Origin of the sequence: Limosilactobacillus sp. (assembly GCF_051873035.1) — a bacterium.
Lineage (GTDB): Bacteria > Bacillota > Bacilli > Lactobacillales > Lactobacillaceae > Limosilactobacillus.
In genome coordinates this window covers 1-57,671 of sequence record NZ_JBJEEL010000013.1, presented here as the reverse complement: position 1 = coordinate 57,671, position 57,671 = coordinate 1, and the positions used below count along the sequence as shown (strand labels likewise).

Below are 57,671 nucleotides of genomic sequence, written 5' to 3'. Positions count from 1 at the left end.
GCAATATCCATCAACTTAATTCCCGGCTGCTTCGTAATACTTCGTAAAATAAGGTATTGTTCAAAGGACAAGGCAAATTCGGCCGAGGGCTCTGAAATAAACGCTTCTAGTCCCTTTAAGCCGCTTAAGTAAACATCAATTGCCTGATCTAATAAATACTCATCTTCAGTCAATCAAAGCACTCCTATCGGTGGTTCAAAATTGCCTTGGCAATCATCCGGGTATAGTGAATATTTCCTTGATCGTCCATGTGCACATTATCATCGGCAAACCAGTCCGCATGATTATTACTTTCACCATACCAGTCAATTACATGGACATTCTTATGTTTTTTGGCCGTTTCTTTAATCTGCCGGTTAACCGTTTGTTGCCATGGCTTGGTTGGTACGTGGGCTGTTAACCAGTAAATTTGCCGGTCATTACCAATTCCGGCAAGAATCTGGTCGATGGTTTCCTTCGTCATTGAGCCGTTGGTTCCTAAGTTAAGAACCACAATCTTATTTAGGTGTCCCTGAGACTTAAGCTGGTCAATTACCGCGGGAGCCTCGCTTCCCTGCCGGCCGACCTTTGCATCAACATAGGCCTGTGGCATTAACTCCTGAATACTATTAGCCGCGTCAGCCATGACCGAGTCACCGATCGCGGTTATTTTGGTCTTCTTTAGTTCCTTAATCTGTTGATTCGTTAGGTTATATTCCTTTTCAAGCTTGGTTGGCTTGCCAGTGCTTGCCTGTTTCCCCTCTGCCAGCTGCTTATTATGCTCTGCCGCCGCCTGGTGGTTACGTTCAATACGGGCCTGAACAGCTGTCTTCGCAGGCTGGTGGTCAGGTTGACCGAACCCAAACAGGGCAATTCCTAATGCCAATACTCCAAACGCCATCTTAATTCCTCCTTGCCAAGATAGGTACCGTAAGTCGTAAATATCCTGCCGTAAGTTTGTCCAATCATAGTGGGCCAATGGGTTTTCTAACAAACGATAGGAAAGTTCACTAATCAGCGCAATAATCACAAACTCAACCAGTGCATTGATCACCGGGTGCTCACCAATATGGACTAACCGCTCGTAAAAGACCATCACTGGGTACTGGTAAACATAGATCCCATAGGAACGTTTACCAACCCACGAGAAGAAGCCATTCGTTAGCCAACGATTCATACTGGAACCGGGATGAAGGATCATCGCAATGAGGATCATCCCGACAAAGCTGTAGAAGAACATTCCCCCACGATAGGTGACGGGGCTTTGTCCGTTTAAGGTAAAGAAACCGTAGATGGTAATAATAATTGCTACGATTCCAATCCCGTTTAACATTCGCACATCTGACCGGATTAAATTCCTACGTAACCGGTCTACCGGCCAGGTTAATCCTAGCCAGGCTCCTAATAACAGGGAAAAGGCCCGGGTATCAGTACCGTAGTACACCCGGTTGATATTGGCCGGGTCATATAGGACGGCCATTTCAACTGCCGACAGGATTGCTAATAATAGGACAATCCGACTAACCCACTTTTTCTTTTTAAATACCCGAAAAAGTAGTAATAAGATTAGCGGCCATAATACATAGAACTGTGCCTCGACGCCCAACGTCCACAGGTGGGTAAAAGGTGACGCCCCGCCAAACTGGTCAAAGTAAGACTGGCCATTTTTTACTTCCCACCAGTTGTAGACCCACAATAAGTTCGTGATAATGGTTGCCTTAATGTGGTGAAGCAGCGGGTGGGCGAATAGTGTTATGTAAGCCGTCGTTAGCACCAGCATTGCAACTAATACTGGGTAAAGACGTTTAAACCGTCGCTTGTAAAAGCGCCGCACGTCAAAGTAACCGTCGTTAGCTACGTGCTTAGAAATCTGATATGTAACAAAGTAACCCGAAATTAACAGGAAAAGGGGTACACCGAGGTAACCCCCTTGCAGTACGTTTGGTAACAGGTGATAAATAATTACCCCTAATACCGCTAATGTACGTAGGCCATCAATCCCCGTAATGTAATGACGCTGCTGCCTACGTCCAACTGATCTCATCTCTCCAAAACCTCCACTTTCTATAACTCCTCATCAAATTATACTGGCTCAAACCGCGGCTGTATAGGACTTTTTCAACAAAAAAAGGCCACGACCGGTACCGCAGTTGATAATTTCTTTTGAATAATGATTCCTGGTCAAATTAACCAATATGATTTTCGTTAAGAATGGCCTTAACAACTTCGTCCATTTCCGGTGTTCGTTTCCACTCTTCCCAGTGATCCATTGATTCATCCTGCATTTGGTAGTGACTATTAATAAAGTTTTCGTATTTAATTACATTTTTAGAATGGGGAATGTTTAACTGGAGAATCCGGACCTCCTTAATATATCCCCGTTCAGCGGCTAATTCGGCCCGACCATTATGGACCATATTGCCAATTTCGTAATAGCTACTCCCATCGTTGCGGGTAATCTCTTCAATCAAAGTTAGTACTTCGTGTTGCTTTTCCAAAACGAACTCTCCTTTCCCCTAGCTATTATAACGACTTTAAAACAAAAAATCACCGTCGCGAGGACGGTGATTGGCATAAGAGAGAAAGAGAATTGATTAGAAGGTAAATACTTAATACCTTGCAACTATTATGATAACGGTTACATTGGATGATGTCAACACAATTTTAAAATAAATGTCAATTTATGTCTATTATTTTAGGCACTAAAGCGGTCACATTACTATGAGGTAAAAAAAGAGCGTGATAGCGGCCATCAATCGCCTCTATCACGCTCCCCTTCTTCACTACAATTGTGGGAAACTTCCCCTATTTTTATTGAACCGTAACTGACTTAGCCAGGTTCCGTGGCTTGTCAACATCAAGGCCCTTGCCAAGACTAGTGTAGTATGCCAGCAGCTGGGCAGGAATTACACTCAGCAACGGACTTAACATTTCATCAACATCTGGTAGAACAATTGTGTCGTCCTCTTGGGCCAGGTGACGCGAAACAATCGTAATCGTGCTTGCTCCCCGGGCCTTCGTCTCATCCAGATTACTCCGGGTCAAACCGGCCGTCCGGTCCTGCGTAATAATTCCGATTACCGGTGTATGGTCTTCAATCAGTGCGATTGTCCCGTGCTTTAATTCACCAGATGCAAAGCCTTCCGCTTGCACGTATGAAATTTCCTTCAGCTTCAAGGCCGCTTCTAGTGAAACCGTCCAGTCGATTCCCCGACCAATGTAAAAGGCATTGCGTGGCTTCGACAGGTAACGTGCGGCAACTTCTTCGAGCTTCTTCTTGCTGTCCGTAATTGCTTGCATTCCGTTGGCTACTAAGCCCAGTTGGTGCTTAACATCGAAGTCCTTAGCAGCTTGCTTACCTAGGTATTCACCCAGCGCTTTAGCTAAGATTGCTTCAACGGCAATTTGGGCCGTGTACGCCTTAGTAGAAGCAACGGCAATTTCCGGACCCGCGTAAAGCAGTTCGGTAAAGGTCGCTTCCCGTGACAACGTTGACTTATCAACGTTGGTAATCGTCAGACTTGGCCAGTTATTCTTGTTAACGTTAACCAGTACCTGTCGACTATCAGCAGTTTCACCACTCTGACTTAAGAAGATGAAGAACGGCTTCTTGGACAGCAGTGGTTGCTCATAGGCAAATTCAGAAGAAATATGAACACTCGTTGGAATTCCACAGAGCCGTTCAAAAATACGGGCACCTACTAAACCGGCATGGTAACTGGTCCCAGCACCAACGATGTAAAGGTGGTCAGCAGCCGCCATCGCCTTTAACAACTTTTCATCGATTTGTGGTTGATCATCCGCCCCAAAGTACTTTTGAACCAACTTCCGCATTACTGCTGGTTGTTCATCAATTTCCTTAAGCATGTAGTAAGGGTAAGCACCCTTATCCGCGGCATTAGCATCCATGTCTACAGTGAAGGATTGCCGCTTCTTTTCGTTGCCATCAAAGTCCTTGATCGTAACGTGGTCCGGCTTCACAATTACTAATTCGTGGTCCTCAATTTCCATAAACGTGTTGGTTTGCTTAAGCATCGACATTGCGTCAGAACCAACCATGTTGTAACCATCACCAAGTCCGACCAGAAGTGGACTCTTGTTCTTAGCTACGTAAAGCGTGTCTGGTTGTTTACGATCCATCAGTACAAAGGCGTATGAAGAATCTGGGCTAATCAAACGTAAGACCTTAAGCAAAGCCGCCTCAGTCGTCATCTGATTATCAACAACAAACTTGTCTACCAACTGAACAATGACTTCCGTATCGGTTTGGCTCGTAAAGTGAACACCAGCCAGGTATTCCTTCTTCAGTTGGGCATAATTTTCAATCACACCATTGTGAACGAGGTAGAAACGGTCATCTTGTGAGTACTGTGGGTGTGCATTGGCTTCACTAGGTTCACCATGCGTTGCCCAACGGGTGTGGCCAATTCCGGACAAACCATGAACATCATCAGTCAATGCTGCCTCCAGGTTGCTGATCCGGCCAGGACGCTTAACTAAATAGTCGTGTCCCTTTTGATCATTTACGTATACACCGGCAGAGTCATAGCCACGGTATTCCAACCGCTTTAATCCTTCAATTAGGATTGAGAGACTCTTATCAGTACCAGTAACTCCAACAATTCCACACATAATTTTTCCATCCTTTTTATATTTAATTAACGCTAAAAATTGGTATAGATAACTTTTAATTAGTGCATTTCACACGCAACTGTATTGTATAGTACAAGTTTTCCCGGTGATTGTCAATCGGTTGCACTTGATTGGTATAGGTCTAATTGAACTAATTGAACATGAACTAGCAGCTAAATAAAAGGGGACGTGACATAAGTCCCTCTATATAGATCAAAAGAGAACAACGCGGTACACAAATGAGGTCCAGAGCTCGGTAAAGCCGAACTCTGGACCTCTATTTGTGCTCGCGGGGGTTCGAAAACGAAGTCGTGACCGACTTCTGTCTTACTCCCTTTGATCCCATATATTAAGTTGTCAGGCCGGCCTTACTTAACTTCTAATTCCGCCCGGGCAACGTCACCAATCTTTTCAACATACTGGTGAACTAGTTCTGGCGTTGGTGCTTCGGCCATAATCCGGAGCAGTGGTTCCGTCCCACTTGGCCGTACTAAGACCCGACCATTACCGGCCATCTCGTCTTCCACTTCGGCGACAACCGCCTTTAACTTCTCGTTTTCCATTGCGGCATTCTTGTCGGCCACCTTGATATTTAACAGTTCTTGTGGGTAGGTAGTCACATCACTGGCCAATTCAGCTAAGGACTTGCCCGTCTCCTTAACCACTGACAATAGTTGAAGGGCCGTTAGCATTCCATCACCAGTCGTGTTGTGGTCCAAGAAAATAATGTGGCCAGATTGTTCACCACCCAGGTTATAACCATTCTTGAGCATCTCTTCAACGACGTAGCGGTCACCGACCTTGGTCTTAACGCTCTTCATTCCGTGAGCTTCTAAGGCTTTATACATCCCCAAGTTACTCATAACGGTTGTGACTACCGTATCCTTTTTAAGCAGGCCCTTACCGTCCATGTACTTACCACAGATGTACATAATCTTATCACCATCAACGATGTTACCCTCGGCATCAACGGCAATGCAGCGATCACCATCCCCATCAAAGGCAATTCCTAGGTCCGCTTCGTTATCGACGACCGCCTTCTGCAGGCTTTCCGGATGAGTTGATCCACAGTCAAGGTTAGTATTTAACCCATTCGGTTGGGCATGGATTGGAACAAAGTCCACGTTCATGTCCGCAAAAAGGTTGGAAACAAAACCACTGGTTGCCCCGTTGGCTGCATCAACGACCACCTTTAAGCCACTTAGGTCAGTCGAAACCGTTTGCTCCAGGAAGGAAGTGTACTTTAAGGCACCCTCATGGTAGTCAACAACCGTTCCCAGGCCCTCGTCTGATGGGCGAGGCAGCGTATCTTCCGGTGCGTCTAGTAGCTGTTCAATTTCGTATTCCAAATCGTCAGAAAGCTTGAAGCCGTCCCCACCGAAGTACTTAATCCCGTTGTACTTAATCGGGTTGTGGCTAGCCGTAATCATTACCCCGGCATCCGCTTCCTGGGCCCGCACCAGGTAGGCTACCCCGGGGGTCGTTACAACGCCGAGGCGCAGAACCTCAATTCCCACGGAGAGCAAACCAGCGACCAGGGCATTTTCCAGCATTTGTCCAGAAATCCGTGTATCACGTGAAACCAGTACCTGTGGACGCTTCCGGTCTGAGTGCCGGGTTAGGACATAACCACCGGCCCGGCCGACCCGGAAGGCCAATTCCGGACTAAGGTCTTGGTTTGCTACTCCACGAACACCATCTGTACCAAAATATTTAAGTTTCATTATTTATTCTCCCCTTTGATTACTTGATGAATTTACACTGCTATTACTCGTATAGCTATCAGCAGTTTGATCATTATTATCCTTATTATTGCTACTTGACGATGAAGATGATGAATCATCCGACTCACTGCTGGATGAATCATTATCACCCCGGCTAATTGGGATCGTAACGTTAGTTGTCTTCGGCATGATCACAACATTTAAAGTCTGACCATTCTTATCAACTGCCTGGAGGGTAACTAACCGTTGTAGGTTCCCCTTCGCATTATTAGGCACCGCTACGAAGGCCACGATCCGACTTACCTTATTGACTTCATCACGGGCCCCGGTAACCTGAACAAACTCCGTATCCAGCCGTGGCCGGCCAACTGAATAACCATTGTCAAGGTCATGGTTACTCAACCGAACACTAACCCGCATGGTAATCGTCTTCCGCGGCTGAATATTAACGTTAATATAGCGTGGCGCTATTACGGCATGCAAATCTGAATTTAATCCGGTCGTTTTGATTGGTACCCGGTGCTTACCCGGACCAAGACTATTTAAATTAGCGTAGACCCGAAAATTCTGCGTATTGCTAGTGGTCGTTACCAGTGCTGACGGTCCACTAACCTTAACGTTAACGTACTGTGGATAACCAGTCACCACGTAGCGGTCATTATCAACCGTGATGTTAAGTGGCATCCGGATTTTAGCCGTTTTATTAGACATTAGCGCTGTCGCCTGGTTACTATCACGGGTGTTTTGGCGTAAAAAGCCATTTTTACTACCGTTAACATAAACAAACAAGAAGATGGCCAAGATAAGTGATAGTAAACGGAGGACCCATTTACGACTAAAAATGCCATCACCATTATTTTTGTGCATGACGACCACCTCCACGCCGGCTAAACTTAGCAGCCAGCTTAGTTATTAAGTTATCCCGTTGCTGCGGCTCATGCTTATAAAGCTGCGAACGGAGGAACTTTAGATAGTCGCTTTGGGACATGTTGCGAATCAGTTCATTATCCTTGGTAATCGATACTTCACCGGTTTCTTCAGAAATAACGATTGTCAATGCATCCGTCACCTCACTAATTCCAACTGCGGCCCGGTGCCGGGTCCCCAGCTCCTTAGGAATTAGTTTACTGTCTGACAACGGTAGGTAGGCCGCTGCCACCGCAATTCGATTATCCTTAATAATAACTGCCCCGTCATGAAGCGGTGTATTCGGAATAAAGGTATTGATCAGTAACGCTCCTGAAATATCAGCGTCTAGTGGAATCCCGGTCTCAATATATTCTTCCAAACCGGTATTCATCTGAATGCTAATTAAAGCCCCAATTCGGCGCTTCGACATGTATTGAATCGCCTGATCCAATTGCTTAATCATTTCTTCTTCCGTCTCATTCGCCGTCTGATGAGCGGTAAAGAACGAGCCCCGTCCCAAGTGCTCAAGTCCCCGTCGAATTTCTGGTTGGAAGATGATCACAATTGCAATCACTCCCCAGTTAATCACCTGGTCCATTACCCAGGAAACGGTACTTAAGCCGACATACCAGCTTACTACCTTTACCAGGATAATGATCAAAATACCACGAAACAGTTGGACTGCCCGTGTACCCCGAATCAAGATCAGTAATTCATAAATCAGAAACCAAATTACGAGGATATCGATTAAGCGAACCAGGTTTTGCAACGTCAGAAGCGAAGCAATAAACTGCATAACATTCACCATCCTCTAAATTCACGTTCATATTATATCATTTTAAGGGCCAAAAATCTGTTATCCTTAAAGTATCGATCTTTTTAAAGGAAGCATAGTACATGAAACAATCGTTACTTCACTGGCTTATCCGGCTCTATTTCTGGATACTAATTATCCTCCTTGCCATTTTTGTTAAGGCCCCCTACGACTTTATGGCCCTTAACACCTTCCTCGGTTACCTCCCCATCGAAATTGGTTTCCAGCTCCGCCGCTTTAACGACCGGCGCGCCCTGGCTTTTTGGCTTGGCCTATTCTTTTGGTTAATCTTTTACCCCAACGCGCCCTACGTTACCACCGACCTCTTTCACCTTTCCTGGCTACATCCCCACACCAACGTTAACGGGATTCTCAAAACGAACCCCGTTATCTGGTTGATCTTTGCCATGATGGTTACCTGTGCATTATCCTGCTTAATTTTAGGAACACTCAGTCTAGAAAAAACGGCCCGCCAATTAACCATGTTAACAACGCCTCATCACCCGGGGGTCAAGAATTGGTGGATTATCCTTTTTAGCCTGTTTTCTGGGGTCGGGATTTACATCGGTCGTTTCCTGCGCCTCCACTCCATTTACCTCCTCTTTACCCCTTCCTGGTTTTTCAGGCAGTTACTTGGTATTTGGTCTTGGCGAATGATTGAGTTTGTATTGATCATGACCGTTATGCAACTCATAACTTACTGGTTGTTAAGGCTATTTCGGTGGGGTAATCAGGTAAGTTAAAATAAAAAGGTGTTTACCGTCACCCTCGTGAGCACAAATAGGCGACAAGCGTTCGGCCTTTCCCGAAATACTTGTCGCCTATTTAGATCAATCCAAGTGATTATTCAGCCAATGCTGCCCGTACCTTGTCAGCTGTCGGGATCGATGGCATGGCCCCCATTTGCTGAACCGTCAAGCTTGATGCCCGTTGTGCATAAACCAGGGCCTCCGCCACGTTGCTTAAATCGTCTTTAAGCTGTGAGCTTAAGGCACCGATAAAGGTATCACCAGCTGCGGTAGTATCAACCGCCTTGACCTTAAAGGCTGGTACCAGGCCGTGGTCAGTTGGCGTCGCGTAAAAGACCCCTTTCGATCCTAAAGTGATCAGGAGGTGCTTAACGCCCCGCGTCTGGAAGTATTCTGCACTGGCCAACATTGACTTCTCGTCCGCAATTTCAATCCCCGTTAGTAGGGCACATTCACTTTCGTTAGGAGTAATAACGTCGGTGTATTGCAGTAATTCCGGAATAATATCGTGTGCCGGTGCGGGGTTTAGAATCGTGGTAACCCCGTGTTGTTTAGCCATCTTAAATGCTTCGAGGGTCACCGCTTGTGGCGTTTCAAATTGACTGATTAAAAAGTCAGCATCACTAAGTACATCATCGACGCCGGCCAAAACGTCCGTAGTCATTGCCTGGTTAGCACCACCATAGATCATGATATCGTTTTGGCCGCTAGCATCTAGGGTCACTGCCGCGGTCCCGGTACCGTGATACTTATCAACCATAATGTGGTGCGTATCGATATTGTTCTCCTTGAGCGCCTCTAACATGTACTGCCCTTCATTATCTGACCCCACTGCGCCAATAAAGGCAGTCTTGGCACCAGAGCGAACCGCCGCAACCGCCTGGTTAGCACCCTTGCCACCAGGAGCGGAACTCTTACTCTTAGCAGAAATGGTTTCACCCGGTTGGGGAAAACGTTCAACGTGGTAGGTGGTATCGACATTAATACTACCTAAAACAACTACTTTATTGCTCATAATGATTTCTCCTTAGTAAATCGTTTTATCTCTATATATTATTTTATCATAGTATAAAACCGATTACAAAAGTTATCATGGCACTAAGTAAAACGTTTTGACAGTATTTTTTTAAAGGGACTGTGACATAAGTCCTTTTACATAGATCAAAAGCGAACAACGCGGTACACAAATGGGGTCCAAAGTCCGGCAAAGCCGAACTCTGGGCCCCTATTTGTGCTCGCGGGGGCTCGAAGACGAAGTCGTAACCGACTTCTGTCTCGCTCCCCCTTTTTTAGTTGCGCCCAATAATCCGTACTTCGGTCTCCAGGCTTACACCAAATTTTTTCTTAACCGTCTCCTGAACGTGGTGAATGACATTCACATAGTCATTGGCGGTCCCGTGGTCAATATTGACGATAAAGCCGGCATGCTTCGTCGAGACCTGGGCCCCACCCGAAGTGTATCCTTGTAAGCCGGCATCGTGAATCAGCTTACCAGCAAAATAACCCGTAGGCCGCTTGAAGACACTTCCACACGATGGTAGGTCAAGTGGTTGCTTAGCCGCCCGGCGCTCATTTAACTCCTTCATTTTAGCCGCAATCTTATCACGGTCTCCAGGAGTCAATTTAAAGGTCGCATCTAATACGATCCCGTGATTTTCTTGAATACTACTGTGGCGGTAACCAAAGTCGAGTTCTTCATTGGTCATTTCCTTAATGGTGCCATCTGGGAGTAGGATCGTGGCCTTGCTGGCCGCAAATTTAGTTTCCCCACCATAGGCGCCGGCATTCATGAAGATTGCCCCACCTACACTACCGGGAATCCCGGCCGCAAATTCTAGCCCGGTCAAACTATGGTCACGAGCAGCAATTGTCGTGTCAATGTAAGATGCCCCGGCCTGGGCAACCACTTCATCACCATTAACGGTAATCTGGTCCATCTTGGTTAAGATCAGGGTTAGCCCTTCAATTCCCCCGTCACGAACAATTAGGTTACTAGCATTTCCCAGTACCGTTAGCGGTAGCTGGTGAGCACTCGCATAGGTTACTAACGTTTTCACCTCGTCAACGCTCTTGGGAAAGGCCAACCAGTCTGCCGGTCCGCCCGTATGGGTATACGTGTACCGCATCAGTGGCTCATCTTGTTTAATTTCAATTTCCGGAAATTCCATAATTAAATTTGCCATTTTGTCTTCCTCATTTTCTTAACTTTAATATTCAAAAACGCTTACCATTGTATTGTATCATTTAATTGCAAAAGTAACTGGCCATTTGTACAATTGTATTATCATGATCCGACAACTAACAAGGTGGTGCTCTTTTAATGAATTTTATTGTAATGGACTTTGAAACGGCCAACGGCAAACGTTACAGCGCCTGTTCACTGGCACTAACAATTGTGCGTAATAGTCAGATCGCCGACGAATTCTATACGCTTATTAACCCGCAGACCGATTTTTTCTGGCGTAATATCCAGGTCCACGGTATCCATAAACAAGATGTTATCAACGCGCCAACCTTTCCAACCGTCTGGGAACACATTAAAGAGTTTTACACACCCGAAAAGTTAGTGGTTGCCCACAACAATCGCTTTGACAACAGCGTTTTAAAAAGCACCCTCGAACATTACGGTATTGAGCCACCGGCCTACCTAACCCTTGATACACTGGCTAGCAGCCGGCAACTCCTACCGGGGCTTAGCAACTACAAGCTCAACACGGTCTGTGATGCTCTAAACGTTGACCTGCACCACCACCATAATGCCCTAGATGACGCCCAGGCCTGTGCCAACATCCTACTCACCCAGGGGCGGCAGTTTGGTAGTCAACGATTAAGACCCTTCATTAAAATGGTGGGTTAACTGCAGAAAGAAGGAACTCAAGTATGGAAAAGATCCCCCTCCACGGTGGAGAATTAACTCTTGACGAACTCAACGCCATCTTTACTACGATCCCCGTTGAATTTGACTTTATTGATCAAAATGATATTATTCGCTGGTCGTCAGCCAACCGGCACCGGCTGTTTAAGCGAACCGATGCGGACCTGGGTAAGCATGTCCTCGACGTACACCCCGGTCACAGTCAAGGACGGGTTAAGCAGGTCCTGCACGAGATGCACAGCGGTGACCGTAGCTCGATTAAGCTTTTAATCCACTACCACCAGCAGCCAGTTAGCATTGCCTTTTACGCTCTCCATAACGACCAGGGTGATTACCTTGGCTGCGTCGAGGTTACCCAGCCGGTCAGCGACTTTCAAGAACACGGGTCAATCTGGCGAAATATTAAGCAGGTCTTCCATAAAAAATAGTAAAAAGGCCGTTGGATAGTGCTAAACTTACCAATACGTACATAAATAGGCGTCCAGCATGCGGATCTTTTTCGCATGCTGAACGCCTATTTATTGGGGAGGGATTCATGAAAGAAGTCCCTTCCCCCGACTTTAACGCGGTTGGTATTCCATCTTGAGTGCCGGCCGTCCGGCATCCTTTTCCCGACCGGTTTCCACAAAATCCAGCTTCCGGTAAAGGTTAATCGCCGGCTGGTTGGTTTCAAAAACCGTCAGTACCAGCTTATCCAGACTACTATAGTTAGCAAACCAATATTCAGCTTCGTCTACTAATAGTTGACCGATCCCGTTACGCCAGTATGGCTTAGCGACCACTACGCCTAGTTCACCAACGGTCGGTTGATCCTCCAAGACCATCACCGTCACAATTCCGATTGGCGTCGAGTCTAACATTGCCAGGAGCATCACACAATCATCAAAAGAATTGATCATGTCGATATTCCGCCGTTCCTGGTCAAGCGTGACGTCGGCCAAATGGGGAACGAGGATCGCGTCACTCTCGGTGGCTGCCTGCCGCAATAAGGTTAACACTCCCGCGGCATCTTCGGCCGTAGCTAATTTTACTTGAACATCAGCCATTTACTTCACCACCGTCATCACCAAGTGATCAAAGTGGTCACCGTGCGGTTCGAATTCCAGTACCCGCCGATCCTCATCGTCGGTCCGCTTGAAGTGGATTGCTAAATAGTCATCGGGTAGTTCATCGGCAACGAACTCGGCCCATTCCACAACACTTACACCGTCACTATCAAAGTATTCCTCCAAGCCAAGGTCTTCACCGCCACCGTTCTCTAAGCGGTACGCGTCCATATGGTAAAGTGGTAACCGGCCATCATGATACTCATGAATAATGGTGAAGGTGGGGCTTTTAATAATATCCGGAATGGCAAGTCCCTTGGCAAGTCCCTTGGTAAAGGTCGTCTTACCGGCCCCCAAGTCACCGTCCAGCACTAAGACATCCCCAGCAGCGAGTTGTTTACCGACCGCCTCCCCAAGGGCGATCGTGGCCTCGCGACTGGCCATTTCAACTGTTTTCATTAAACTCACCTCTAATAATTCTCTATATAACCGTTCCTATTGTAGCTGATCTAAACGCCAAAGACAAAAGGGGTGCATGATTGAAGTCGTAACTGGCTTCTGTCATGCACCCCTTAATATTAAATTAACTATTTTTAAGCTCAATTATGCCCGTGCAGCAGTAATCAAGGCCACGTCATATACGTCGTCTTCATTGCAACCCCGTGACAAGTCAGCAATTGGCGCATTGAGTCCTTGCAGAATTGGGCCAACGGCTGTAAAGCCACCAAAGCGTTGCGCAATCTTGTAGCCAATGTTACCAGCTTCCAGACTTGGGAAGATGAAGACATTCGCGTGACCAGCAACCTTTGAGTCAGGTGCCTTCAATGCACCAACTGCTGGTACAAAGGCGGCGTCAAATTGTAGTTCACCATCTGCTGGCAGGTCTGGAGCCATTTCGTGAACCTTAGCCGTTGCGTCGGCCACCTTGGTAACCATGTCACCCTTGGCAGAGCCCTTGGTGGAGAAGCTCAGCAGGGCAACCTTAGGATCAATACCGAAGAGCTTAGCCGTTTCGGCACTTTGAACAGCAACTTCCGCCATCGTTGGGGCATCTAATTCGATGTTGATCGCACAGTCGGCAAAGATATAACGTTGGTCACCCTTGATCATCAAAAAGGCACCACTGATCCGGTGAGCACCCGGCCTAGTTTTGACGATTTGCAAAGCTGGACGAACAGTTGAACCGGTTGAGTGAACGGCACCGGAAACCATACCGTCAGCCTTACCCATGTAAACCAACATGGTACCAAAGTAAGAAACGTCCTTCAGCATTTCCGTTACTTGTTCCGGGGTGTTCTTCCCCTTCCGCCGTTCTAGTAATGCGTCGAACATGGCCTTCTTATCTTCTTCTGGGTATTCTGCCGGGTCCAAAACGGTTAAGGCAGAAATATCCCAACCATTGTCACTAGCGGTCTTTTCGATTTCTGACCGGGTCCCTAACAGGATCGGCTTCAGCAGGCCATCATTTTGTAGGCGAACAGCAGCGCCTAATACCCGCTTATCTTCACCTTCTGGGAAAACAATCGTCTTACCGGTTCCCTTTACCTTAGCAGCAATTTCATCAAATAATTCCATTATGCAAGTACCTCCTCAATTGATCCTTAAGCATTTTTAGGCAGCTCGTTTGCTGGACCTTCATCAACTACCGGGTTAGCCGGTAGCTGCCAATCAATTGGCTGTTCTCCCATTGCGCGAAGTGCCTCGTTGGTCTTGGAAAATGGTCGTGAACCAAAGAACCCCCGGTTAGCCGATAACGGGCTGGGGTGGGCTGATTCTAATACGATATTGGTAGTCGTGTTAATCAGCTTCTTCTTGTCCCGGGCAGCCCGCCCCCACAGAATGAAAACTACTGGTTTAGGACGCTCTGACAGGGCATGGATCGCCGCGTCAGTGAGCCGCTCCCAACCATGTCCACGGTGAGAGAAGGCCTGACCGGCACGGACGGTCAAAACCGAATTAAGCAATAGGACGCCTTGGTCGGCCCAGTGCTTAAGGTAACCATGGTTCACCGGCTTAAATCCCACATCCGTTTGCAGTTCTTTATAGATGTTTTGCAACGAAGGTGGGACCGCCACACCTGGTAATACCGAAAAACTACACCCGTGTGCCTGGTGAGGGCCATGATATGGATCCTGGCCCAAAATAACTACCTTAACCGTGCTAAAGGGAGTCCACTCAAATGCCTCAAAAATGTGATGCATTTCCGGATAAATGGTCCGGTGCATGTACTCCTCCTTTAGAAAATCATGTAGCTGTGAATAGTAAGAACTCTCAAACTGGGGTTTTAATACTTCCCACCAGTCATTATGGATTAATTGTTTCATCAGTATTATGCACCTCGTCTTTTATTTTATCATATCCCCTTCACTAGTAACAGTAACAATGGAAGCGTTTTTTGCCGGTTGAATAATTAGGCTTTTGGAGGGGAAGCTGGTAAAATATATTTAATTCTAGTAGCGAAATGGTGGTGAGCTTGTGCGCAAATTGTACCTTCGTGATCACGCAACCGATCTGCACGGCACAACGATTATCCGTGATGAGCAGGGGCAGTCGTGTTACCTGCTTGCCGGTAAATGGGGGCTGCATCACGATGTCTTGTCCCTATACGCAATCGACGGTCAACTGCTAGCGGAAGTCAAACAACTATCACTCGGCCTCCTCCCCAAGTTTGGTCTCTATCAAAACCGGCAACGGGTTGGTATTGTTGGCAAGTCGTTTGGCTTTGTCCGTCAGGTAGTCTACATTCGCGGTCTCAATTGGATTATTGTGGGATCGCCACTCGGTAACCGTTACCGGGTCTTTGGTGGTGGCAAGCTCATCTTTGCCTTAAAGCCAGTCCGCTTCTCTGGTTCCTACTGTCATGAGCTCCGCGTCACTAACCGCCAGGATGAGCCACTGGCGATCCTAATCGCAAGCGTCTTAGACCACTGGTCCCGGACTGGTCAAATTGACACCGAAAAAGTCCAGTTCAGAAACCGGTCGCTCGCTGGTAATTGCGGAATGGGCTACCGACTCAAGTAAATATTAATACTAACCCGCTAAGTTTTAACGCTAACTTAGCGGCTTTTTATTTTCGCTAGTAAGCAAATTAACAAAGCGCTTGGCCACCGGACTTAGGCCGCCGTCACGTTGCCAAACGACCTCGATTTGTGAGTCCCATGCTGGATAGTCCACCGTTGTGATTGCGGAACGGGCACAGCTCTGGGCAATTAACCGCGGCACCAGCGCGATCCCCATCCCCTTATCGGCCCAGTTAATTGCCGTCCGGGCATCATCACACTTAACACTATAAAAGGGGGTAATCCCGTTCCGGGCAAAGGTATCATTAAAAATTGCCTCAAAGCGGCGGTAAAGGATCAGGGGTTGGTGGTCAAAGTCCTTAATCTGCATCCGCGCTGACGGAAAGGAATAGCGCTGGTGGTTACCAACCGCCACCATTTGATCCTGGTACAACACCTGCTGGATAAGGCCGCGAGTATTGAAGGGCGTTCGTACAATCGCCAGGTCCAACAGGCCACTATTGAGTTGGTCAATCAGGGCCATCGTATTGCCCTCCGTAATTTCAAAGTTGACCCGGGGATAATAGGTTGTTAACTGGGTCAGCGCCTGGTTCGGCAATAGTTCCCCGGTGGACGAGATTAGCCCCAGGTGGACGGTCCCCATCTGCCCCGTCTTTTCTTGACTTAGGGCCTCTTCGGCCGCCTGCCTTACTTTAACCATCTGCTGAGCATAGGTTAGAAAGGTCCGCCCCGCCGGTGTTAACTCAATTCCATAGGAGCTCCGGGTAAATAACTTAGTCCCGAGCTCTTTTTCTAACTGTTTCATCTGGTATGAAAGTGGGGGCTGGGCCATGTAAAGACGCTTAGCCGCGGCCGTAATTTGTCGCTCCTGTGCCACTACCAAGAAGGCTTGCAGTTGTTTTAAATTCATTTTTCCTCCCCCAGTTATCTAAATTTTTTATTTCTTTAATTATAAAATGGTATTTTTTTAATTGTCAAAGAACCGGTAAACTGGGTATATATACCTGTAATTGGAGGCTACTATGAAACGTGAACAAGAAAAGCACCGTCAGCGGACCAGACGGCTGTTCGCCAACCGTCCCGTCTGGTGGTGCCTTTTAACTATTATCATTCTCGGGATACTGATTTTATTTAGTTATGAATACCGGCTTTGGCATTCTACCGTCCACCAAATCCACACTAGCAATGAAAGCAGCCAGGCTACCAGGCTAATTAAAGAGCGCCGTCCCTTTAGTGTTCTGGCTATGGGAACCGATGTTGGTGCCTTAGGACGGGGAACCTCTTACGCCGGTAACACCGATACGATGGAAGTAATTACGGTTAACCCCCAGCAAAAACGGGTGACGATGGTTGCCGTTCCCCGCGATACCCTGGTAAAGGTAACCACTAAGGACGGTACCCGTTACGTTAAAATTAACGCCACCTATGCGATCGGTGGTCCCCGACTAGCCAAGAAGCAAGTGAGTGAACTGCTAGGTGTCCCGATTAACTTCTATGCCCTGACCAACATGGGAACCCTTAAAAAGGTCGTCAATGCCGTTGGCGGTGTAAACGTTAATAACCCCTTCGCCTTCACCTATGAGGGGCACCACTTCAAGAAGGGTTGGCAACACCTTAACGGTCGCGACGCTCTTAAGTATTCCCGGATGCGTTATGATGACCCCAACAACGACTATGGGCGCCAGCGCCGTGGTCAACAAGTTCTACAATCAGTCATTAGCTCATTTAAAAAGCATGGTTCGCTCACCGCGGCTAACGAGATCATCACGGCAGCCCAGGATGGTGTCCGGACCGACCTCCCCCTCGACCACCTTTCCCGTCTCTACCTTAACTACCGGTCCGCAATGGATCAGACGCATAAGGACCACCTCCAGGGGAAAGACGCCCAAATCGACGGAACTGATTTTCAAATTGCCACGGCCGGCGAGATTAACCGGGTTTCTAAAGAACTTCGGCAGTCACTCGGTCTGTCGCCCCACCACGTTGTTAATAATGAAACGCGGATGAATAAACACCAAACCAATTGGAATGGTTATAACCAGCTCGACTACCGGCTCCCGGGTAACGCCCAATACAACGTCCTAATCAGAAATTAACATAACCATATGATCAAAAGTAAATAACGCCATACACAAATGGAGGCCCAAAGCCCGGCAAAAGCCGAACTCTGGACCTCCATTTGTACTCACAGGGGTGTATGCCACACTCCCCATCGCTTAATAATGCTTCATTACCCGTTCAATTTCGCGGTTTTGTTCACGACGCTTGATCGCCTCACGCTTATCGTACTGGTGCTTCCCCTTGGCAACTCCCAGTAAGACCTTGGCGTAACCGTGCTTAATATACATTTTAAGTGGAACCAGGGTAACCCCCTTATCCTGCAACGCCCCCGCTAACCGGTGAATCTCCTTCTTGTGCAAAAGCAGCTTCCGGTTACGAAGCGGATCCTGGTTAAAGATATTTCCATTATCATATTCACTGATATGAACGTTCATCAACCAGGCCTCCCCATTACGGATTTGGGCAAAACCGTCCTTTAAGTTTACCCGGTGGGCCCGGACCGACTTAATCTCGGTTCCAGTTAATACTAGGCCCGCCTCCACCGTGTCCGTCACGAAGTAATCGTGCCGGGCCTTTTTATTTTGGGCAATTAAGTTATCGTCTTTTTTTTGTTGGGATTTTTTGGCCATTTTATCCCTCCGTTATTTTAATGTCTGCGCCGCCGACCCTCGGAATGGTGGTCACGAGAATTATTATGGTGGCGTGTCTGTCCCCGGTTAATTTGCCGGCTATTAAGGTGACCATTATGTTGGTTGCGGTCGTGCCGTTTGACGTGGCCGTGATTACCCCGTCGCCGGTTACCGCCGCCATGCCGCCGATTATCATGCTCGTGTGGTACCCGGATCTTAGTTGTCGGTGCGTCTTGCGGGTTGACCATTTCAAAGTCCACCTCACGAAGATCCTTGTCAACCCGGTTTAAGCGGACCTTAACCGGCTGACCAATTTGAAAAATCCGGTGGGTCTTCCGACCAATCAGGGCCATGTGCTTTTCAGAGTATTCATAGTAGTCATCATTCATTGCACTGATGTGGATGAGCCCTTCACAGGTGTTTTCCAGTTGGACAAAGAGACCAAACTTCATTACGGAACTAACTACGGCATCAAAGGTCTCACCAACGTGGTCGCCCAGGTACTCGGCCTTCTTCATGCTATCAACATCACGTTCCGTATCGATCCCCCGTCGTTCGGTGACCGAGGTGTGTTCGGCAATTTCCGGTAGCTTATCACGCCAAGCCGCCTTCGCATGTTCGCCCGTACCATTTTGGGCATACCACTTAATTAGGCGGTGAACGGTATCATCGGGATACCGCCGAATTGGCGACGTAAAGTGGGTGTAGTACTTGGCCCCCAAACCAAAGTGACCGAGTTCTTCATCCGAATACTTAGCCTGTTGCATACTCCGTAACATCATCACCTGAACCATCTGTTCTTCAGGCTTACCAGCGACGTCCTTTAAAACCTTTTGCAACATCTTCGGCTTAATATTGTTGATATCGCCATGAACATTAATACCGAAGACACTCAAGAAGTCAACAAAGGACTTAATTCGGTCCTTATCCGGCGTTTCGTGAATCCGGTAAAGGAACGGAACGTGTTCGTTAAAGTAGTGTTCAGCGACGGTTTCATTGGCAGCTAACATAAAGGATTCAATCATCCGTTCGGCCGTTCCCCGTTCACGCAGTTGGATATCAATCGGGTGACCGGTGTCATCCACAATAATTTTAGCTTCGGGAGCCTCAAAGTCAATCGCGCCCCGCCGCTTCCGGCTCTTAAGCAAGATCTTATGGAGTTCACCCATTGTTTCAAACATCGGAACCAGGTCCTTGTACTGGTTAATCGTCTTTTCATCATGGGCTTCCAAAATCCGGTTAACCGCCTTGTAGGTCATCCGGGCATGGGACTTCATGACACTTGGGAAAATCCGGTGGTTAACCACCCGGCCCTGGTCATCGATTTCCATCTCACAACTCATGGCCAACCGTTCTTCACCCGGGTTCAACGAACAGATCCCGTTAGAAAGCCGCTTCGGCAGCATCGGGACCACCCGGTCAGTTAGGTATACGGAAGTGCCCCGTTTAAAGGCCTCCTTGTCTAGGGGCGTTCCCGGTTGAACATAGTGACTCACGTCCGCAATGTGGACCCCCAAGTGGTAGTGTCCATTGTCCATCTTCCAGGCGACGACTGCATCATCCAGGTCCTTTGACTCGATCGCGTCAATCGTCACCAAGGGCTGGTTAGTAATATCTTTACGGCCCTTCTTCTCTTCCGGAAGAACATGCAACGGGATCTTATTGGCCTGCTCCATGGCCTCCTTCGGAAACTCATGGGGAACATCATGGGCATAGATCACGGATAAAATGTCAATCCCGGGTTCGTCCTTATTACCGATCACCTCGGTAACGGCCCCCGTCATTGCTTGGGGCGATTCATCACTAGGGTAGCTCTCGACCGTCGCGGTAACCACTTCGCCATCGAGCGGTTTCAGTCCCTTATCAGTGACAAAGAAACGGTACTGGGATAACTTCTTATCCTTTAACAGGACTTCCCCAATATAGTTACCAACCGTCTCTTGTTTAAATTCACCAACCACCCGGTCGTAGTTATGCTCTAAAATAGCGGTAACCTGGGCTTCTGGTCCCTGTCCAGCCGCTGGGTCACCGGCCCTTAGTACCTTTACTGCTACCTGGTCACCATTTAAAGCATGCATGGTGTGGTCAGGATTAATGTACATATCTGGTAAGTCGGGATCATATTCTACGAAACCAAAGCCCTTATCATTACCATGAAAGGTCCCGGTAATCGGGGCCTGCTTGATAATTGCTTCAAATTCACCCTTATCGGTTACCCGGACCTTCTTATCCCGCTCCAATTGAGCAAGGATTTGAATAATTGGGGTAAATTGGTCGGCATTGTCCATATCTAGGGCATGGGCGATTCGCTCCGCGGAATAACTAATTCCCGCATTTTTAGTTAAAAAGTTTAATATTGAATCCTGTAATTTTGCTCTATTACTTGTCATTTCCTACCTCAAATATCTTTTTTAAATATTGTTCAACATCATTAAAAAGCTGCCGGTGGGCACTATTTACGGTTAATAAATGGCTAGCATTAGGATAAAAGTGGTAATCCACCGGCGTCTTTTGGGCCTTCAAGCGGTCCCTTAGCTGGGCACCGGACTGGGGATCAATCATTTCATCCTTTCCCCCTTGGGCAATAAAAAAGGGCCTTTTTATCTGGGAGAGCCCCTGGTCAAGCCCCTTCGTCATCTGCTGAATGGCCGCTAATTGTGCTGGTAAACGTTCACCAAGCCAGTAAAGGCGTTCCTGGATTAACTCCGGTTCTAGTCCCTGCCGACGGTAATAGGCCGCCGCCAGCTTAGGAAAGTACTCCGGAACGTTAGATTCACCCCAACTAGTAATTGGTGAGGCAAAAACACCACCACCGACTAACTCGGGATCGTCTTCAAGGGCCCGGGTAGCAAAGAGCCCCCCTAATGACAGTCCGAAAATTGCAATTTGACTTACCCCACTATCGCGCAAGTTCAAAATAGCCATCCGGGTGTCATCCCACCAATCGTCCGGACTCCCGTTGGCTAAAATCTTACGAGGATCGCCACCGTGACCCGTGAAAAGCGGCCCAATAACGGTATAGCCGGCCTGGTTTAACTGGCGGCCCAGCATCCGAACATCATTACTATTTCCCGTATAAGCATGTAGCAATACTACCCCCTGCTTACCACTGTGGGGAAAGAAAAAGGTCGACCCATTATACGTCTTCATGACTTGGCACCCCGCTTTTTAATAAAAAGGCCCCCTGCTAGCATCGCTTCAGGGGGCAAACTCAAAACTCTAATGTGATGATACGTAAACTAACGCTAATGCCAGAACGAAGAACAGTGCTCCACAGATTGTCGTAACAATTTGCATAACGGCTTCAAATCCCCGTGCCTTCCGCCGGGAGAAAAGATCACCAGCACCACCCGTTAAGGCTGACATAGCGTCATTGTCATTTTTAGCCGGTTGCATCATAACACATGCAATTAGGACTACACATACTATTAGAAAGATTGTCATTAAAGTATTATACAAGAAAACTTCCTCCTAATTTTTACCCACTATATCTTTAATATCATATCATATTCCCATACCGATTGCTATACATCCGCGTAATGAGCAGCCGCTTCTAGCCGGGCCTGAACCTGACCGGTTTTAGCCTGGCAAGCCTGGATTAAAAGGGTGTCGCCAGCATGTAAAACCGTCTGCCCATTCGGAATAATTCGTTCCTCACCACGGTAAATTGTCGAGACAATACTATTCTTGGGCCACGAATAATCGGCAATTTTCCGCCCATCAAGTGTTGCTCCGGCGTAAATTGTAATTAGCAGCTCCATCTCACTCTGGTGGGGAACGGACTGCTTACCGATAAAGTTATTAAACATTGCGGTATATACTGGTTCGCCATGAAGGGCATCGACAACCAGATAGGCAACCATCGCGACGATCGCCAGTGGCATCAGGTGGACCAGCGAACCCACCATTTCGGTAATTAGCAAAATAGCCGTAAACGGTGCTTTGCTGATACAAGCAAAGTACCCCGCCATCGCATAAATAATGAAGTTCGGTAGGTAGTGAGCCGGCAGCAATCCTAACCTAACCATCAAAGCACAGTAAACGGCCCCAAAAACTGCTCCTAAGGTTAGGATCGGCAAGAAGATGCCTCCCGGTAACTGCGAACTGTAACTAACCATTGAAAAGACAAAGCGTAAGACAAAAAGCCCGGCAAAAAGGCCCAATGAAAATGGCAGGTTAGTCAGGTGGGTAATTAGCTGGTTACCACCACCCAGCGTCCCCGGCCAATACCAGGCAATCGGGATCACCAGTAAAAATGGCAACACCGGATAGGCAAAGGGTGGCAGCCACTTGATCTTGCCTGTCCAGGTATCAAGGTGGAGAATAATCAGCTGATATAACCGGCCCAGTAAACCAAGAATTAATCCTAACAGTAAGAGGTGCCAGTATAGTCTCGTTGGTAACATCTCCTGATACCGTACCGCTAAAACCGGTCGCAAACCGAAGAAGGTTAAGGAAACCATATTCGAGCAAAGGGAACTAACAAAAGTGGCTAGCCAAATTACCGGTGAAAAGTTATGATAAACCTCTTCTAAGATAAAGATAGTACTAGCAATCGGGGCGTTAAAGGCGGCCGATAAACCGGCCGCTGCACCACTAGCAATTTCAATGCGCCGGTTTAGCTTACCAACATGTGACGTTTCGGCCACTCCCTGACCAATCGTCGCCCCTAACTGAATCGACGGTCCCTCACGCCCTAGGTAGAGTCCCGAACCAATCGCCAGGATTCCACCAAAAAATTTCCGCCAAAGAACCGGCCACCATTTCTCATCAAACTGGCTGGTTAATTGGCCCTCAACCTGGGGAATACCCGACCCCTTAATATTGGGGTAACTCTGGGTAAGCCAGCCCAGCGCAAGCGCCAAAGCCACGGCCCCGAGTGCCCAGAAAACGAGTCCGAACGGGTAGTGGTGGAAGTACTGGAAGCAGCTCATCACAAAAGTCAAACCGTGCTGGATAGCTAGCCGGAAAAGACTCACTACCAAACCCGTCAGCAGGCCAATTAAGATGGCCCGTAAAACGTGAATAAACTGGGGATGTTGATAGATAAAGTTACCCTTGCGCATATAATAAATTTCCTTCCTGCTGGTTTTAAGCTAAGTGTCATTGTACAACATTACTTAGGCAGAATAAAAGCAATGAGAATATGGCGCCCAGCGTCCGGAGTTTTCCGAATGCTGGGCGCCGACTTTCAACTGTGCGGTCAACTTTTATTTTTTATTCTACTGTAATTTAGGCTCGTTCCCGACTTAAACCATGCCGCATCAGGTAAACCACCACCGCAAAGATCAAAACAACCGCGCCGACAATTACGGAAACCCGGGTATCGGGATTAATGAACATGAAGATCACGATTACGATCAACATGATAAAGGCAAAGTAGTTAGAAAATGGGTAAAGCGGCAGCTTAAATGGGTGGTCAGCCATCAGTTCAGGGTTATTGTGACGGAAACGTAATTCGGCCATCAAGATTACGAACCACGGAATCATCCCCGGTAAAACGGAGGAACTAAAGACAATCACAAACATGTCAGCCGTTGACTTGCTAAGCATCGTCGCAATAATGTCAATGATGAAACCGATCAGGATTCCGCCAGAAATACCAAGAATGGCCGCATCGGGAACCACCCGCTTGGATAAACGCCCAAAGATGCTTGGGGCATCCCCTTCGTGTGCTAGCTTAAAGAGCATCCGGCTAGAACTGTAAATTCCGGAGTTAGCCCCCGATAGTGCCGCCGTTAATACCACGAAGTTAATGATGGAAGCGGCCGCCGTAATACCAACCTTCGCAAAGGTCGAAACGAACGGTGAGCCAACACTGCTCAACTTATTCCAGGGGTAAATCGTAACGATCACAAAGATCGCCCCGATGTAGAAAATTAGGATCCGCAGTAAAACAGACTTAACAGACTTAACAATCGCCTCTTGAGGGTTAGCTACTTCACCAGCCGAAATACCGAGCAGCTCAATTCCTTCGTACGAGCCGACAATGATCGACATGGAGAAGAAGAAGCCCGAAACACCACCAGTAAAGAAACCACCGTGGGACCAGAGGTTACTAAAGCCGGTCGGGTGCCCCCCGTTACCAAAGCCAAAGAAGATTACCATGAAGCCCAGTAGGATCATAAAGATAATCGTAACCACCTTGATCATCGCAAACCAAAATTCCAGCGACCCATACGCTTTAGCACTGGCAAGGTTCGCCAGGACCAAGAAAACGATGATGACAATGCCGGCAATCCAGGTCTGCATGTGTGGCCACCAATACTTAAGGTATTCGGTCGCCGCGACCACTTCGGACATTCCCACGACAATGTATTCAAAAACGTTTGCCCACTTGGCCAGGTAACCGGCTAGGGGATGGACATATTCAGTGGCATAATCAGCAAAGGAACCAGTCCCCGGATTAATATAGATCATTTCACCGAGGGCCCGCATGACAATATACAAAATTAAACCAACAAAGGCATAGGCCAACAGGACGGATGGTCCGGTCCACTTAATGGTTGAGGTCGCACCCATAAAGAGGCCGACCCCGATTGCGCCACCAAGTGAAATCATTTCCATCTGTCCGGCGGTCATTGAGCGCCGTAACTCAGGTGCTGATTTCTTCATTACTAATCAGATTCCCTTCTCTTAATCATTTATCAGTTTCAAAGTATATTATAATTTTAGGCACTTTTCTATCTTTTTCTAATCTTTCTTTAACTTTTTCGTGAAAATCGGGCCTTTCACTTAATTTAAATAACAAAAGACGGCTAGTAACCGCCTTTTGCCATCATTAGTCGTCTTTTTGATAAGTTATTCTACAGCAAGCCGTTGTTTAACCAGGTGCTGTACCTCTTCTTGCGTCACACAGTCGTTAATCGCACTATCAACCAACCGTGCACATTCGTTCGTATCGAGTTTTGCCATCATTGTCCGGGTTCGCAGGATTGATGAAGCAGACATTGAATATTCATCCAACCCCATCCCCAGTAGGAGGGGTAGTGCCAACCGGTCACCGGCCATTTCACCGCACATTGCGACCTTGGTATCATGACGGTGTCCAGCATCAATGACATGTTTAATTAGGCTAAGAAAGGCCGGATTAAGTGGCTGGTAAAGGTAGGAAACTTCATCGTTTCCCCGGTCAGCCGCAAAGTTATACTGGATTAAGTCATTGGTACCGATACTAAAGAAGTCCACTTCCTTAGCAAACTGGTCGGCGTTAATGGCTGCTAATGGCACTTCCATCATCATTCCCAGCTTAATATCATCACCCAGGCCCGGACGTTCCTTTTGCAATTCCGCCTTACACTCGTTAAAGATTTTCTTGGCCGCCCGTAATTCCGCAATGGTCCCAATCATTGGAAACATGATTGATAACGGTCCATATTCAGACGCCCGCAATAGTGCCCGGAGTTGAACCCGAAAAATTGCTGGGTGCTTTAAACAAATCCGAATTGCCCGGTAACCTAGAAAAGGATTCATTTCCCGCGGTAGTGGTAGGTACGGCAGAGGCTTATCGCCACCGATGTCCATCGTCCGGACTACGACTGGTTTGCCTTGCATATTAACCAGTGCTTGGCGGTAGGCCCGGTATTGTTCATCCTCAGTCGGTAAGTGGTCACTCCCCATGTATAGGAACTCCGAGCGGAATAGTCCTACTCCATCGGCCCCCTGCCGGAGTGCGTCGGCCACATCCTTTGGATCCCCGATATTCGCCGAAATTTCGAAGCGTTGACCATCCTTGGAGACGGACGGTGCGTGAACCTTCGCCGCCCATTCTTCGCGCTGTTGCGCTAGCTTTTGCGCCTGGGTAATAAAGTGGTCGATAGTGGCCTGGGTCGGTGCGATACTAACAATTCCCTTCAGCCCATCAGCGATAATAATTTGGCCGTCCCAGGTACTCTTGGTGACGTGGTCGGTACCAACGACAGCCGGAATCCGGAGTGTCCGGGCCATAATCGCCGCATGACTTGTTCGGCCACCGAGGTCGGTTACGATCCCCTTAATATATTTAGCATTCATTTGGGAGGTATCGGATGGTGTAATTTCGTGGGCAACCAGAATTACCGGATGGTTGATTGCCGCAATGTTAGGAAGCTTTTTCCCGAGGAGGTGACTTAGCGCCCGTTTAGCAACATCCCGAACATCACCTGCCCGTTCTTGAATATAGGGGTCGGTCACCTGGGATAACGTTTCCGCAAAGCGTTGGGTAACCTGATCCACCGCTTCTTCAGCGCTGATCTGCTGGTCAATTAGCTGCTTAACCTGGCTAAGCAATTCGGGATCCGAAAGAATTTCAATGTGTGCATCAAAAATTGCTAGCTCCTCAGTTGACAAACGACTACGCGACCGTGATTTTAACTGACGTAGGTCCGCAATTGACTCATCGAAGGCCTGGAGCACCCGTTTGTATTCTATCATCGGATTATCAATTCGCCGCTTAGGATAGCTTAGGTCAGGCTCAACCAGTCGATAAGCCGGGGCAATCCCGATTCCCTCACTAGCAGCAATTCCCTTGATCTCTTTTGCCATCACTCTTCCTCCTCAATTAACCACCCATCGTGAGTGGTAACTACTTCTTCCTATTATAGCGCAGCTTGAATTAAAACGAAGCGGTTTCAAAATTTTCGGTAAAATAAAAGAACCTCGCCAGTTACCCAGCGGGGTTCTTTTATTTTAAGCTATCGAATTAACGGTTTTCGATATCTTGACGAGCTTGTTCACTCAGGTTGTAGAATGAGTGAATACCCTTGTATTGAGCAACGTCGCCAAGGTTGTCTTCGATCCGCATCAGTTGGTTGTACTTAGCAAGACGGTCAGTCCGGCTCATTGAACCAGTCTTGATTTGGCCGGCGTTTGTAGCAACAACCAAGTCAGCAATCGTCGTGTCTTCAGTTTCACCAGAACGGTGTGAAACGATGGCAGTGTAACCAGCTTCCTTAGCCATTTCGATTGCTTCAACAGTTTCAGTCAAAGTACCGATTTGGTTAAGCTTGATCAGGATGGAGTTAGCAGCACCCATCTTGATACCCTTCTTCAGGTAGTCAGTGTTGGTTACGAAGAAGTCGTCACCAACCAGTTGAACCTTCTTACCAAGTTCCTTGGTAAGGGTTACCCAGTCATCCCAGTTGTTTTCGTCAATTGGGTCTTCAACAGAAACGATTGGGTACTTTTCAATGATCCCGGAAAGGTACTTGATCCATTCGTCAGTGGTGTATTCTTCACCAGTTGACCAACGAAGCTTGTACTTCTTAGCGTCGTCGTCCCAAAGTTCGGAAGCGGCAACGTCAAAGGCAATGGCAATGTCCTTACCTGGCTTGTAGCCGGCGTCCTTGATAGCCTTGATCAAGTATTCGAATGGTTCAGCGTTGTTAGCAAAGTCAGGAGCAAATCCACCTTCGTCACCAACAGAGGTTACCTTACCAGCATCTTCCAGTTCCTTCTTCAGGGCGTGGAAAGTTTCTGAACCCCAACGAATAGCTTCACGAACAGTTGGTGCACCAACTGGCATGATCATGAATTCTTGGAAGTCAACCTTGTTATCAGAGTGGGCACCACCGTTGATAACGTTCATCATTGGCGTTGGCAATACGTGTGCATTGAAACCGCCAAGGTAGTTGTAAAGAGGTACTTGCAATTCATCAGCAGCAGCCCGAGCAGCAGCTAATGAAACGGCCAAGATAGCGTTGGCACCAAGCTTGCCCTTGTTAGGAGTACCGTCTAACTTGATCATTGCCTTGTCGATGGCGATTTGGTCAGTAACTTCCATCCCCACGATTTTCTTAGCAATAACGTCGTTAACGTTAGCAACGGCCTTCAGTACGCCCTTGCCGCCGAAACGGTTCTTGTCACCGTCACGCAATTCAACGGCTTCGTGTTCACCAGTTGAAGCACCTGATGGGACAATCCCACGGCCAACACCGCCAGCTTCAGTGTAAACTTCAGCTTCAACGGTTGGGTTACCACGTGAATCAAGAACTTCACGTGCATAAATATCTGTAATAAGTGACATTTGATGAATCTCTCCTCTGTCTTAAGTTCGATAGCAATCGCGCTACTTCATTAACATTGTATTATTTTGCACAACTAAAAACAAGCATTTAATGATTAACTATTTCTAAAAATGTGCGGGCATCCAGGCTATCAGCACCGACCAGGACACCATCGATATCTTGTTCGTCCATCATTGCGGTAACGTTATCTGGAGTTACACTGCCACCATAAAGGATCCGAACGTCATTAGCCACTGCATCCCCATACATATCACTAATCGTCTGACGAATTAAGTAGCAGCCTTCTGCCGCCTGATTAGGATCAGCACTTTGCCCATTGCCAATCGCCCAATTAGGTTCATAGGCAATGGTAACCTTGCGAATATTCTCCGGACTCAGTCCTTTAAGGTCAGCTAAAATCCGGGCCACGACCCAGTGAATTTTATCATCGTCAGCAATCCGCCGCCCCATCGTGTCATCACAGCAAACGATTGGACAAAGGCCATTACGCAGGGCAGCCGCTACTTTTTTATTGATCAAAACATCATCTTCATGAAAGTAGTTCCGCCGTTCCGAATGGCCTAAAATGACGTGGTGAATACCGGCCTGGTAAAGCGCGTACGGGCTCGTCTCCCCGGTATAAGCACCGGCATCCTTATAATAGCAGTTCTCGGCCATTAACTTGAGCGGTGAGTTAGCCGCCGCCTGCTTCATCGGCATCAGGCACAGCGTCGGTGCCGCTAGGGCCGTCTGTAACTGTTCGGCTGGCGGGAGCTGTCCCTTAATCGCATTAACAAATGCTACCGCCTCATCAACGGTTTTATTCATCTTCCAGTTACCAGCAATGATCGGAATACGCATGTAAGTCCCCCCATAGTGGTTAATCCTAATCTAAAATAACTTTTTAATATCTTATGACGTCCCAGAAAAGACGTCGCCGGTATCTTAATTAGTAGCCCAGTACACAAATGGCACAAAACGTCGGGGTTTCCAAACGCTTTGTGCCTCTTAATAATCGCGGGAGCGCGGCCATCGGGTTTCTCTTAGTCACGTGTCCCTTCTTAATTGATTAACTACTTTTCAGAAATTGCGGCAATCCCTGGTAATTCCTTACCTTCAAGGTAGGTCAATGAAGCCCCACCACCAGTTGAAATGTGGGTCAGCTTGTCGGCAACACCTAATTGCTTAACGGCAGCAGTGGAGTCCCCACCACCGACAATCGTCGTTGCGTCATCCAACGTACCAAGGAACTTACCAATTTCAAGGGTCCCCTTAGCAAAGTTTGGCATTTCAAAGACACCCATTGGGCCGTTCCAAACAACCGTCTTGGCATCCTTCAAAACATCTTCGTACAGCTTAATCGTCTTTGGACCAATGTCTAAAGCCATCCAGCCATCATCAATGTCGCCTTCCACAACCTTGGTGTCGGCATCGTTGTTAAACTTGTCGGCAACCACGTTATCAATTGGCAGAACCAGCTTGTCGCCGGCCTTGTCTAAGATATCCTTAGCAACGTCAATCTTGTCCTTTTCAACTAAGGAGTTACCAATCTTGATTCCCTTAGCAGCGTAGAAGGTGTAAGCCATCCCACCACCGATGATGATCTTGTCAGCCTTGTCTAACAGGTGGTCAATAACACCAATCTTGTCAGAAACCTTAGCACCACCAAGGATAGCAACAAATGGACGTTCTGGGTTATCAACGGCGTCACCCAAGAACTTAATTTCCTTTTCCATCAGGTAACCGGCAGCAGCCTTGCCTGGCATGTTAGTAGCGATACCAACATTGGAAGCGTGCTTACGGTGGGCAGTACCGAAGGCATCGTTAACAAAGACGTCACCAAGTGAAGCCCAGTACTTACCTAATTCAGGGTCGTTACCGGATTCACGCTTGACGTATTCGCCATCCTTAACATCTTCGTAACGGGTGTTTTGAACTAACAAAACGTCACCGTTGTTCATGTTGTCGATGGCATCTTCCAATTGCTTACCTTCCGTTACGGGAACAAAGGTAACTGGCTTGTTCAACAGGTTGGAAAGCCGTTCGGCAACTGGACGCATTGACAGACCAGGCTTGTCTTCTTCCTTCTTAACACGACCTAGGTGTGAGAAGAGAATTGCGCGGCCACCGTGGTCAATAACGTACTTAATCGTTGGCAAAGCAGCCACGATCCGGTTGTCGTCGCCAACAACGCCGTCCTTAATCGGGACGTTGAAGTCAACACGCATTAAAACTTTTTTGCCTTCTAAAGGAAGGTCTTCTACAGTTAATTTAGCCATGTGAGTATTTTCCTCCTTGATAAAAAAGGCGGGCGGAGTTTCCTCCTCCCACCTTAAATTCATACCTTAAGCTCAGCTATGAATTACAGATTTGCAAAGTGAAGCAGAGTCCGGATCATGTTGCTGGTGAAACCGTATTCGTTGTCGTACCAAGCAACAGTCTTAACTAATTGTGAACCGTCGTCGCCTTCCATAATTTCAGTTTGTGAAGGGTCAAAGACAGAACCGTAAGTAGAACCAATGATATCAGTTGAAACGATTGGGTCTTCAGTGTAACCAAAGGCGTCGTTACCTTCAGTAGCCTTCTTCATAGTATCGTTGATTTGGTCAACAGTAACCTTCTTGTCCAGGATAGAAACAAGTTCAGTTAATGAACCATCAACAACACCAACACGTTGTGCGTGACCGGACAGCTTACCGTTCAATTCTGGGATAACCAGACCGATAGCCTTGGCAGCACCAGATGAGTGAGGAATAGTGTTGATGCTTGCAGTACGGTTGTTACGCATCTTCTTACCACGAGGGCCATCAAGGATAGCTTGGGTAGAAGTGAATGCGTGGATGGTAGTCATAGTACCAACCTTGATACCGAAGTTCTTGTTAAGGAAGTATGCCATTGGAGCAAGGCAACTAGTGGTGCAAGAACCAGCTGAAACGATCTTGTCGTCAGCCTTCAGAGTATCCAAGTTAACACCTGGGACAACAGTAGGGATGTTACCAGCAGGTGCAGAAATCAGAACACGCTTTGCACCAGCGTCCAAGTGAGCTTGTGACTTTTCTGCTGAAGTGTAGAAACCAGTACATTCAAGGACAAAGTCAACACCATCGTTCTTAACCCAAGGAATGTTCCGTGCATCACGTTCAGCGTATACTGGGTATTCCTTACCATCAACAACGATTCCCTTGTCAGTTGATGAAACTTCACCAGGGAACTTACCATGAGTTGAGTCGTACTTCAACAGGTAAGCAAGCATTGAAGGAGTAGTCAAATCGTTAATAGCTACAACTTCGATGTCGTTAGTGTTAAGTTCGTGAATACGACGGAATGCTAAACGACCAATACGGCCGAAACCGTTAATACCAATCTTTACAGTCATACTGCAATTTCCTCCTTTAGGAAAACCATAAATTAGTGTCCCCTATTTAATTTTGGCTAATTAAAATTAGTCGTGTCAAATAAGGTACAAAACCTTACGACCTTAATAATACTCATCTTGTTTTGAATTGTCTATTCAATCACCTCAGAAAATCCATTTTTTCTTATGAAAACGTTATCTTGATTAAAAATTTCAAATAATGCTTGCAATTCAATTCCGGATAGGATATTATAATATTCGTTGACGCGCCCTTAGTGTAATGGATCGCACGTGAGATTCCGGTTCTCGAGATCCGAGTTCGACTCTCGGGGGGCGCATAATAAAAGAGGCGAGGAAAAGTTACTTTTCCTCGCCTCTTTCTTTTTATACTACTCCTGCCGCTTCGAACGTCGGCCTAGTAAGCGGGCTAGGCGGGCACGATTATAGCGTTGAAGAATAATAAAGGGGATTTCCACCAGACTGGCGGCCACCGAACTAAGGATGAAGGCCAGTGGCGCACCAAGGGGAATAATCAAAAGAACCGGTAAATAGCTTAAAAGAAACATCAATTCATGATCAACCTCAGCAGCAGTCATTGTCTTTATAACTTCCTTAAGCGTGTGTTTTTTTAAATCATACTTAGCTGGTGAGTAGGTCGGCAAAAACTTTTTCCACTTTTTCACCCTGAGTAGGTGATAAAGCCGGTTCTCACCTTTGCCCACCTTAAACCAGAATGCCGTAGGATTTAGTCGCAAGCGTGGCTCAAGCCAATTGCCCACCACTAGCCGCATTCCAAACTGGTAAAAAATAACCAATAAGGTAATCGCTAGACTAAGAAGAAGGCTTTGCGGATAAATAAAATAACCGGCCACGATTACAAGTCCCCCCAGACCCGTCCACCATGTTATCCGTTGCATTATTTTCTCCAAGCAAGGTCACCTCGCTTTCAATGTGAACAACGACAAAAAAAGGACTACCCAGCGTTGCTCGGTAGTCCTTTTTATTAACAAATTACTTTTCGTCAGCTGGCTTTTCCTTAGCCCACTTGCGAATAGCTTCAATCTTCTTTTCTTTTAATGCTCGCTTGTATTTAGGAGCAACTGGGCGACGGCCTTGTACGCCGTATGGGTGTGCTTTACGCATAACTGTATGCCTCCTTATTATGTACGTAAATTAATTAACGTTCCAATTATACCGGGCCCGGATATAAAAAGCAACCCTTGCCTCCATTTGTTCCTGATAATTAGTCCCATCAACAATAAAATTTTATTTTTACCAGTAAATTTTAGCTGACCATTAGCCTTAGAGTCCCAACCTCTTAGCTAACGTGACTAGACCAATTTACGATAATTAGCTAAAAGTATTGTCGTAAAAGGACTTGCACATTAGACCATTATGGATTATGATAATGGTGTCTTAAAGGGAACTGAAAAAATAAATAATTTAACTTGGAGGTTAATTATCATGACTAACACTAAAGAATTAAACGTATTTGTTACAAACACTGACTGGCAAGCACTTGACCGGCAAACGGCCAACGTTGAAATGTCCCTACTGAGTAAGGAAATTAATAAATAAAATACCAGATGGCCTATTAACGGTTGGGGTTACCTTAATTCCCCAACCGTTTTTCTTTCTTTATTAGCGAGTTCGAGTATAATAACTAACAAATATCTTACTCGGGTGGCAAAACATTTGACCTTTTTTGACCAATCGAGTATAGTAATAATATCAGTTAGCAAACATTGCTAACGAGTGCTAATTAACAAGGAGGCCACATTAATGAACTTAGTTCCTACTGTCATTGAGCAGTCATCACGTGGTGAACGTGCCTATGATATCTACTCACGGCTTCTGAAGGACCGGATCATTATGTTGTCTGGTCCAATTGAAGACGACATGGCAAACTCAATTGTTGCGCAACTACTATTCTTGGATGCGCAAGACTCAACTAAAGATATTTACTTATACATTAACTCACCTGGTGGTGTTGTTACCTCAGGGATGGCAATCTACGATACGATGAACTTCATCAAGTCCGATGTTCAAACCATCGTTATTGGGATGGCTGCCTCAATGGCGAGTGTCTTAGTTTCTTCCGGGACAAAGGGTAAGCGGTTCGGCCTGCCTCACTCCCAAGTTCTAATTCACCAACCATCTGGTGGTGCCCAAGGTCAACAAACTGAAATTGAAATTGCGGCAACTGAAATTCTGAAGACCCGGAAGATGATTAACGGAATCCTGGCCAAGAATTCTGGTCAACCAATTGAAAAGATTAACCAGGATACTGAACGTGACCACTACTTAACTGCTCAAGAAGCGGTTGATTACGGTCTGCTCGACGGTATTATGGAAAACAATTCCAGTTTGAAGTAATTAACTACTTCAACTAAAAAAACAGTGGAGAAACGTTAACTTTCTCCACTGTTTTTTATTTTTAAATCCACCGAATTAAACCGACTTGGACATCCGGAGTTCGTCAGCGTAGGCATTTAGTTTCCGCAGGCGGTGGTTAACACCGGATTTTGAGATTGGTCCCCCCGGAACCAGCTGGCCCAGCTCTTTTAGACTAACTTCCTGGTGGTTTAGCCTGGTTTGCGCAATCTCTCTAAGCTTATCCGGCAAGCTCGCCAGCCCTACCGTGGCATCGATTAGTTTGATATTTTCAATTTGCCGGGTCGATGCATTGGCAATCTTATTCATATTGGCATTTTCACAATTAACAAGCCGGTTAACCGAATTACGCATATCACGGACAATCCGAACATTTTCAAACTGCAGCATCGAATTAGTAGCCCCAATCAGGGACATAAAGTTGGCGATCTTTTCCGCCTCTTTAAGGTAAACGATGTAGCCACTCCGCCGGGCAGTCGTCTGCGCGTTTAGGCCAAACTTATTCATCATTTCCGCAATCATTTCATTATGTTCCTGGTAAAGGGAATAGATCTCGAGGTGGTAACGCGAGGTTTCCGGATTATTAACCGACCCCCCGGCCAAGAAGGCGCCCCGTAAGTAGGAACGGACCATCCACTCATCCTTAAGCATCGCCAGGGGCACCTGCTCCTTAATCTGAAAATTCTGTAAAATACCGAGGTCATCAAGTACCCGCTGAGCCGAATAGCGGAGCCGGACAATGTACTGGTTGTTTTTCTTCAACTTCATCTTCCGCCGGACGACAATTTCACTCTCGACATGGTAAAACTCCTTGAGCAGGGAATAAATCCGCCGGGCAATGGCCGGGTTTTCAGTCTGGATGTTTAAGACCAGCTGGTGGTTAGCAATCGCAATACTACCATTCATCCGGATGAGGGCCATTAGCTCCGCCTGGGCATTTTTCTGGTGAACCTTGATGGCTGTTAATTCTTTTTTGACGTCACTTGCGTAGGACACGGCAAGCACCTCCTTTATTCATGAACCTGGTGGAGACGGTTCATCAGCTCTGCCACTACCCGGTCGCGATCATGGAACGCACCGTTGTCCCGTAAACGCAGGAAGTTAGAACTAATTACCCGACAATTCAGGTCGCGAAGTCCTTGAAAATCATGACGAACCGGCTGTGAAATCTCATTCCACTGCTGGAAGTCTAGGTAGTTTTTCGGTACCGGTTGAATATTTACCAGTACTGTATCGATAAACTGCTTACCTAAGTGCCGGTTCAAGACCCGCACATGGTCAGCATCGGTAAAGTGGTCGGTTTCGCCCTTTTGGGTCATGATATTGCAAATATAAACCACTTCGGCCTTACTTTCACAGACCGCCTGACCGACTTCTTTAATCATTAAGTTGGGTAAGATGCTCGTGAAGAGACTCCCGGGGCCAATGACGATTTGATCAGCCTCTTTAATTGCTTCTAACACTTCCGGTACCGGCTTAATCTGGTGCCCATCATCATTAGCCGGGGTAACCCAAACCCGTTTAATCTGCTTATGGGCCGCCGTAATTTCGGACTCGCCACTCATGGTGGTTCCATCCGTGAATTCGGCATTTAAAGTTAGGGGTTCGTTAGCCACGGGGTAAACATGGCCGCGAATCTTCATCATTTCCGCTAACTCTTGGACTGCCGGAAAGATCCCACCCCGCATTTCCGAAAGGGCCGAGATAATCAGGTTACCAATCGCGTGTCCGGCAAAGAACTGGTCATTGCTATTGAAACGGTATTGAAAAACATCTAATTCCAGCGAAGGCAGCTCTGAAAGAGCCACTAAAACATTACGGATATCGCCGGGCGGAACCACGTTAATGTAGTTACGGAGGATTCCGGATGAGCCCCCATCATCAGCAACGGTAACCACGGCCGTCACGTCCGCATTTTGGTCACGTAACCCGCGAAGGACCACCGGTAATCCCGTTCCCCCGCCAATTACGACAATTTTGGGCTTGTGAAGCATTGCTAATTCTCCTTTCGATCTGCCTTGGCAACATCCCGGTGGTATAGGTTTACCTTATAGCCGGCCCCCTTAAGGTCACCAGCCAACTTATTAGCAATCGTGACCGACCGGTGCTGACCACCAGTGCAGCCAATTGCCACGGTTAAACTACTCTTACCTTCCCGGATATATCCCGGTAGCGCATTTTTTAATAATGACAAAAGGTGGGCGTAGAACTCTTGGGCCACCGCACTTTGCATTACGTATTCCTGAACTGGCCGGTCATTTCCCGTCAAGTGCTTTAATTCCGGAACGTAGAATGGGTTCGGCAAGAAACGGACATCCATGACAATGTCAGCATCCAGCGGTAAGCCATATTTAAACCCGAAGGACATCACTTCAACAAAGAAGTTGCTTCCTTCACCGTGACTAAACAGTTTATTAATCCGTAATTTAAGGTTACGGGGCGTCAGGTCAGTCGTATCGATGATCACGTTGGCTTGACTTTCGAGCTCACTAAGTAGCTTCCGCTCGGTCTCAACCCCATCGAGGATTCGCCCTTGCCGTGCTAAGGGGTGCAGACGGCGCGTCTCTTTATAGCGGGACACCAACTTAACATTATCAGCATCCAAGAACAATAACTTAACATTTAAGTCCGTCCGCTTCTTCAATTTATGCAGGGTCGGCAATACCTGGTCATAAAAGCCGCGCGAACGCAGGTCCATCACCATCGCAATCTTAGTGAACTCACCCGACTCCTTAATGACGTTCACAAATTTCTCTGCTAAGCTCGGCAGCATGTTATCAATTACGAAATAGCCTAAATCTTCAAAATCATGGACTGCTTGGGTCTTTCCAGCCCCACTCATTCCCGTGATAATTACTACTTCCATCTTCTTAGTCTCCACAGCTTTTCTCCTCTCCGACAAGTACTCACCAATTGTACCACATCAAGCCGGGTGTGTCTTTCAAACACCACTGGTGACGTTACGTGTTTGGAGCAGGTTCAGGGTTGCAGTATCCAGGTAAGGCTTAAGGTGGGACAATGTTAACTCCTCATCCCCATCCACCTGAATGTTATTTTGTGCGAGCAACGCTGCCGTGACCCCCATCCCAGCAATTTTATGACCACTAAAATGACCGTCATAAACTAGCTGGGTTCCACAGGCGGGACTCTTCTGCTTTAAAAAGGCCACCTGGACATCATGAGCCTGGGCAATGCGAAACACCTGCCGGGCAGCATTCACATATTGCTGGGTTACGTCCCGGCCGTTTTTAGTAACTACTCGGGCCCGACCGGCCAAAACGTCGTTACCATCTCCTCCTTGAATCTCTGCCGGAATCCGGGGAGTTACAAAGCCCGCCATAATTTCAGGACAGACCGTAATGGCCTTACCAAGTGCTACCAACTTAACCGCCAGCTCCCGGCGGGCATTGCCACCATCGTAACGAACGTTAAATCCCGCTAAACAAGCACTAATCAAAATCACGGTAACCATTCCTTCCCAAATACTAAAAGGGCCGCTAACAACGACCGGGTCAGAGTTAGCAGCTACCTTTGAGTTCAGTTATTTTTTCTTTTTCGCCGCCCGGGCAACGGCCCATTCATGATCACGCGCCAGCATCTTCTTTAAGTACTGGCCAGTATAACTTTCCTTTACTTCAGCTACCTCTTCCGGTGTCCCAGTAGCTACCACGTAACCACCCGCATCACCGCCTTCTGGTCCAAGGTCAATCAACCAGTCAGCGGACTTAACGACGTCTAGGTCGTGTTCAATTACCAAGACGGTATTACCAGCATCTACTAACCGTTGTAGGACACCCAATAGCCGCTTAATATCATCCATGTGCAATCCCGTGGTTGGTTCATCCAGGATGTAGAAGCTCTTACCGTGTGACTGCCGGTGTAACTCCGCCGCCAACTTCATTCGTTGGGCTTCACCACCAGAGAGGGTCGTCGCCGGTTGTCCTAGGTGAACATAGCCTAAGCCAACGTCTTCAATGGTCTGTAACTTGCGCCGAATCTTTGGAATAGCACTAAAGAACTTCAGCGCTTCAGAAACGGTCATGTTTAATACCTGGGCAATATTTTTGCCCTTGTACTCAACTTCCAACGTTTCAGAGTTGTAGCGGGTCCCATGACAAACCTCACATGGCACGTAAACATCCGGTAGGAAATTCATCTCGATTTTAAGGATACCGTCACCATGGCAGGCCTCACAACGACCACCCTTAACGTTAAAGCTAAACCGGCCCTTCGTGTAACCACGAACCTTGGCCTGGTTAGTCTGGGCAAAGAGTTCCCGAATATCATCGAAAACGCCAGTATAGGTTGCCGGGTTACTCCGCGGTGTCCGGCCGATCGGTGACTGATCGATGTCAATCACCTTTTCAATATTTTTAATCCCACTAATTGAGGAATACTTACCCGGCTTGGCAGAATTATTATTTAGTTTCTGTGCCAGAACCCGCTTAAGGATCAGGTTAACCAGGGTCGATTTACCAGAACCCGAAACACCGGTTACACAGATAAACTTTCCCAAGGGAAAATCAACGTCAATGTTCTTTAAATTATTCGCCGCGGCACCCTTTAAAATCAGGTGGTGGCCATTCCCCGACCGACGTTCTTCAGGGACGGGAATAAACTTCTTACCAGAAAGGTACTGTCCCGTCAGTGACTTTCGTGACCGCATGATCTGCTTAGGTGTTCCAGCCGCCATTACTTGACCACCGTTTTCACCAGCCCCCGGTCCAATGTCAATAAGGTAGTCAGCGGCCCGCATCGTATCCTCATCGTGTTCTACCACAATCAGCGTATTACCCAGGTCGCGCATCGCCTTTAGCGAGGAAATTAAGCGGTCGTTGTCACGCTGGTGGAGTCCGATGGAGGGCTCATCCAAAACGTACATTACTCCGGAAAGGTTAGAACCAATTTGGGTGGCCAACCGAATCCGCTGGGCCTCACCACCGGAAAGCGTCCGGGCCGACCGGCTAAGCGTTAAGTATTCAACCCCCACGTTTTTCATAAAGGTAAGTCGGTCCAAGATCTCCTTCAGGATTGGCCGGGCAATTTGCTCATGTTGCTCGGACAGCTTAACCCCTTTAAAGAAGTCAATTGCCTTACTGATTGACAGCTCTGAAACCTGCCCAATATTTTGACCATCAATTTGGACCGCTAATGCCCGTTGGTTTAACCGGTAACCATGACAGGCCGGGCATGGCAACTCAGTCATGTACTTGCGCATCTGCTCACGGGTAAAGTCCGAGTTGGTTTCTTTATAGCGGCGGCTAACGTTGTTAACTACCCCTTCAAAGGGAACATCAACATCCCGCACCCCACCAAAGTCATTTTCGTAGTGGAAGTGGAACAGCTGGTCACCGTTACCATAGAGGACCTGCTTTTGCTGCTTCCTTGGTAGCTTATTAAAGGGAGTATCCATGTCAATTCCCGCTGATTGACAGAACTGTTCTAGCAATGCTGGATAATACTGTGAGGAAATCGGATTCCACGGTACCATGGCCCCGTCCCGCAAGGTCTTTGTCCGGTCAGGAACAACCAGGTCAACATCCACTTCTAGTTTGGATCCCAAGCCTTCACATTCCGGGCAAGCACCCATTGGCGCATTGAACGAGAAAAGGCGGGGCTCCAACTCACCAACCGTAAATCCACAGATTGGACAGGCATACTTTTCTGAGAAGGGGATGGGGTCGCCACCGATCACGTCCGCAATTGCGTAACCACTACTCAGCCGTAATGCTGCTTCAAACGAGTCAAACAGTCGGGAACGAATACCGTCTTTAACGATAATCCGGTCAATAACTACGTTAATCGTGTGCTTTTGATTCTTATTTAGTTCCGGTACTTCATCCAGGTCGTAGGTCTCACCATCAACTTGGACCCGGACAAATCCTTCACGCTTGATGGTGGCCAGAACCTTCTTTTGGCTTCCCTTCTTAGCACGTACGACTGGCGATAAAATTTGTAGGCGGGTCCGTTCTGGTAATTCTAGTACCCGGTTGACCATCTGTTCCGCCGACTGGCTAGTGATCGGAATGTGGTCGTTAGGACAGATCGGCGTCCCTACCCGGGCCCAGAGCAAACGTAAGAAGTCGTTAATTTCCGTTACCGTCCCAACCGTTGACCGGGGGTTATGCGAGGTTGTTTTCTGGTCAATTGAAATTGCCGGTGACAGGCCGTCAATCGAATCCACGTCGGGCTTATCCATCTGCCCTAAGAACTGCCGTGCATAGGCTGACAGGCTCTCCACGTAACGACGTTGCCCTTCAGCGTATAGGGTGTCAAACGCCAACGAACTCTTACCGGAACCAGAAAGTCCAGTGATCACCACCAGCTTGTTCTTAGGAATCTTAACGTCAATATTTTTTAAATTATGGGCACGGGCCCCGTGAATAATGATCTTATCGTTTGCCAAGAAAGTGTCTCCTCCTTTACTTTACCTTTCGACCGGCCTTAGTCTTCTTCCCCGTCATCTGGGCCTTTAATTCCATTACCGTATCACGCAGGGTGGCCGCCTGTTCAAAGTCCAACCGTTTGGCCGCCGCCTGCATCTGCTCCGTTAACTCGGCAACCATCTTTGACTGGGCATCCTTAGATAACTTAGCAAAGTCCTTAGTGGTAAACTCACTGCTATCTTCCTTTTCACCAGTTTCAGCCGGTTTGGTAGTTGCCGTGATCGCTTCTTGAATTGGCTTGACAATCGTGTGCGGCGTAATGTGGTGCTCTTCGTTATACTTCATCTGGATTGTCCGCCGCCGTTTGGTTTCGTCAATCGCCTTTTGCATTGACTCGGTCACCGTATCGGCATACATAATTACGGCACCATGCTCGTTACGGGCGGCCCGCCCAATCGTTTGAATTAGGGACCGCTCATTCCGCAAGAAGCCCTCCTTGTCGGCATCCAGGATCGCAACCAGCGAAACTTCTGGAACATCCAGGCCTTCCCGCAAGAGGTTAATCCCTACCAGGACATCAAACTTGCCTAGCCGCAGGTCCCGAATAATCTGCGTCCGCTCCAAGGTCTTAATATCACTATGCAGGTACTTGACCTTTAAGCCAAGATCCTTCAGGTAGTCGGTAAGGTCCTCCGACATCTTCTTAGTCAGGGTGGTTACAAAGACCCGTTCGTGGCGTTCAACCCGCTTGTTAATCTCACTTACCAGGTCATCGATTTGTCCCATTACCGGCCGGACTTCAATCGTTGGGTCAAGTAAGCCCGTTGGCCGAATAATTTGCTGGGCGATGTGGTCAGTTTGATTCAGTTCGTATGGTCCCGGCGTTGCTGACATATAGACCACCTGGTTAACCCGCTGTTCAAATTCATTTAACTTTAAGGGCCGGTTATCCAGTGCACTCGGCAGACGGAAGCCATAGTCAATCAGCATCTGCTTCCGCGCCCGGTCACCGTTGTACATCCCCCGCACTTGGGGCATTGTCTGGTGGGACTCATCAACCACTAATAAGAAATCTTTCGGGAAGAAGTCCAACAGGGTAAACGGTGGTTCGCCCGGTTGCCGGCCATCCATGTAGCGGGAATAGTTCTCAATTCCGTTGGTATAGCCCATCTCCCGCATCATTTCAATATCATAAGTCGTCCGTTGTTGAAGACGTTCAGCTTCCAATAGCTTCCCCTCGTCGGTAAACTTCTTGACCTGCTTCTTCATATCATTTTCGATCTGCGGTAGGGCCCGTTCCATAACTTCATCACTAGTCATAAAGTGGGTCGCGGGGAAAATAGAAACCCGGTCACTATCGCCTAAGACTTCGCCGGTCAGTGCATCGACCTCCCGAATCCGATCAATCTCATCACCAAAGAATTCAATCCGTAACGCCCGTTCATCACGCGAAGCCGGGAAGACCTCCACGACATCACCATGGACCCGAAAGCGCCCCCGTTGGAAGTCAATGTCATTACGGTCAAATTGGATATTAACGAGGTCGCGAAGGAGCTGGTCCCGGTCAATTTGTTGGCCAACGTGGAGGGAAATAACGGAATTTTGGTATTCCCGCGGGTCCCCTAAGCCAAAGATACTGGAAACAGAGGCCACCACGATTACATCGTTACGTTCCAGTAAAGAAGTCGTCGCCGCATGCCGGAGCTTATCAATTTCATCATTGATTGAAGCATCCTTTTCAATATAGGTATCACTGGAGGGAACATAGGCCTCGGGTTGGTAGTAGTCATAATAAGAAACAAAGTACTCGACTGCATTGTGGGGGAAGAACTTCTTCATTTCCCCGTATAACTGCCCCGCCAGTGTCTTGTTATGGGACAAGATCAAGGTCGGCTTATTGACGTTAGCGATTACGTTGGAAATGGTAAAGGTTTTACCGGTCCCCGTCGCTCCTAACAAAATTTGGGCTTTATCACCATCTTGGATTCCCTTCGTCAATTGCTCGATTGCCTCAGGTTGGTCACCAGTTGGTTGGTAGTCAGAAACTAAGTCAAATTTTTTATCTGGCTGACGATAGATCACGAGTTGTTCCTCCCAATTCTAGTTGTTTTTCTAGCCGTACTAATTAACGCTAATCCTTTGTCATTAGTGCCATTAGCGCCATTTTTCAAGTCACAATTTAGTGTATCATGCAAACATGCATTCGTCTATTAATCCGAATCAGTACATAGCAAATGTAAAAGGGGGACTGTAACTTAAATTAAAAGTCCACAGCGCGGTACACAAATGGGGCCCAAAGCCCGGTAAAGCCGAACTCTGGACCCCTATTGGTGCTCGCGGGGGTGGCAGATAACCTAGCTACGCGTCGTAAAGCGACCTCTGTCATACTTTCCCCTTTAAACTCGTTATCTAATTATTATTCTTCAGCAAAGGCTTGCAGTGCCTTTTCGAATTCACTTAACTTGGCATTCGCCTTGTCTAATGAATCCGCACTCGTTCCGATGTAGAACTTTAGTTTTGGTTCCGTCCCTGATGGTCGAATAGCAATCCAGGTCTCATCGTCCAATACGTAGCGTAATACATTGGATTCTGGAATACCCAATTCGCTCACCTGACCGTCAGCCGTCGTCTTCGTCCCCTTGGAGAAGTCTTCCGTTACCACTACCTGGTGACCAGCAAAGTCAGCCGGTGCTTCTTCCCGGAACTTCTTCATTAGGCCTTGAATCTTGGCCGGGCCATCAATTCCCGCATAGGTGTTAGCAATCGTCTTTTCGCGGAAGTAACCGTACTTCTTGAAGAGCTCTTGGAGACCATCGTACAGGGTCATGTTCCGGCTCCGGTAGTAGGCCGCAACCTCAGCTAGCAGGGTCAGCGACTGGATCGCATCCTTATCACGAACAAATGGCTTAATCAGGTAACCATAACTTTCTTCAAACCCAAACATAAAGGTATGGTCAACCTTCCCCGTTTCATATTGGTGAATTTGATCAGCGATCCACTTAAACCCGGTTAAGACGTTAATCATGTCCACGCCATAACTCTCCGCAATCTTAGCAGCAAAGTTAGTCGATACGATGGATTTAACCGCTGCCGCGTTCTTCGGCAGGGTCCCTGCTTGTTTACGTGCTTCCAGAATGTAGTGCAGCATAATGGAGGCAATTTGGTTCCCGGTTAACAGCTGGTATTCACCATTTGGTTGCCGAACGGCACAACCAAGCCGGTCCGCATCGGGGTCAGTAGCGATTAAAACATCGGCATCAATCTTTTTACCCAGTGCAATTGACCGAACAAAGGCTTCCGGAAATTCGGGGTTCGGGTGCTTTAATCCTGGAAAGTCACCATTTGGTTGTGCTTCGGTCGGTTCAATGGTGAAGTTAGTAAAGCCGGCTTGCCGAAGAGCCCGTTCACCAAGCATCCGGCCCGTCCCGCACAGTGGCGTAAAGACAAACTTCATGTCCTTACCGTACTTCTTAGCCAGGTCGGGGTTAACCGTTACCTCCTTAGCTTGTTGTAGGTAAGCGTGGTCGACATCCTCACCCATGACAATCTCCAGGCCATTGTTCAGCATTTCTTGTTCATCCGCCAATTTAATGTCAAACAAGTCACCGATCTTACGGATGTAGCCGGTCATCATGTCCGATTCCTTTGGCGGCATTTGACCACCATCTTCACCGTAAATCTTGTAACCATTGTATTCCATTGGGTTATGACTCGCCGTAATCATGATTCCGGCGTAGGTACCATTATGACGAACTGCAAACGACAGTTCTGGTGTCGGCCGAACATTATCATAAATGTAAACCTTAATTCCGTGGGCACCAAGCACCCGAGCAGAATCATGGGCAAAGCGATAAGAATTATGCCGGGAGTCGTAGCCAATGGCAACCCCACGTTGCTTGACCTCATCACCTAGTGATTCCATCAGCGTTGCTAACCCTTCCGTTGCTTGACGGACAGTGTAAATGTTCATCCGGTTAATACCGGGGCCCATTAGTCCCCGCATACCGGCAGTACCGAATGATAGTGGGCCATAAAAGGCGTCTTCGATCTCCTTGTCATCGCTCATGGCGTTTAACTCTTGCTTAAGCTTAGGATCGAGGTCGGTCCGCTCTTTCCATACTTGGTAGGTATCTTTCCAGCTCACAATAAAGTCTCCTTTACTTCTATGATCTGTTATCAGTATACCGCATCTCACTACCTCCTGCGTATTTTTACTAATTATTTTACTAAATTTTTACTGAAAAAAATAGCCCGAACGGTTTTCACCGCGGGCTAGTTAACATTAGCTAGTTGTGACTCTTTAAATATTGGTAAACCTGTTGGCCGGCAATCGCACCGTCACCTACGGCCGTGGCAATCTGCCGGAGGGGTGTTTCACGAACATCCCCGATCGCAAAAATACCAGGAACCTTCGTCTTCATGACATTATCAGTCTTTACCCATCCTTGGTCATCTAAAATACCAAGCTCCGTAAATGGTTTCGTCATCGGCACGTTACCAACATAGATGAAGACACCGTCAGCAGCAATTTCACCATCTTCACCGGTCTTATTATTATGGGTCTTAACCCCGGTGACCTTAATGTCATCTCCAACCACTGCCGTTACATTGGTGTTGTACACAAACTCCATCTTCTCATTTTGCGCCGCCTCATCTTGCAACATCGGTTGTGCCCGGAGTTCGCCCCGCCGAACAACCACCGTTACCTTAGAAGCGAGCTGCGTAAGGTATAATCCTTCTTCGATTGCCGAGTCACCACCACCGACGACGATCAGGTGCCGATTCTTGAAAAAGGCACCATCACAAACCGCACAGTAAGAGACCCCCCGGCCACTAAACTCTTCTTCACCCGGCACACCGAGTTTGCGGTGGTCCGAACCGGTAGCGATTACCACAACCGGCGCAACAAAGGTATCGCCCATATCCGTTGTAACCTTCTTTAGTGGCCCTTCAACCGCTAGTTTAGTCACCGTTCCATAGGCATACTCAGCGCCAAACTGGGTTGCCCCCTGGTACATCTTCTCGGCTAATTCTGGTCCCTGAACATCCTTGAAACCGGTGTAGTTTACAATCGATGCGGTGTTATTCAGGTTACCACCATAGGCCCCCCGATCAAGCATTACCACTTTCAGGTTGGCACGTGATGCATAAAGTGCCGTGGTCATTCCACCAGGGCCGGCACCGATGATGATCACATCATACTTCTTTTCCGCTGCCATCGTTCTTTCCTCCTCAGCATTCGTTATTATTCATTATCATAACCAAGGTCCCTAGATTTGTCTATCATTTTGCTTACAAAAAATAAGGACCGCGGCTAAACGACGGTCCTTATTTAAAACTAGTCCTTTACTTCTTACTTTGCTTATCTTCGGCCGCCAACTTGGCACCTAATTCCTTGATGTATTCACGAAGTTCGTCCTTAACTTGGGGGTGCTTTAAACCATATTCAATGTTGGTCTTAACCCAACCAAACTTATTACCAACATCGTAACGGTCACCCGTATATTCACGGGCAAAGACGCGCTGGGTTTGGTTCAAGGTGTCGATTGCATCCGTCAGTTGAATTTCATTCCCCTTACCGGGCTTGGTCTTAGCTAAGACATCAAAAATTTCTGGCGTAAAGACATACCGACCAATAATGGCCAGGTCACTCGGGGCATTCTTAGGAGCCGGCTTTTCAACAAAGCTAGTAACATTGTATAGCCCAGGCGTAACTTCCTTGCTAGGGTTAATTACCCCGTACTTAGCCGTATCTTCATGCGGCACCCGCATTACGGCTAAGGTAGAAGCCCCGGTCTGGTGATAACTTTCAATCAATTGCTTCGTCAGTGGTTCACCATTGTTATTGATGTTATTTAGATCATCACCGAGCATGACCACAAATGGTTCATCACCGATAAAATCACGGGCTGTCAAAACAGCGTCCCCTAAGCCACGGGGGTGCGATTGCCGAATGAAGTAAATGTTAATATCAGTGGTTTCTTCCACTAACTTAAGCATTTCATCCTTATGTTTTGACCGTAGATTATCTTCCAATTCAGGATTGGAGTCAAAGTGATCCTCAATTGACCGCTTATTCTTACCATCAACTACCACAATGTCTTCAATTCCAGACTTACGAGCCTCTTCAACAATAAACTGAATAGTCGGCTTATCGACAATTGGTAGCATTTCCTTGGCTAATGCTTTGGTGGCTGGCAGGAAACGGGTCCCTAACCCGGCCGCCGGAATAATTGCCTTTCTAACACGTTTCATAACATAAAGTCCTTTCGTTCCTTCAATTTCTCTCAGTGTGTACCCGATAGTATTTTACCATACTTATTCGACTTCAGACGTTAAGTCCCGGTTCATCAGTTGAGAAATTGCATCTTTAATGTCCTTATCTTCGTACAGAACTTCATACAAAGATTCAGTAATTGGCATCTTTACCTGCCGCTTCCGACTCAGCTCATAAGCGGCCTTGGTGGTGTAAACACCTTCAATCACCATTCCCATGTTCTTGATTACATCGTCCAGTTTTTGTCCTTGGCCCAGCTGGTAACCGGCCCGCCAATTCCGTGAGTTTTTACTCGTTGCCGTAACTACCAGGTCACCAACCCCCGAAAGACCAATAAAAGTCATCGGGTTAGCACCAAAGGCCACCCCTAGCCGCCGGATTTCAGCCAATCCCCGGGTAATCAGTGCGGCCCGTGCGTTGTCGTGGTAGTTTAATCCCTGCAGGGCCCCCGCACCAATCGCAATGATATTCTTTAGCGCGGCCCCAAATTCAGCCCCGATAACATCATCATTGGTATATACCCGGAAATAGGAGTTGCTAAAGAGTTCTTGCACCTGCTTGGCCTTTTCCAGGTCCTCGCAAGCAGCGGTGACCGCGGTCATATCCTTAATGGCAACATCTTCAGCATGGCTTGGTCCCGAGAGAACCACAATTGCTGACCGGTATTCTGGCGCAATTTCTTCGGCCAACATCTCTGACGGCCGCTTGTAGGTATTTTGTTCCAGCCCCTTCGTCGCGTGCACAATTAATGACTGCTGGTTTAACTCGCCCAGGATAGTATTCAACTGCTTGGCCACCTGACGTAAGCCCTTGGTTGGGATAACGATTAAAATCACACTCGCATCCTTCACCGCCGCCTTCATGTCCGTTGTGGCCACTAGCTGATCCGAGTAAACCAAGTGTTGCATGTAATTAGGGTTAATATGTTGCTGGTTTAGCTGGTCAACCTGCTCTTGGTTACGGGCCCACAGCATTACTGTATGTCCATTTTCCACCAACATATTTGCTAACGTACTACCCCATGAGCCAGCACCTAACACTGCAATTTTTTCTGCCATAACTATTCTCCTTAATTCTAAAAAACTAGTTACTTGTCCAATACCAGTCGACCTTGCCTGAACGACGACGCACAATCAGGATAACCAGTGCCGTTGCCAGAAAAACAAGGGATAATAATTGGGAAATCCGAATTGGCCCCAACATTAAGCTATCCGTCCGCATTCCCTCAATCACCAACCGACCGGCCGCGTACCACATGACATAGCTTAAAAAGACTTCACCCTGCCGAAAAAGGTGGGGCCGGTGCCGTAAAAGCATCAAGAGTACAAATCCCGTTAGGTCCCACAATGACTCGTACAAGAAGGTTGGCACCCGGTAATGGCCGCCGATGTACATCTGGTTAATAATCCACTCTGGAATGTGTTGCGTGAGCAGCGCTGCCCGGGTCGTAACCCGACCAAAGGCCTCTTGGTTCATAAAGTTACCCCAACGGCCAATTCCTTGCGCCATGATCAAGGTTGGTGCAATTACATCCACCATTGTCCACATCGATAGCTGACGGGCCCGACAGAAAAAGTACAGGGTTAAAAAGCCCCCAATGATGGCCCCGTAAATTGCAATTCCCCCGTCCCAGATGGCAATAATTTCACCGGGGTGGGCGGCATAGTAAGGCCACTGGAAGAGCACATAGTACAGGCGCGCACAGACAATCGCTGCCGGAATTGCCCACAGGAGGTAGTCGTAAAAATAATCCTCCTTAATTCCGCGACGCTTGCCTTCGGCTACTGACAAAATTAATGCTAAAACAACGCCACTCGCGATGATTACCCCGTACCAGTGGACTTTAAACGGGCCCCACTGCAAGGCGATTGGGTTCAACGCACCGTTTACTGTCGTCATTTCTTCCCCCGTTCCTTACTGTCACGAGCTGAATTCTGCTTGATCAAGCGGTTGAGGTTTTCATCAAAAGTCTTCGTAGCGTCATACCCCATCGTTTCGGCACGGTAATTCATCGCAGCCGATTCAATGATGATTGCGAGGTTCCGCCCTGTTTTAACTGGGACGGAAACCTTCGGGATAATAACTCCCTGGATCGTTTGCGTGTCACCACGGTCACCCAGCCGGTCAAACTTAGTATCCGGTGTCCAGGTCTCCAGGTGAACAATTAAGTTGATGTTATCAACCGGCATAATGGCACCAGTCCCGTAAAGCGTTGAAACATCAATAATCCCGATCCCCCGAATTTCCATCAGGTGTTGTAAGATCGCCGGGGCCGTCCCAATTAACGTCTGTTCATCCCGGGCATAGACTTCTACCCGGTCATCCGCCACGAGCCGGTGTCCCCGCCGTACTAGTTCGAGGGCCGTTTCACTCTTACCAACACCGGAATCACCGGTAATCAATACACCGACCCCACTGATGTCGACCAAGACACCGTGGAGTGACTTCCGGGGAGCCAGCCGGCCTAACAGGTAAGAGGTCATGTTACTTAAGATCTGTGAAGAGGTTAAGTGGGTCCCTAAGATCGGAATATGTGCATCTGCCGCTGCAGACTTTAGTTCTGCGGGGATTGGTAAATTAGTTGAGATTACAAAACACGGCGTCTGCGGCGTACACATCCGCGTCATGTATTCCGTCATTTGGTCGTGGGTCAGGTCCTTTGAAAAGGAAATTTCGGTGATCCCCAATAGTTGGATCCGCATTGCTGGATAGTGCTTGAAGTACCCGGCAAATTCCAGCGCCGGCCGTGAGATATCACTGGTCGTAATTGTCCGGCTCAAGTAATCTTCTCCTTGGAGAACCTTTAGGCGAACCTTTTCAACTAATTCTTTAACAGTAACATGGTTTGGCAAACTTCCTCACTCCTTAGTAATCAGACTGGTGACTGGTAATAATCATATTACAAATCGACATTATTATCGCCACCAGCATTGCCGACCAAAACGAAGAAAAGCTAAAGTACAGCGACCCAATTAGTGCCGAAGTTAACTCCAACATGGCCCCATTGATAACGATGCTGAAAAGCCCCAGGGTCAACAAATTAACCGGTAGTGTCAGGATAACTAAAATTGGTTTTACCGCCACGTTCAGAATTGCCAGAATGAACGCTGCCAATAAGGCAACCCAAGCGTGACTAACGTAGATCATCCCCGTGCCTGTAAACAGGCCAGCGAGAGCAATGAATAAAATCGTATCAACTAAAACTTTCTTCCAAAAAGTCATTATGATCTTCCATTTCTTTTAATATCTTTTTCTTCAACATCCGTTAGGGTGCGCCGGGATTGCTTTTGCTCGTCCCCCGTAACCCTCTGTTGAAGGTCATTTAGGTTTTTAATAAAGCCTAAAACACCCGGATGGTGTGGATCAGGTGGCATTATGAGGACCATAATCACGTAAATAATGATTCCTGGTACAATCCCACTTAAAATACTCAAGATCACGTAGGCCACCCGGAAAATGGTTGGTGAACAGTTAAAGTACTGGCCAAAGCCACCGAAAACACCGGCAATAATCCGGTCACTTCCGGAACGCGTTAGCCGCTTACGTCGACTTTCTCTCATTAAACCACCCCTTTGGTTAAATATTACCTGCTTTTATTCCTAACTGCAATTACGTTTATTGTGGATTCTTCTGACTTAATTTCCACTGGAGATAAGCATTAATAAAAGGATCCAGGTCGCCGTCCATCACTGCTTGACCATTATGGGTTTCATAGTTAGTCCGGTTATCCTTAACCAGGGTATACGGATGGAAAACATAGGAACGAATCTGCGAGCCCCAGCCAATGTCTAACTGTTCGCCCTCAATTTCGGCTCGTTTTTTAGCTTTCTTTTCTTCCTCTAACTCATATAACTTCGACTTCAGCATGTTCATCGCTGTTACCCGGTTTTCCAACTGGGAACGTTCGGCCTGCGAGGAGGCCACCAGACCGGTTGGCAAGTGGGTAATCCGGACTGCTGACTCGGTCTTGTTAATGTGCTGCCCACCAGCACCACTTGAACGGAAAGTATCGACCCGTAAGTCGGACGGATCAATATCGACTTTGACGCTTTCATCCAGTTCGGGCATCACATCTACTGAGGCAAAGGAGGTATGACGGCGCCCAGCCGAATCAAAGGGCGAAATCCGGACGAGACGGTGGACACCCTTTTCACTTCGCAGGTAGCCAAATGCATTGTGCCCCTTAAAGAGAAGGGTTACACTCTTAATCCCTGCAACATCCCCTGCTTCATAGTTAGCCGTTTCAACGGTAAAGCCGTGCTGCTCACCCCAGCGAACATACATCCGCAAAAGCATGTCACCCCAGTCCTGGGCTTCCGTCCCGCCGGCACCCGGGTGAATTTCAAGGATCGCGTTCCGACTATCGTACTGCTCATTAAGGAGCTGGCTGAGGCGGTACTGTTGGAGCGCCTTTTCCGTCTTTTCAAATGAGTCATCTAATTCCTTTGCCAGATCTGGATCTGGCTCCAATTCCAGCAGTTCAACGTTCGTCTCCAGGTCGGTAATCTGGTCACGGAGTTGGACAAAGGTATCCCGTTTTTCCTTTAGTTCATTTGTTTTATTAATTTTCTCCTGAGCCTTGGTATTATCATCCCAAAAACCCGGCTGGGCCATTTGGTGCTCGTTTTCGGCGATCTGTTCGTCTAACGCATCCAGGTCAAAGAGACCTCCCGAAGCGTGCAACCTCAGCCTGCATTGCTTCTATTTTCTTTTTGGCTTCACTTAATTCCATTACTAATTCCTCCAAATACAAACATACGGCAGTGGTACCGCTATCGGGGCCCTTGCTGCCGTACCTTATTGTAATTTTCGTTTGGCCTAACGAGTAACGTTTTGCCGAATTTCAGACTTCATGAAGAGCCGCGTGGTTTCGTACTCAATGTCAGCAATCATTTGCTCAAACATATGGTAACCGGCTGTCTGGTATTCAACCAGTGGGTTTAACTGACCGTAACCACGGAGACCAACGGATTGCCGGAATTGGTCCATTACATCGATATGGTCAGTCCAGTGCGAATCAACCACCCGCAGTAAGACCACCTTTTCAAACTCCAGCATTTGCGATGGGTCCGACAAAATTTGCTTCTTCTCGTCGTAAACCTTTTCGGCAAATCCCATTAAGAAATCAACCATTTCGTCCTGGCTCTTGCCTTCTAAGTCCTTAACGGAAATCGTCTCTGGCTTTACAAGCACTTCTTCTGCAAAGTCAACAATTCCTTGTAAGTCCCATTCCTTTTGATCGCCGAGAGTGTGCTGTTCCACTTCCCGCTGGATCGTCCGCTTGAAGATCGGCATCAATACCCACTTCAACGACTTAGTCTCAGTGATAACCTCTTGCCGTTCCTTATAGATAATTTCCCGCTGCTCCCGCATTACGTCATCATACTGTAAGACGTTCTTCCGGGAGTCATAGTTGTTACCTTCAACCCGCTTTTGGGCTGATTCAACTTGCCGGGTTAGGAAACGACTCTTAATTACGGCATCGTCTCCTTGAACCTTCATCCGGTCAAGGAAGGCCTTAATCCGTTCACCACCGAACCGCTTCATCAGGTCATCTTCAAGTGACAGGTAAAATTGGGAGAGACCCGGATCACCCTGCCGGCCGGAACGGCCACGAAGCTGGTTATCAATCCGCCGCGATTCGTGACGTTCCGTTCCAATCACGGCCAAACCACCGAGTTCCTTAACACCAGGGCCCAGTTTAATATCGGTCCCCCGACCGGCCATGTTGGTGGCGATTGTTACCGCACCACGTTGACCAGCATTTTTAATAATATCGGCTTCCTTAGCGTGATTCTTCGCGTTTAAGACCACGTGTGGGATATGTTCTTGGTCTAAGAGGTGGGAGAGGTATTCAGATGTTTCAACCGCAACCGTACCAACTAGAATTGGCTGGCCCTTTGCGTGTAGGCTCTTGATCCGTTTTACTACCGCGGCAAACTTACTTTGCAGCGTTGGGTACAAGAGGTCTGGCTCATCCTTCCGGGCAACCGGCCGGTTAGTCGGGATCGTGATGGTCTCCATGTTATAAATTTCACGGAATTCTTCTTGTTCCGTCTTGGCCGTCCCGGTCATTCCGGCTAGTTTGCTGTACATCCGGAATAAGTTCTGGTAGGTAATGTTGGCCATCGTCTTGTTCTCTTCTTGGATCTTGACCCCTTCCTTGGCCTCAATCGCCTGGTGAAGGCCGTCAGAGAACCGCCGTCCCTGCATTACCCGACCGGTAAAGGAATCAACAATCAAGACTTCACCGTCAGAGACCACGTAGTCCTTATCCCGCAGCATGATGTAGTTAGCACGCAGGGCTTGGTCTAAGTGGTGGGTTAAGGCCGTGTTTTCCGGATCATACAGGTTCTTTAAGTTAAAGTACTTTTCGGCCTTTTTAATCCCCTCATCCGTCAACGAAACCGTCTTCGACTCGAGGTCAATCTTATAGTCAACTTCGTTCTTTAACTGCTTAACAAAACGGTCAGTTTGTTTGTAAAGCTTTGACGTTCCCGTTCCCGGACCAGAAATGATTAATGGCGTTCGGGCTTCATCGATTAAGATGGAGTCAACTTCATCGACAATGGCATAGTTCAATCCCCGTTGAACCTGGTCCTCTTTATAAACGGCCATGTTATCACGCAGGTAGTCAAACCCGATTTCACTGTTGGTGGAGTACATAATGTCAGCCTGGTAAGCCTTCCGTTTCTCGTCAGGACTCATTTCGGAGTTGTTAATACCAACACTGCAGCCTAGCCAGTTATAAAGCTGACCCATTTCAGTAGCATCACGCTTGGAGAGGTATTCATTAACGGTAATAACGTGAACCCCTTTGCCAGAAAGAGCGTTCAGGTAAACCGGCATCGTGGCCGTTAAGGTCTTACCTTCACCGGTCTTCATTTCGGCAATGTTACCTTCGTGAAGAACAATCCCCCCCATAATCTGTACGTGGAAAGGATATAATCCCAAGACCCGCTTGGCACCTTCACGTGCAACCGCAAAGGCTTCCGGGAGTAAGTCGTCTAGTGACTCCCCTTTTTGATAACGTTGCTGAAATTCAATGGTTTTCGCCTTGAGCTGGTCATCACTTAAGTCCGCCATTGGTTTGGCATATGCTTCAACTTTATTTGCTATTTTGTTAATTCGCCGTAATTCACGACGATCGCTTTCAATCCATTTTTTTAGAATGTTGGCCATAAAAGCGTCCTTCCTAATTTTTTGTGCCTGAGTACTAGCTGCAAAAGGTGCTACTCAAGCCAATTATATTTTTAATTCTAACTGTAATATTTTACCACGTTGTTAACCAATTGAAAACCAAAGCGAATTCGGGCCGAAGAAGCATTTAAAAACAAAAAAGCTGAGGATTAATCCCCAGCCAGTTGACTTTTATTCGGCTTCGATCAAACCGTAACGGCCATCACGACGACGGTAAACAATGCTGGTACCATTAGTCTCAGCATCTTGGAAGACGAAGAAGTCATGACCAAGCATGTCCATTTGTAGAACCGCTTCTTCCGGATCCATCGGTTTCAAGGAAACTTGCTTGGTCCGTACAATCTTTAATTCATCTTCATTTGATTCTTCATCAGATGGGACAAATTCAAGGTTCTTGAAGCCCTTTTCACGTGACTTCCGGTTAACCTTGGTCTTGTACTTACGAATTTGACGTTCCAACTTATCCGTTACTAAGTCAACACTACCGTACATGTCATTTGAAGTCTCTTCAGCCCGCAACGTCAGGTATGGGAGCGGAATCGTAACTTCAACCTTGTAAGTCCGGTTAGGGTAAACCTTTAAGTTCACGTGGGCAGTTGCTTCGACGCTATCTTCAAAGAACTTTTGCAGCTTGCTAATCCGCTTTACCACGTAGTCCCGAATTGCATCTGTTACTTCAACGTTTTCACCACGAATATTGAACTTTAACATTGTACTTCTCTCCTTTCAGTCCAAGCAATCGCTTGATCTGATATCAGAAGGACCACTCTTCTCATATCCTACTTATATTATAGTGTACTTATGATTAATTCACAAATGTATTCACAGATGATTTAAATTAATTTAACGAGCTAGTGAAAGGCTAGTAACACTAGCCGCACCGGCATCATAAGCAAGCTGCGCGGCATGGTAAATGGTCCGTCCGGTGGTATAAACGTCATCGACCAATAAGACCCGTTGTCCCCCTAAGTGGGCCGGCTCAACGAGTTTAAACGGTTGCGGCGTCTGTAAACGCTCGTGACGATTCTTACTTGACTGGGCCAGCTTGTGTTGGACCCTGGTACCTAGACAATGGCACAGGTTGATACCCGTTAAAAGGCCCACTACCTGGTTAAATCCCCGTTTTTGCATCGTTTCTTCAGTCACCGGGATCGGCACCACCACGTCGGCTGACTGGGTGGCAACCGCGGCCGTCATTGCCGCCGTAAAGATCATCCGGAGGCGATAATCACCGTTAAACTTATAGCGGTGCATATAATCTTTCATCGCCTCATTGTAGCGATAGAGGGCCGTGTGCCGTAGTTTCCACGGATAACGCTTCTGCCAATACCGGCATTCACGGCAAACCATAGCCGTTGCCTGGGGAGCACAACAGATTGGACAGGTTGAGCCCTGGATTGCGGTAAACCCGGACCGACAATGTTCACAGATCAGTGGCCACTCAATTGGTTGCGGCCACAAGAGTTCCTTAATCGTCAACCGTTTGTTAAAGTGACGATTACACAGCAGGCACTGCACCTTGACACCGCCTCCCCTTAGTATTCATATACGCGATTTGGTGAACGGCCTGATTCACCCGCCGACAGTAGCTACTAATCCAGAAATCAACATGGCCTTCCGGACGGCTTGCTGACCGACCAGCCCGCCCGGCAATCTGGACCAATGCCGCAGTAGAAAAGACCTGGTCATCCGCTCCTAATACCAATACATCAATTTCCGGAAAGGTAACCCCCCGCTCTAAAATTGAGGTGGTAATCAAAAATTGGTATTGGTGATCACGCATCCCCTGTACCTTAACCAGCCGTTGGGGATCACTAGCGTGGACCGTGGTAAACAGGTGAGCAGGAAAGTAGGAACAACAGGCCTGCGCAATTCCGGCTAGGTCCCGTACGTGCGGTACAAAAAGTAGGAACCGGTGCCCTGATCTTAATGCTACCTGCATGGTCCGGATAAGTCCGCTAGGTAGTTGGTGGTGCAGTAACTGCTGCCGCCACCGTGGAACCAGGTGGCAGTGGATCGACGGTAAGAGATGACCGTGATAACGCAATGGTAAGTAGGCAACGGCCAATTGATGGCGCCGGACCGCCTTTAGAAGGTGGGCCCCGGGGGTGGCCGTCAAAAATAGCTGGCCACCAGACTCTTTAACCGCCTGCTGGCTGGCAAAAAATAATAAGGGGTTGGCGGCGTACGGAAAGGCGTCGACTTCATCGATAATCAAGTTATCAAAGGCATGGTAGAACCGCAGCAACTGGTGTGTAGTACAAACCGTCAATTGGGCATAATGATACGGTCGCTCAGCCCGCCCGTGAAGTAGCGCCATTTCCGTATTGGCAAACGCTGCCCGTAGCCGGGGATACAGTTCAAGGCAAACGTCAACCCGGGGTGAGGCTACGGCCAGGCGTTCACCACGGGCTAAGGCCTGCGCAATTCCGGGAAATATCATCTCGGTCTTTCCGGCACCCGTCACGGCCCACAATAACTGTTTGCGATGGGCGGTCATTCGGGAGGCTACCGTTACCGCCGCCTGTGACTGCAACGGCGAAAGTTTCCCGTGCCAGGTTAGGACCGGCTCTGTAACCGTAAATTGATTTGCTTCGGGAACATGATAAAATTTGCATAGTGTTGATACACGCCCTAAGTTAATACAGTGGGGACAGTAAAACTCACCATTTGGCAGTGCCGCAACTGTTTTCGGCGTGACCTGCCCGCAGCGGTAGCACTGAATATTTTTCACGCCGACATCAATCGTCGGTAAAACGGTCACACCAGCTGGTCGCGGCTGGTGACGATTAACCAAAACCAGCCGGCCATAGTAGTCAACTATTGCCACCTGACCACCTCCTTCACCTGATAAATACGATTAAATAAACTTAACGCACGGAAAGAAGACTTTATCCATGGAAAAACCATTTTTGACGATTGCCCAAGCCACCCAATACGAGCTCGTTATTAAAAAATCACGCTTTATTTGTTCACTACAACGGGTCACAACTGAAGAAGCCGCCCAAGATTTCATCAAACAGGTTCAGGACAAGAACCGTAAGGCCAACCACAACTGCTTTGCCTACCTGGTCGGTGACCATGACCAGGTCCAACGTGAAAGTGATAATGGGGAGCCGAGTGGTACGGCCGGCGTGCCCATTTTGGAATCACTCCAACTGGCCAAGCTGCACAATGTTGTTGCCGTGGTCACCCGGTACTTTGGTGGGATCAAGCTTGGTGCCGGTGGCCTAATTCGGGCATACAGCAACGTTACTACCCAGGCCGTTCACCAAGCCGGGATTGTCCAGCGTCTTCGCCAGCGTCAACTTAAGATTACTGTTTCTTACCGCCAACACGATGCCTTAACCTACTACCTTAAAGAACACCAGCTGGCTATTGCCGGAGAAGAGTATGGCGTTAACGTTATTACCAACGTTTTGGTCAACGAAGAAGCGACCGAGAAGACCATTGCTAGCCTGCAAAACCGCTTTAATGACCAATTAACAATTGAAAAGGCCGGCCAACATTTCCATGAAGTCCCCTACCAACCGAACCAGGACTAAGCTAGTTTTTTAAAAAATACCGCGCGGCGGAGAAAGATAATTTTGGTAGATTATAGAATGAAGTTAGCCACCCAGTTGGTGGTAAATAAAAAA

53 protein-coding genes and 1 tRNA gene (1 of these 54 running past the window's edge) are annotated in these 57,671 nt (G+C 47.6%); 8 read left to right on the top strand and 46 right to left on the bottom strand.

Features of this window, described 5'->3' with window-relative positions:
- From ACI31H_RS01580 to cdaA, 7 genes are all read right to left on the bottom strand, one after another.
- Nucleotides 1-173, bottom strand: the beginning of a protein-coding gene (locus ACI31H_RS01580) for a MarR family winged helix-turn-helix transcriptional regulator (protein ID WP_439770250.1). 301 nt of this gene lie to the left of the window's left edge; the window shows 173 of its 474 coding nt (coding positions 1-173); it begins with the start codon at nt 171-173; the stop codon falls past the left edge of the window.
- A gap of 11 nt (nt 174-184) precedes the next feature.
- Nucleotides 185-2,023, bottom strand: a complete 1,839-nt coding sequence (locus ACI31H_RS01575) for an acyltransferase family protein (protein WP_439770249.1) — start codon at nt 2,021-2,023, stop codon at nt 185-187.
- Between the two features lie 142 nt (nt 2,024-2,165).
- Complete coding sequence (locus ACI31H_RS01570; RefSeq protein WP_439770248.1) at nt 2,166-2,477, bottom strand: hypothetical protein; 312 nt, start codon at nt 2,475-2,477, stop codon at nt 2,166-2,168.
- Between the two features lie 313 nt (nt 2,478-2,790).
- A complete protein-coding gene (gene glmS, locus ACI31H_RS01565; RefSeq protein WP_439770247.1) occupies nt 2,791-4,611 on the bottom strand; it encodes a glutamine--fructose-6-phosphate transaminase (isomerizing) in 1,821 nt (606 codons plus the stop codon).
- A gap of 368 nt (nt 4,612-4,979) precedes the next feature.
- Entirely contained in the window at nt 4,980-6,335 is a 1,356-nt protein-coding gene (glmM, locus tag ACI31H_RS01560; RefSeq protein ID WP_439770246.1) for a phosphoglucosamine mutase, read from the bottom strand.
- Between the two features lie 3 nt (nt 6,336-6,338).
- The gene (locus tag ACI31H_RS01555) at nt 6,339-7,202 is read right to left on the bottom strand and encodes a CdaR family protein (protein WP_439770245.1); all 864 of its coding nucleotides are present in this window, start codon (nt 7,200-7,202) and stop codon (nt 6,339-6,341) included.
- The gene (gene cdaA, locus ACI31H_RS01550; protein ID WP_439770244.1) at nt 7,189-8,040 is read right to left on the bottom strand and encodes a diadenylate cyclase CdaA; all 852 of its coding nucleotides are present in this window, start codon (nt 8,038-8,040) and stop codon (nt 7,189-7,191) included. Before cdaA ends, ACI31H_RS01555 begins: the two co-directional genes overlap by 14 nt.
- 101 nt (nt 8,041-8,141) lie before the next feature.
- On the opposite strand from cdaA, the gene ACI31H_RS01545 reads away from it, so the two are divergent.
- Nucleotides 8,142-8,801 carry a DUF1361 domain-containing protein gene (locus tag ACI31H_RS01545; protein ID WP_439770243.1) on the top strand — a complete coding sequence of 220 codons (660 nt, stop codon included), beginning with the start codon at nt 8,142-8,144 and terminating at the stop codon, nt 8,799-8,801.
- A gap of 100 nt (nt 8,802-8,901) precedes the next feature.
- Here the strand turns inward: ACI31H_RS01545 and rbsK are convergent, their stop codons facing one another.
- Both rbsK and murB read right to left on the bottom strand, forming a co-directional pair.
- On the bottom strand, nt 8,902-9,822 hold the full coding sequence (gene rbsK / locus ACI31H_RS01540; RefSeq protein WP_439770242.1) for a ribokinase: 921 nt from the start codon (nt 9,820-9,822) through the stop codon (nt 8,902-8,904).
- Between the two features lie 274 nt (nt 9,823-10,096).
- Nucleotides 10,097-10,990 carry a UDP-N-acetylmuramate dehydrogenase gene (gene murB, locus ACI31H_RS01535; RefSeq protein ID WP_439770241.1) on the bottom strand — a complete coding sequence of 298 codons (894 nt, stop codon included), beginning with the start codon at nt 10,988-10,990 and terminating at the stop codon, nt 10,097-10,099.
- Between the two features lie 137 nt (nt 10,991-11,127).
- On the opposite strand from murB, the gene ACI31H_RS01530 reads away from it, so the two are divergent.
- Complete coding sequence (locus tag ACI31H_RS01530) at nt 11,128-11,664, top strand: 3'-5' exonuclease (RefSeq protein ID WP_439770240.1); 537 nt, start codon at nt 11,128-11,130, stop codon at nt 11,662-11,664.
- Between the two features lie 23 nt (nt 11,665-11,687).
- Nucleotides 11,688-12,110 (top strand): PAS domain-containing protein, encoded by a 423-nt coding sequence (locus ACI31H_RS01525; protein ID WP_439770239.1) that lies wholly within the window; start codon nt 11,688-11,690, stop codon nt 12,108-12,110.
- Nucleotides 12,111-12,242: 132 nt separating this feature from the next.
- Here ACI31H_RS01525 and ACI31H_RS01520 read toward each other — a convergent pair whose 3' ends face one another.
- From ACI31H_RS01520 to ACI31H_RS01505, 4 genes are all read right to left on the bottom strand, one after another.
- Nucleotides 12,243-12,728, bottom strand: coding sequence for a GNAT family N-acetyltransferase (locus tag ACI31H_RS01520; protein ID WP_439770238.1), 486 nt, complete (start codon nt 12,726-12,728; stop codon nt 12,243-12,245).
- Nucleotides 12,729-13,187: a tRNA (adenosine(37)-N6)-threonylcarbamoyltransferase complex ATPase subunit type 1 TsaE gene (gene tsaE, locus ACI31H_RS01515; protein ID WP_439770237.1), complete on the bottom strand. Its 459-nt coding sequence runs from the start codon at nt 13,185-13,187 to the stop codon at nt 12,729-12,731.
- A 144-nt stretch (nt 13,188-13,331) separates the two neighbouring features.
- The gene (gene pta, locus ACI31H_RS01510) at nt 13,332-14,303 is read right to left on the bottom strand and encodes a phosphate acetyltransferase (RefSeq protein ID WP_439770236.1); all 972 of its coding nucleotides are present in this window, start codon (nt 14,301-14,303) and stop codon (nt 13,332-13,334) included.
- Nucleotides 14,304-14,329: 26 nt separating this feature from the next.
- Nucleotides 14,330-15,052, bottom strand: coding sequence for a uracil-DNA glycosylase (locus ACI31H_RS01505; protein ID WP_439770235.1), 723 nt, complete (start codon nt 15,050-15,052; stop codon nt 14,330-14,332).
- A gap of 151 nt (nt 15,053-15,203) precedes the next feature.
- On the opposite strand from ACI31H_RS01505, the gene ACI31H_RS01500 reads away from it, so the two are divergent.
- Nucleotides 15,204-15,749, top strand: coding sequence for an LURP-one-related/scramblase family protein (locus tag ACI31H_RS01500; protein WP_439770234.1), 546 nt, complete (start codon nt 15,204-15,206; stop codon nt 15,747-15,749).
- A 30-nt stretch (nt 15,750-15,779) separates the two neighbouring features.
- Here the strand turns inward: ACI31H_RS01500 and ACI31H_RS01495 are convergent, their stop codons facing one another.
- Entirely contained in the window at nt 15,780-16,658 is an 879-nt protein-coding gene (locus tag ACI31H_RS01495; protein WP_439770233.1) for a LysR family transcriptional regulator, read from the bottom strand.
- A gap of 112 nt (nt 16,659-16,770) precedes the next feature.
- Here ACI31H_RS01495 and ACI31H_RS01490 point away from each other — a divergent pair, with 112 nt between their 5' ends.
- Nucleotides 16,771-17,844 carry an LCP family protein gene (locus ACI31H_RS01490; RefSeq protein ID WP_439770232.1) on the top strand — a complete coding sequence of 358 codons (1,074 nt, stop codon included), beginning with the start codon at nt 16,771-16,773 and terminating at the stop codon, nt 17,842-17,844.
- Between the two features lie 120 nt (nt 17,845-17,964).
- Here ACI31H_RS01490 and smpB read toward each other — a convergent pair whose 3' ends face one another.
- From smpB to gap, 11 genes are all read right to left on the bottom strand, one after another.
- A complete protein-coding gene (gene smpB, locus ACI31H_RS01485) occupies nt 17,965-18,438 on the bottom strand; it encodes an SsrA-binding protein SmpB (RefSeq protein WP_439770231.1) in 474 nt (157 codons plus the stop codon).
- Nucleotides 18,439-18,455: 17 nt separating this feature from the next.
- A complete protein-coding gene (gene rnr / locus ACI31H_RS01480; protein WP_439770230.1) occupies nt 18,456-20,828 on the bottom strand; it encodes a ribonuclease R in 2,373 nt (790 codons plus the stop codon).
- Nucleotides 20,818-21,588 (bottom strand): alpha/beta hydrolase, encoded by a 771-nt coding sequence (locus ACI31H_RS01475; RefSeq protein ID WP_439770229.1) that lies wholly within the window; start codon nt 21,586-21,588, stop codon nt 20,818-20,820. Before ACI31H_RS01475 ends, rnr begins: the two co-directional genes overlap by 11 nt.
- Nucleotides 21,589-21,657: 69 nt before the next feature.
- Nucleotides 21,658-21,897 carry a preprotein translocase subunit SecG gene (gene secG / locus ACI31H_RS01470; protein WP_439770228.1) on the bottom strand — a complete coding sequence of 80 codons (240 nt, stop codon included), beginning with the start codon at nt 21,895-21,897 and terminating at the stop codon, nt 21,658-21,660.
- Between the two features lie 65 nt (nt 21,898-21,962).
- A complete protein-coding gene (locus ACI31H_RS01465) occupies nt 21,963-23,504 on the bottom strand; it encodes a chloride channel protein (protein WP_439770227.1) in 1,542 nt (513 codons plus the stop codon).
- Nucleotides 23,505-23,670: 166 nt separating this feature from the next.
- Complete coding sequence (locus tag ACI31H_RS01460; RefSeq protein WP_439770226.1) at nt 23,671-25,053, bottom strand: amino acid permease; 1,383 nt, start codon at nt 25,051-25,053, stop codon at nt 23,671-23,673.
- 186 nt (nt 25,054-25,239) lie between these two features.
- Complete coding sequence (gene ptsP / locus ACI31H_RS01455) at nt 25,240-26,961, bottom strand: phosphoenolpyruvate--protein phosphotransferase (protein WP_439770225.1); 1,722 nt, start codon at nt 26,959-26,961, stop codon at nt 25,240-25,242.
- A 157-nt stretch (nt 26,962-27,118) separates the two neighbouring features.
- The gene (eno, locus tag ACI31H_RS01450; RefSeq protein WP_439770224.1) at nt 27,119-28,441 is read right to left on the bottom strand and encodes a phosphopyruvate hydratase; all 1,323 of its coding nucleotides are present in this window, start codon (nt 28,439-28,441) and stop codon (nt 27,119-27,121) included.
- Nucleotides 28,442-28,529: 88 nt separating this feature from the next.
- On the bottom strand, nt 28,530-29,282 hold the full coding sequence (tpiA, locus tag ACI31H_RS01445) for a triose-phosphate isomerase (RefSeq protein ID WP_439770223.1): 753 nt from the start codon (nt 29,280-29,282) through the stop codon (nt 28,530-28,532).
- A gap of 212 nt (nt 29,283-29,494) precedes the next feature.
- A complete protein-coding gene (locus ACI31H_RS01440; RefSeq protein ID WP_439770222.1) occupies nt 29,495-30,700 on the bottom strand; it encodes a phosphoglycerate kinase in 1,206 nt (401 codons plus the stop codon).
- An 83-nt stretch (nt 30,701-30,783) separates the two neighbouring features.
- Nucleotides 30,784-31,797 carry a type I glyceraldehyde-3-phosphate dehydrogenase gene (gap, locus tag ACI31H_RS01435; protein ID WP_439770221.1) on the bottom strand — a complete coding sequence of 338 codons (1,014 nt, stop codon included), beginning with the start codon at nt 31,795-31,797 and terminating at the stop codon, nt 30,784-30,786.
- 245 nt (nt 31,798-32,042) lie between these two features.
- Between gap and ACI31H_RS01430 the strand changes: the two genes are divergently transcribed.
- Nucleotides 32,043-32,114, top strand: a tRNA-Arg gene (locus tag ACI31H_RS01430).
- A 51-nt stretch (nt 32,115-32,165) separates the two neighbouring features.
- Here ACI31H_RS01430 and ACI31H_RS01425 read toward each other — a convergent pair.
- Together ACI31H_RS01425 and ACI31H_RS01420 are read right to left on the bottom strand one after the other, a co-directional pair.
- Nucleotides 32,166-32,693, bottom strand: a complete 528-nt coding sequence (locus tag ACI31H_RS01425) for a hypothetical protein (protein ID WP_439770220.1) — start codon at nt 32,691-32,693, stop codon at nt 32,166-32,168.
- A gap of 94 nt (nt 32,694-32,787) precedes the next feature.
- Complete coding sequence (locus ACI31H_RS01420; RefSeq protein ID WP_263851300.1) at nt 32,788-32,919, bottom strand: hypothetical protein; 132 nt, start codon at nt 32,917-32,919, stop codon at nt 32,788-32,790.
- 639 nt (nt 32,920-33,558) lie between these two features.
- Between ACI31H_RS01420 and clpP the strand changes: the two genes are divergently transcribed.
- Complete coding sequence (gene clpP, locus ACI31H_RS01415; RefSeq protein ID WP_439770219.1) at nt 33,559-34,152, top strand: ATP-dependent Clp endopeptidase proteolytic subunit ClpP; 594 nt, start codon at nt 33,559-33,561, stop codon at nt 34,150-34,152.
- Between the two features lie 75 nt (nt 34,153-34,227).
- On the opposite strand, the gene whiA is transcribed toward clpP, so the two are convergent.
- The 19 genes from whiA to ACI31H_RS01320 all read right to left on the bottom strand — a co-directional run bounded on the left by whiA (nt 34,228) and on the right by ACI31H_RS01320 (nt 56,863).
- Nucleotides 34,228-35,166 carry a DNA-binding protein WhiA gene (gene whiA / locus ACI31H_RS01410; protein WP_439770218.1) on the bottom strand — a complete coding sequence of 313 codons (939 nt, stop codon included), beginning with the start codon at nt 35,164-35,166 and terminating at the stop codon, nt 34,228-34,230.
- 14 nt (nt 35,167-35,180) lie between these two features.
- Nucleotides 35,181-36,164 carry a gluconeogenesis factor YvcK family protein gene (locus tag ACI31H_RS01405; RefSeq protein WP_439770217.1) on the bottom strand — a complete coding sequence of 328 codons (984 nt, stop codon included), beginning with the start codon at nt 36,162-36,164 and terminating at the stop codon, nt 35,181-35,183.
- A 2-nt stretch (nt 36,165-36,166) separates the two neighbouring features.
- Nucleotides 36,167-37,036 (bottom strand): RNase adapter RapZ, encoded by an 870-nt coding sequence (gene rapZ / locus ACI31H_RS01400; protein ID WP_439770216.1) that lies wholly within the window; start codon nt 37,034-37,036, stop codon nt 36,167-36,169.
- A 75-nt stretch (nt 37,037-37,111) separates the two neighbouring features.
- The gene (locus ACI31H_RS01395) at nt 37,112-37,633 is read right to left on the bottom strand and encodes a DUF523 domain-containing protein (RefSeq protein ID WP_439770258.1); all 522 of its coding nucleotides are present in this window, start codon (nt 37,631-37,633) and stop codon (nt 37,112-37,114) included.
- Nucleotides 37,634-37,711: 78 nt separating this feature from the next.
- Nucleotides 37,712-40,576, bottom strand: coding sequence for an excinuclease ABC subunit UvrA (gene uvrA, locus ACI31H_RS01390; RefSeq protein WP_439770215.1), 2,865 nt, complete (start codon nt 40,574-40,576; stop codon nt 37,712-37,714).
- Between the two features lie 16 nt (nt 40,577-40,592).
- Complete coding sequence (gene uvrB, locus ACI31H_RS01385) at nt 40,593-42,638, bottom strand: excinuclease ABC subunit UvrB (RefSeq protein WP_439770214.1); 2,046 nt, start codon at nt 42,636-42,638, stop codon at nt 40,593-40,595.
- Nucleotides 42,639-42,972: 334 nt separating this feature from the next.
- Entirely contained in the window at nt 42,973-44,700 is a 1,728-nt protein-coding gene (locus tag ACI31H_RS01380) for a phospho-sugar mutase (protein ID WP_439770213.1), read from the bottom strand.
- Nucleotides 44,701-44,842: 142 nt separating this feature from the next.
- A complete protein-coding gene (gene trxB / locus ACI31H_RS01375) occupies nt 44,843-45,775 on the bottom strand; it encodes a thioredoxin-disulfide reductase (protein ID WP_439770212.1) in 933 nt (310 codons plus the stop codon).
- A gap of 127 nt (nt 45,776-45,902) precedes the next feature.
- The gene (galU, locus tag ACI31H_RS01370) at nt 45,903-46,811 is read right to left on the bottom strand and encodes a UTP--glucose-1-phosphate uridylyltransferase GalU (RefSeq protein ID WP_439770211.1); all 909 of its coding nucleotides are present in this window, start codon (nt 46,809-46,811) and stop codon (nt 45,903-45,905) included.
- A gap of 63 nt (nt 46,812-46,874) precedes the next feature.
- Nucleotides 46,875-47,891 (bottom strand): NAD(P)H-dependent glycerol-3-phosphate dehydrogenase, encoded by a 1,017-nt coding sequence (locus ACI31H_RS01365; protein ID WP_439770210.1) that lies wholly within the window; start codon nt 47,889-47,891, stop codon nt 46,875-46,877.
- Between the two features lie 25 nt (nt 47,892-47,916).
- Nucleotides 47,917-48,732: a prolipoprotein diacylglyceryl transferase gene (lgt, locus tag ACI31H_RS01360; protein ID WP_439770209.1), complete on the bottom strand. Its 816-nt coding sequence runs from the start codon at nt 48,730-48,732 to the stop codon at nt 47,917-47,919.
- Complete coding sequence (hprK, locus tag ACI31H_RS01355; protein ID WP_439770208.1) at nt 48,729-49,685, bottom strand: HPr(Ser) kinase/phosphatase; 957 nt, start codon at nt 49,683-49,685, stop codon at nt 48,729-48,731. The genes lgt and hprK overlap by 4 nt, the downstream gene beginning before the upstream one ends.
- Before the next feature lie 13 nt (nt 49,686-49,698).
- Nucleotides 49,699-50,055 (bottom strand): phage holin family protein, encoded by a 357-nt coding sequence (locus ACI31H_RS01350; protein ID WP_439770207.1) that lies wholly within the window; start codon nt 50,053-50,055, stop codon nt 49,699-49,701.
- Nucleotides 50,055-50,393, bottom strand: a complete 339-nt coding sequence (locus ACI31H_RS01345) for a PspC domain-containing protein (protein ID WP_439770206.1) — start codon at nt 50,391-50,393, stop codon at nt 50,055-50,057. The genes ACI31H_RS01350 and ACI31H_RS01345 overlap by 1 nt, the downstream gene beginning before the upstream one ends.
- A gap of 55 nt (nt 50,394-50,448) precedes the next feature.
- A protein-coding gene (prfB, locus tag ACI31H_RS01340) for a peptide chain release factor 2 (RefSeq protein WP_439770205.1) occupies nt 50,449-51,565 on the bottom strand; the annotation gives its coding sequence in 2 pieces (ribosomal slippage) (nt 50,449-51,492 and nt 51,494-51,565; 1,116 coding nt in all).
- An 86-nt stretch (nt 51,566-51,651) separates the two neighbouring features.
- Entirely contained in the window at nt 51,652-54,015 is a 2,364-nt protein-coding gene (gene secA / locus ACI31H_RS01335) for a preprotein translocase subunit SecA (protein ID WP_439770204.1), read from the bottom strand.
- 189 nt (nt 54,016-54,204) lie between these two features.
- Nucleotides 54,205-54,744, bottom strand: coding sequence for a ribosome hibernation-promoting factor, HPF/YfiA family (gene hpf / locus ACI31H_RS01330; RefSeq protein WP_439770203.1), 540 nt, complete (start codon nt 54,742-54,744; stop codon nt 54,205-54,207).
- Between the two features lie 132 nt (nt 54,745-54,876).
- Nucleotides 54,877-55,551 (bottom strand): ComF family protein, encoded by a 675-nt coding sequence (locus ACI31H_RS01325; protein ID WP_439770202.1) that lies wholly within the window; start codon nt 55,549-55,551, stop codon nt 54,877-54,879.
- On the bottom strand, nt 55,532-56,863 hold the full coding sequence (locus tag ACI31H_RS01320; protein ID WP_439770201.1) for a DEAD/DEAH box helicase: 1,332 nt from the start codon (nt 56,861-56,863) through the stop codon (nt 55,532-55,534). Before ACI31H_RS01320 ends, ACI31H_RS01325 begins: the two co-directional genes overlap by 20 nt.
- A gap of 67 nt (nt 56,864-56,930) precedes the next feature.
- Here ACI31H_RS01320 and ACI31H_RS01315 point away from each other — a divergent pair, with 67 nt between their 5' ends.
- Complete coding sequence (locus ACI31H_RS01315) at nt 56,931-57,578, top strand: YigZ family protein (protein WP_439770200.1); 648 nt, start codon at nt 56,931-56,933, stop codon at nt 57,576-57,578.
- The last annotated feature ends 93 nt before the right edge of the window (nt 57,579-57,671 follow it).

Excerpts from the sequence above, each read along its gene's own strand:
- ACI31H_RS01440 (WP_439770222.1), bottom strand. The coding sequence starts at position 30,700 with ATGGCTAAATTAACTGTAGAAGACCTTCCTTTAGAAGGCAAAAAAGTT.
- ACI31H_RS01505 (WP_439770235.1), bottom strand. The coding sequence starts at position 15,052 with ATGAAACAATTAATCCATAATGACTGGTGGGAAGTATTAAAACCCCAG.
- eno (WP_439770224.1), bottom strand. The coding sequence starts at position 28,441 with ATGTCACTTATTACAGATATTTATGCACGTGAAGTTCTTGATTCACGT.
- lgt (WP_439770209.1), bottom strand. The coding sequence starts at position 48,732 with ATGACGACAGTAAACGGTGCGTTGAACCCAATCGCCTTGCAGTGGGGC.
- galU (WP_439770211.1), bottom strand. The coding sequence starts at position 46,811 with ATGAAACGTGTTAGAAAGGCAATTATTCCGGCGGCCGGGTTAGGGACC.
- ACI31H_RS01460 (WP_439770226.1), bottom strand. The coding sequence starts at position 25,053 with ATGAAGAAATCAGCACCTGAGTTACGGCGCTCAATGACCGCCGGACAG.
- ACI31H_RS01525 (WP_439770239.1), top strand. The coding sequence starts at position 11,688 with ATGGAAAAGATCCCCCTCCACGGTGGAGAATTAACTCTTGACGAACTC.
- ACI31H_RS01465 (WP_439770227.1), bottom strand. The coding sequence starts at position 23,504 with ATGCGCAAGGGTAACTTTATCTATCAACATCCCCAGTTTATTCACGTT.
- glmM (WP_439770246.1), bottom strand. The coding sequence starts at position 6,335 with ATGAAACTTAAATATTTTGGTACAGATGGTGTTCGTGGAGTAGCAAAC.
- ACI31H_RS01530 (WP_439770240.1), top strand. The coding sequence starts at position 11,128 with ATGAATTTTATTGTAATGGACTTTGAAACGGCCAACGGCAAACGTTAC.
- secA (WP_439770204.1), bottom strand. The coding sequence starts at position 54,015 with ATGGCCAACATTCTAAAAAAATGGATTGAAAGCGATCGTCGTGAATTA.
- hpf (WP_439770203.1), bottom strand. The coding sequence starts at position 54,744 with ATGTTAAAGTTCAATATTCGTGGTGAAAACGTTGAAGTAACAGATGCA.
- ACI31H_RS01425 (WP_439770220.1), bottom strand. The coding sequence starts at position 32,693 with ATGCAACGGATAACATGGTGGACGGGTCTGGGGGGACTTGTAATCGTG.
- ACI31H_RS01365 (WP_439770210.1), bottom strand. The coding sequence starts at position 47,891 with ATGGCAGAAAAAATTGCAGTGTTAGGTGCTGGCTCATGGGGTAGTACG.
- ACI31H_RS01345 (WP_439770206.1), bottom strand. The coding sequence starts at position 50,393 with ATGAGAGAAAGTCGACGTAAGCGGCTAACGCGTTCCGGAAGTGACCGG.
- gap (WP_439770221.1), bottom strand. The coding sequence starts at position 31,797 with ATGACTGTAAAGATTGGTATTAACGGTTTCGGCCGTATTGGTCGTTTA.
- rnr (WP_439770230.1), bottom strand. The coding sequence starts at position 20,828 with ATGACAAGTAATAGAGCAAAATTACAGGATTCAATATTAAACTTTTTA.
- tpiA (WP_439770223.1), bottom strand. The coding sequence starts at position 29,282 with ATGCGTATTCCGATCATTGCTGGTAACTGGAAGATGAATAAAACCGTT.
- trxB (WP_439770212.1), bottom strand. The coding sequence starts at position 45,775 with ATGGCAGCGGAAAAGAAGTATGATGTGATCATCATCGGTGCCGGCCCT.
- glmS (WP_439770247.1), bottom strand. The coding sequence starts at position 4,611 with ATGTGTGGAATTGTTGGAGTTACTGGTACTGATAAGAGTCTCTCAATC.
- ACI31H_RS01475 (WP_439770229.1), bottom strand. The coding sequence starts at position 21,588 with ATGAAGACGTATAATGGGTCGACCTTTTTCTTTCCCCACAGTGGTAAG.
- ACI31H_RS01420 (WP_263851300.1), bottom strand. The coding sequence starts at position 32,919 with ATGCGTAAAGCACACCCATACGGCGTACAAGGCCGTCGCCCAGTTGCT.
- smpB (WP_439770231.1), bottom strand. The coding sequence starts at position 18,438 with ATGGCCAAAAAATCCCAACAAAAAAAAGACGATAACTTAATTGCCCAA.
- clpP (WP_439770219.1), top strand. The coding sequence starts at position 33,559 with ATGAACTTAGTTCCTACTGTCATTGAGCAGTCATCACGTGGTGAACGT.
- murB (WP_439770241.1), bottom strand. The coding sequence starts at position 10,990 with ATGGCAAATTTAATTATGGAATTTCCGGAAATTGAAATTAAACAAGAT.
- tsaE (WP_439770237.1), bottom strand. The coding sequence starts at position 13,187 with ATGAAAACAGTTGAAATGGCCAGTCGCGAGGCCACGATCGCCCTTGGG.
- ACI31H_RS01405 (WP_439770217.1), bottom strand. The coding sequence starts at position 36,164 with ATGCTTCACAAGCCCAAAATTGTCGTAATTGGCGGGGGAACGGGATTA.
- ACI31H_RS01350 (WP_439770207.1), bottom strand. The coding sequence starts at position 50,055 with ATGACTTTTTGGAAGAAAGTTTTAGTTGATACGATTTTATTCATTGCT.
- ACI31H_RS01545 (WP_439770243.1), top strand. The coding sequence starts at position 8,142 with ATGAAACAATCGTTACTTCACTGGCTTATCCGGCTCTATTTCTGGATA.
- pta (WP_439770236.1), bottom strand. The coding sequence starts at position 14,303 with ATGGAATTATTTGATGAAATTGCTGCTAAGGTAAAGGGAACCGGTAAG.
- ptsP (WP_439770225.1), bottom strand. The coding sequence starts at position 26,961 with ATGGCAAAAGAGATCAAGGGAATTGCTGCTAGTGAGGGAATCGGGATT.
- cdaA (WP_439770244.1), bottom strand. The coding sequence starts at position 8,040 with ATGCAGTTTATTGCTTCGCTTCTGACGTTGCAAAACCTGGTTCGCTTA.
- rbsK (WP_439770242.1), bottom strand. The coding sequence starts at position 9,822 with ATGAGCAATAAAGTAGTTGTTTTAGGTAGTATTAATGTCGATACCACC.
- ACI31H_RS01555 (WP_439770245.1), bottom strand. The coding sequence starts at position 7,202 with ATGCACAAAAATAATGGTGATGGCATTTTTAGTCGTAAATGGGTCCTC.
- ACI31H_RS01520 (WP_439770238.1), bottom strand. The coding sequence starts at position 12,728 with ATGGCTGATGTTCAAGTAAAATTAGCTACGGCCGAAGATGCCGCGGGA.
- rapZ (WP_439770216.1), bottom strand. The coding sequence starts at position 37,036 with ATGGAAGTAGTAATTATCACGGGAATGAGTGGGGCTGGAAAGACCCAA.
- ACI31H_RS01490 (WP_439770232.1), top strand. The coding sequence starts at position 16,771 with ATGAAACGTGAACAAGAAAAGCACCGTCAGCGGACCAGACGGCTGTTC.
- ACI31H_RS01495 (WP_439770233.1), bottom strand. The coding sequence starts at position 16,658 with ATGAATTTAAAACAACTGCAAGCCTTCTTGGTAGTGGCACAGGAGCGA.
- ACI31H_RS01575 (WP_439770249.1), bottom strand. The coding sequence starts at position 2,023 with ATGAGATCAGTTGGACGTAGGCAGCAGCGTCATTACATTACGGGGATT.
- ACI31H_RS01315 (WP_439770200.1), top strand. The coding sequence starts at position 56,931 with ATGGAAAAACCATTTTTGACGATTGCCCAAGCCACCCAATACGAGCTC.